This is a genomic window from Flavobacterium tyrosinilyticum (genome assembly GCF_023656565.1).
Classification (GTDB): domain Bacteria; phylum Bacteroidota; class Bacteroidia; order Flavobacteriales; family Flavobacteriaceae; genus Flavobacterium; species Flavobacterium tyrosinilyticum.
The window spans coordinates 626,030-683,450 of the sequence record NZ_JAMOKG010000002.1 but is presented as its reverse complement, the minus strand read 5'-3'; the positions used below and the strand labels follow the sequence as shown (position 1 = coordinate 683,450).

The 57,421-nt window shown below is 33.0% G+C and carries 62 protein-coding genes (1 of these 62 only partly in view); 31 read left to right on the top strand and 31 right to left on the bottom strand.

Annotation, left to right across the window (positions count from 1 at the left end):
* The 3 genes from NCC77_RS10785 to NCC77_RS10775 form a co-directional block, all read right to left on the bottom strand.
* On the bottom strand, nt 1-48 hold the beginning of the coding sequence (locus NCC77_RS10785; RefSeq protein WP_250835569.1) for a DUF3037 domain-containing protein. The gene continues 336 nt to the left of window position 1, outside the view; 48 of the gene's 384 nt are visible here — the first part of the coding sequence; it begins with the start codon at nt 46-48; the stop codon falls past the left edge of the window.
* Nucleotides 38-817, bottom strand: coding sequence for a HipA family kinase (locus NCC77_RS10780; protein ID WP_250835568.1), 780 nt, complete (start codon nt 815-817; stop codon nt 38-40). Before NCC77_RS10780 ends, NCC77_RS10785 begins: the two co-directional genes overlap by 11 nt.
* A 326-nt stretch (nt 818-1,143) precedes the next feature.
* Entirely contained in the window at nt 1,144-1,992 is an 849-nt protein-coding gene (locus NCC77_RS10775; RefSeq protein WP_250835567.1) for an NAD(P)H-hydrate dehydratase, read from the bottom strand.
* 407 nt (nt 1,993-2,399) lie between these two features.
* Between NCC77_RS10775 and gcvT the strand changes: the two genes are divergently transcribed.
* From gcvT to NCC77_RS10715, 12 genes are all read left to right on the top strand, one after another.
* Nucleotides 2,400-3,482 carry a glycine cleavage system aminomethyltransferase GcvT gene (gcvT, locus tag NCC77_RS10770; protein ID WP_250835566.1) on the top strand — a complete coding sequence of 361 codons (1,083 nt, stop codon included), beginning with the start codon at nt 2,400-2,402 and terminating at the stop codon, nt 3,480-3,482.
* Between the two features lie 199 nt (nt 3,483-3,681).
* Complete coding sequence (locus NCC77_RS10765; RefSeq protein WP_250835565.1) at nt 3,682-5,718, top strand: S41 family peptidase; 2,037 nt, start codon at nt 3,682-3,684, stop codon at nt 5,716-5,718.
* Nucleotides 5,719-6,011: 293 nt separating this feature from the next.
* Nucleotides 6,012-6,725 carry a YebC/PmpR family DNA-binding transcriptional regulator gene (locus NCC77_RS10760; RefSeq protein ID WP_012024626.1) on the top strand — a complete coding sequence of 238 codons (714 nt, stop codon included), beginning with the start codon at nt 6,012-6,014 and terminating at the stop codon, nt 6,723-6,725.
* A 270-nt stretch (nt 6,726-6,995) separates the two neighbouring features.
* Nucleotides 6,996-7,490, top strand: a complete 495-nt coding sequence (locus NCC77_RS10755) for a hypothetical protein (protein WP_250835564.1) — start codon at nt 6,996-6,998, stop codon at nt 7,488-7,490.
* A gap of 22 nt (nt 7,491-7,512) precedes the next feature.
* Nucleotides 7,513-7,902 carry a hypothetical protein gene (locus NCC77_RS10750; protein ID WP_250835563.1) on the top strand — a complete coding sequence of 130 codons (390 nt, stop codon included), beginning with the start codon at nt 7,513-7,515 and terminating at the stop codon, nt 7,900-7,902.
* A gap of 3 nt (nt 7,903-7,905) precedes the next feature.
* A complete protein-coding gene (locus NCC77_RS10745) occupies nt 7,906-8,478 on the top strand; it encodes an SUKH-3 domain-containing protein (RefSeq protein WP_250835562.1) in 573 nt (190 codons plus the stop codon).
* Between the two features lie 46 nt (nt 8,479-8,524).
* Entirely contained in the window at nt 8,525-9,220 is a 696-nt protein-coding gene (locus NCC77_RS10740) for a hypothetical protein (protein ID WP_250835561.1), read from the top strand.
* Nucleotides 9,213-9,713 (top strand): hypothetical protein, encoded by a 501-nt coding sequence (locus tag NCC77_RS10735; RefSeq protein WP_250835560.1) that lies wholly within the window; start codon nt 9,213-9,215, stop codon nt 9,711-9,713. The genes NCC77_RS10740 and NCC77_RS10735 overlap by 8 nt, the downstream gene beginning before the upstream one ends.
* A gap of 125 nt (nt 9,714-9,838) precedes the next feature.
* On the top strand, nt 9,839-10,141 hold the full coding sequence (locus NCC77_RS10730) for a hypothetical protein (protein ID WP_250835559.1): 303 nt from the start codon (nt 9,839-9,841) through the stop codon (nt 10,139-10,141).
* Nucleotides 10,138-10,542, top strand: a complete 405-nt coding sequence (locus NCC77_RS10725) for a hypothetical protein (protein WP_250835558.1) — start codon at nt 10,138-10,140, stop codon at nt 10,540-10,542. The genes NCC77_RS10730 and NCC77_RS10725 overlap by 4 nt, the downstream gene beginning before the upstream one ends.
* 101 nt (nt 10,543-10,643) lie before the next feature.
* On the top strand, nt 10,644-10,850 hold the full coding sequence (locus tag NCC77_RS10720; protein ID WP_250835557.1) for a hypothetical protein: 207 nt from the start codon (nt 10,644-10,646) through the stop codon (nt 10,848-10,850).
* A 105-nt stretch (nt 10,851-10,955) separates the two neighbouring features.
* Nucleotides 10,956-11,318, top strand: coding sequence for a hypothetical protein (locus NCC77_RS10715; RefSeq protein ID WP_250835556.1), 363 nt, complete (start codon nt 10,956-10,958; stop codon nt 11,316-11,318).
* A 52-nt stretch (nt 11,319-11,370) separates the two neighbouring features.
* On the opposite strand, the gene NCC77_RS10710 is transcribed toward NCC77_RS10715, so the two are convergent.
* Nucleotides 11,371-12,279, bottom strand: a complete 909-nt coding sequence (locus NCC77_RS10710) for a LamG domain-containing protein (RefSeq protein WP_250835555.1) — start codon at nt 12,277-12,279, stop codon at nt 11,371-11,373.
* A gap of 354 nt (nt 12,280-12,633) precedes the next feature.
* On the opposite strand from NCC77_RS10710, the gene NCC77_RS10705 reads away from it, so the two are divergent.
* Nucleotides 12,634-13,653: a DUF481 domain-containing protein gene (locus NCC77_RS10705; RefSeq protein ID WP_250835554.1), complete on the top strand. Its 1,020-nt coding sequence runs from the start codon at nt 12,634-12,636 to the stop codon at nt 13,651-13,653.
* Nucleotides 13,654-13,755: 102 nt separating this feature from the next.
* Here NCC77_RS10705 and NCC77_RS10700 read toward each other — a convergent pair whose 3' ends face one another.
* The 3 genes from NCC77_RS10700 to NCC77_RS10690 form a co-directional block, all read right to left on the bottom strand.
* Nucleotides 13,756-14,652 (bottom strand): LamG domain-containing protein, encoded by an 897-nt coding sequence (locus NCC77_RS10700; protein WP_250835553.1) that lies wholly within the window; start codon nt 14,650-14,652, stop codon nt 13,756-13,758.
* Between the two features lie 348 nt (nt 14,653-15,000).
* Entirely contained in the window at nt 15,001-16,041 is a 1,041-nt protein-coding gene (gene capA, locus NCC77_RS10695) for a cysteate synthase (protein ID WP_250835552.1), read from the bottom strand.
* Between the two features lie 72 nt (nt 16,042-16,113).
* Nucleotides 16,114-18,174 (bottom strand): S9 family peptidase, encoded by a 2,061-nt coding sequence (locus NCC77_RS10690; protein ID WP_250835551.1) that lies wholly within the window; start codon nt 18,172-18,174, stop codon nt 16,114-16,116.
* 144 nt (nt 18,175-18,318) lie between these two features.
* Between NCC77_RS10690 and NCC77_RS10685 the strand changes: the two genes are divergently transcribed.
* Nucleotides 18,319-18,639: a YbaB/EbfC family nucleoid-associated protein gene (locus NCC77_RS10685; RefSeq protein ID WP_008462685.1), complete on the top strand. Its 321-nt coding sequence runs from the start codon at nt 18,319-18,321 to the stop codon at nt 18,637-18,639.
* Nucleotides 18,640-18,772: 133 nt separating this feature from the next.
* Here NCC77_RS10685 and NCC77_RS10680 read toward each other — a convergent pair whose 3' ends face one another.
* Nucleotides 18,773-19,792 carry a threonine aldolase family protein gene (locus NCC77_RS10680; protein ID WP_250835550.1) on the bottom strand — a complete coding sequence of 340 codons (1,020 nt, stop codon included), beginning with the start codon at nt 19,790-19,792 and terminating at the stop codon, nt 18,773-18,775.
* A gap of 151 nt (nt 19,793-19,943) precedes the next feature.
* Between NCC77_RS10680 and prfB the strand changes: the two genes are divergently transcribed.
* The 3 genes from prfB (at nt 19,944) to lpxD (ending at nt 22,909) form a co-directional block, all read left to right on the top strand.
* Nucleotides 19,944-21,042, top strand: a protein-coding gene (prfB, locus tag NCC77_RS10675) for a peptide chain release factor 2 (protein WP_111424189.1) whose coding sequence is annotated in 2 segments (ribosomal slippage) — nt 19,944-20,006 and nt 20,008-21,042 — 1,098 coding nt in all. Because the reading frame shifts where the segments join, the coding sequence is not laid out codon by codon here.
* 86 nt (nt 21,043-21,128) lie between these two features.
* Complete coding sequence (gene msrB / locus NCC77_RS10670; protein ID WP_095930900.1) at nt 21,129-21,575, top strand: peptide-methionine (R)-S-oxide reductase MsrB; 447 nt, start codon at nt 21,129-21,131, stop codon at nt 21,573-21,575.
* 335 nt (nt 21,576-21,910) lie between these two features.
* Entirely contained in the window at nt 21,911-22,909 is a 999-nt protein-coding gene (gene lpxD / locus NCC77_RS10665) for a UDP-3-O-(3-hydroxymyristoyl)glucosamine N-acyltransferase (protein WP_250835549.1), read from the top strand.
* A gap of 49 nt (nt 22,910-22,958) precedes the next feature.
* Here lpxD and NCC77_RS10660 read toward each other — a convergent pair whose 3' ends face one another.
* The 4 genes from NCC77_RS10660 to NCC77_RS10645 all read right to left on the bottom strand — a co-directional run bounded on the left by NCC77_RS10660 (nt 22,959) and on the right by NCC77_RS10645 (nt 24,602).
* Nucleotides 22,959-23,165: a hypothetical protein gene (locus NCC77_RS10660; RefSeq protein WP_250835548.1), complete on the bottom strand. Its 207-nt coding sequence runs from the start codon at nt 23,163-23,165 to the stop codon at nt 22,959-22,961.
* Between the two features lie 4 nt (nt 23,166-23,169).
* A complete protein-coding gene (locus NCC77_RS10655; RefSeq protein ID WP_250835547.1) occupies nt 23,170-23,481 on the bottom strand; it encodes a DUF3817 domain-containing protein in 312 nt (103 codons plus the stop codon).
* 2 nt (nt 23,482-23,483) lie between these two features.
* Entirely contained in the window at nt 23,484-23,942 is a 459-nt protein-coding gene (locus NCC77_RS10650) for a hypothetical protein (protein WP_250835546.1), read from the bottom strand.
* 69 nt (nt 23,943-24,011) lie between these two features.
* Nucleotides 24,012-24,602 (bottom strand): TetR/AcrR family transcriptional regulator, encoded by a 591-nt coding sequence (locus NCC77_RS10645; RefSeq protein ID WP_250835545.1) that lies wholly within the window; start codon nt 24,600-24,602, stop codon nt 24,012-24,014.
* Nucleotides 24,603-24,789: 187 nt separating this feature from the next.
* Between NCC77_RS10645 and NCC77_RS10640 the strand changes: the two genes are divergently transcribed.
* From NCC77_RS10640 to hemN, 5 genes are all read left to right on the top strand, one after another.
* Complete coding sequence (locus NCC77_RS10640) at nt 24,790-26,418, top strand: acyl-CoA carboxylase subunit beta (RefSeq protein ID WP_095930906.1); 1,629 nt, start codon at nt 24,790-24,792, stop codon at nt 26,416-26,418.
* 123 nt (nt 26,419-26,541) lie between these two features.
* The gene (locus NCC77_RS10635; RefSeq protein WP_095930907.1) at nt 26,542-26,964 is read left to right on the top strand and encodes a DoxX family protein; all 423 of its coding nucleotides are present in this window, start codon (nt 26,542-26,544) and stop codon (nt 26,962-26,964) included.
* A 95-nt stretch (nt 26,965-27,059) separates the two neighbouring features.
* Nucleotides 27,060-27,407, top strand: coding sequence for a hypothetical protein (locus NCC77_RS10630; RefSeq protein ID WP_250835544.1), 348 nt, complete (start codon nt 27,060-27,062; stop codon nt 27,405-27,407).
* 105 nt (nt 27,408-27,512) lie between these two features.
* Nucleotides 27,513-27,989, top strand: a complete 477-nt coding sequence (locus NCC77_RS10625) for a hypothetical protein (protein ID WP_095930909.1) — start codon at nt 27,513-27,515, stop codon at nt 27,987-27,989.
* Nucleotides 27,990-28,109: 120 nt separating this feature from the next.
* A complete protein-coding gene (hemN, locus tag NCC77_RS10620) occupies nt 28,110-29,474 on the top strand; it encodes an oxygen-independent coproporphyrinogen III oxidase (protein WP_250835543.1) in 1,365 nt (454 codons plus the stop codon).
* Nucleotides 29,475-29,494: 20 nt separating this feature from the next.
* On the opposite strand, the gene NCC77_RS10615 is transcribed toward hemN, so the two are convergent.
* The 8 genes from NCC77_RS10615 to NCC77_RS10580 all read right to left on the bottom strand — a co-directional run bounded on the left by NCC77_RS10615 (nt 29,495) and on the right by NCC77_RS10580 (nt 38,119).
* Nucleotides 29,495-30,196 (bottom strand): sulfite exporter TauE/SafE family protein, encoded by a 702-nt coding sequence (locus tag NCC77_RS10615; RefSeq protein WP_250835542.1) that lies wholly within the window; start codon nt 30,194-30,196, stop codon nt 29,495-29,497.
* Between the two features lie 6 nt (nt 30,197-30,202).
* A complete protein-coding gene (locus tag NCC77_RS10610) occupies nt 30,203-30,652 on the bottom strand; it encodes a FixH family protein (protein WP_250835541.1) in 450 nt (149 codons plus the stop codon).
* A 12-nt stretch (nt 30,653-30,664) separates the two neighbouring features.
* A complete protein-coding gene (gene ccoG / locus NCC77_RS10605; RefSeq protein WP_250835540.1) occupies nt 30,665-32,083 on the bottom strand; it encodes a cytochrome c oxidase accessory protein CcoG in 1,419 nt (472 codons plus the stop codon).
* A gap of 10 nt (nt 32,084-32,093) precedes the next feature.
* Nucleotides 32,094-33,032 carry a cbb3-type cytochrome c oxidase N-terminal domain-containing protein gene (locus NCC77_RS10600; protein WP_250835539.1) on the bottom strand — a complete coding sequence of 313 codons (939 nt, stop codon included), beginning with the start codon at nt 33,030-33,032 and terminating at the stop codon, nt 32,094-32,096.
* A gap of 2 nt (nt 33,033-33,034) precedes the next feature.
* On the bottom strand, nt 33,035-33,229 hold the full coding sequence (locus NCC77_RS10595; protein ID WP_250835538.1) for a cbb3-type cytochrome oxidase subunit 3: 195 nt from the start codon (nt 33,227-33,229) through the stop codon (nt 33,035-33,037).
* A 7-nt stretch (nt 33,230-33,236) separates the two neighbouring features.
* Nucleotides 33,237-35,423: a cytochrome-c oxidase, cbb3-type subunit I gene (ccoN, locus tag NCC77_RS10590; RefSeq protein ID WP_095930916.1), complete on the bottom strand. Its 2,187-nt coding sequence runs from the start codon at nt 35,421-35,423 to the stop codon at nt 33,237-33,239.
* A gap of 2 nt (nt 35,424-35,425) precedes the next feature.
* The gene (gene ccoS / locus NCC77_RS10585) at nt 35,426-35,617 is read right to left on the bottom strand and encodes a cbb3-type cytochrome oxidase assembly protein CcoS (RefSeq protein ID WP_095930917.1); all 192 of its coding nucleotides are present in this window, start codon (nt 35,615-35,617) and stop codon (nt 35,426-35,428) included.
* A 117-nt stretch (nt 35,618-35,734) separates the two neighbouring features.
* Nucleotides 35,735-38,119 (bottom strand): heavy metal translocating P-type ATPase, encoded by a 2,385-nt coding sequence (locus NCC77_RS10580; RefSeq protein WP_250835537.1) that lies wholly within the window; start codon nt 38,117-38,119, stop codon nt 35,735-35,737.
* Nucleotides 38,120-38,321: 202 nt separating this feature from the next.
* Between NCC77_RS10580 and NCC77_RS10575 the strand changes: the two genes are divergently transcribed.
* On the top strand, nt 38,322-39,005 hold the full coding sequence (locus NCC77_RS10575) for a Crp/Fnr family transcriptional regulator (protein ID WP_250835536.1): 684 nt from the start codon (nt 38,322-38,324) through the stop codon (nt 39,003-39,005).
* Here the strand turns inward: NCC77_RS10575 and mazG are convergent.
* The 3 genes from mazG to def form a co-directional block, all read right to left on the bottom strand.
* Nucleotides 39,002-39,772: a nucleoside triphosphate pyrophosphohydrolase gene (gene mazG / locus NCC77_RS10570; protein ID WP_111424177.1), complete on the bottom strand. Its 771-nt coding sequence runs from the start codon at nt 39,770-39,772 to the stop codon at nt 39,002-39,004. The genes NCC77_RS10575 and mazG overlap by 4 nt on opposite strands.
* A gap of 99 nt (nt 39,773-39,871) precedes the next feature.
* On the bottom strand, nt 39,872-40,357 hold the full coding sequence (locus NCC77_RS10565; protein ID WP_250835535.1) for a DUF5606 family protein: 486 nt from the start codon (nt 40,355-40,357) through the stop codon (nt 39,872-39,874).
* A gap of 60 nt (nt 40,358-40,417) precedes the next feature.
* Complete coding sequence (gene def / locus NCC77_RS10560; RefSeq protein WP_250835534.1) at nt 40,418-41,008, bottom strand: peptide deformylase; 591 nt, start codon at nt 41,006-41,008, stop codon at nt 40,418-40,420.
* Between the two features lie 199 nt (nt 41,009-41,207).
* Here def and NCC77_RS10555 point away from each other — a divergent pair, with 199 nt between their 5' ends.
* Nucleotides 41,208-43,430, top strand: a complete 2,223-nt coding sequence (locus tag NCC77_RS10555; protein ID WP_250835533.1) for an FUSC family protein — start codon at nt 41,208-41,210, stop codon at nt 43,428-43,430.
* Between the two features lie 44 nt (nt 43,431-43,474).
* Here the strand turns inward: NCC77_RS10555 and NCC77_RS10550 are convergent, their stop codons facing one another.
* The 3 genes from NCC77_RS10550 to NCC77_RS10540 form a co-directional block, all read right to left on the bottom strand.
* Complete coding sequence (locus tag NCC77_RS10550; RefSeq protein WP_250835532.1) at nt 43,475-44,968, bottom strand: malate:quinone oxidoreductase; 1,494 nt, start codon at nt 44,966-44,968, stop codon at nt 43,475-43,477.
* 126 nt (nt 44,969-45,094) lie between these two features.
* Nucleotides 45,095-45,508 (bottom strand): Holliday junction resolvase RuvX, encoded by a 414-nt coding sequence (ruvX, locus tag NCC77_RS10545; RefSeq protein WP_250835531.1) that lies wholly within the window; start codon nt 45,506-45,508, stop codon nt 45,095-45,097.
* A 156-nt stretch (nt 45,509-45,664) separates the two neighbouring features.
* On the bottom strand, nt 45,665-46,297 hold the full coding sequence (locus NCC77_RS10540) for a PAS domain-containing protein (protein WP_250835530.1): 633 nt from the start codon (nt 46,295-46,297) through the stop codon (nt 45,665-45,667).
* A 263-nt stretch (nt 46,298-46,560) separates the two neighbouring features.
* Here NCC77_RS10540 and NCC77_RS10535 point away from each other — a divergent pair, with 263 nt between their 5' ends.
* The 3 genes from NCC77_RS10535 to NCC77_RS10525 all read left to right on the top strand — a co-directional run bounded on the left by NCC77_RS10535 (nt 46,561) and on the right by NCC77_RS10525 (nt 49,340).
* Nucleotides 46,561-47,376 carry a 2,3,4,5-tetrahydropyridine-2,6-dicarboxylate N-succinyltransferase gene (locus NCC77_RS10535; RefSeq protein WP_248726233.1) on the top strand — a complete coding sequence of 272 codons (816 nt, stop codon included), beginning with the start codon at nt 46,561-46,563 and terminating at the stop codon, nt 47,374-47,376.
* Between the two features lie 109 nt (nt 47,377-47,485).
* Nucleotides 47,486-48,553, top strand: coding sequence for a glycosyltransferase family 9 protein (locus tag NCC77_RS10530; RefSeq protein WP_250835529.1), 1,068 nt, complete (start codon nt 47,486-47,488; stop codon nt 48,551-48,553).
* 4 nt (nt 48,554-48,557) lie between these two features.
* Entirely contained in the window at nt 48,558-49,340 is a 783-nt protein-coding gene (locus tag NCC77_RS10525; protein ID WP_250835528.1) for a glycosyltransferase family 2 protein, read from the top strand.
* On the opposite strand, the gene NCC77_RS10520 is transcribed toward NCC77_RS10525, so the two are convergent.
* A complete protein-coding gene (locus NCC77_RS10520) occupies nt 49,315-50,088 on the bottom strand; it encodes a Kdo domain containing protein (protein WP_250835527.1) in 774 nt (257 codons plus the stop codon). The genes NCC77_RS10525 and NCC77_RS10520 overlap by 26 nt on opposite strands.
* A gap of 83 nt (nt 50,089-50,171) precedes the next feature.
* Here NCC77_RS10520 and NCC77_RS10515 point away from each other — a divergent pair, with 83 nt between their 5' ends.
* The gene (locus NCC77_RS10515) at nt 50,172-51,248 is read left to right on the top strand and encodes a glycosyltransferase family 4 protein (RefSeq protein WP_250835526.1); all 1,077 of its coding nucleotides are present in this window, start codon (nt 50,172-50,174) and stop codon (nt 51,246-51,248) included.
* An 815-nt stretch (nt 51,249-52,063) separates the two neighbouring features.
* Here NCC77_RS10515 and NCC77_RS10510 read toward each other — a convergent pair.
* On the bottom strand, nt 52,064-52,678 hold the full coding sequence (locus tag NCC77_RS10510) for a hypothetical protein (RefSeq protein WP_250835525.1): 615 nt from the start codon (nt 52,676-52,678) through the stop codon (nt 52,064-52,066).
* Between the two features lie 321 nt (nt 52,679-52,999).
* Here NCC77_RS10510 and NCC77_RS10505 point away from each other — a divergent pair, with 321 nt between their 5' ends.
* Complete coding sequence (locus NCC77_RS10505; protein ID WP_250835524.1) at nt 53,000-53,569, top strand: L-threonylcarbamoyladenylate synthase; 570 nt, start codon at nt 53,000-53,002, stop codon at nt 53,567-53,569.
* Nucleotides 53,570-53,824: 255 nt separating this feature from the next.
* Here the strand turns inward: NCC77_RS10505 and NCC77_RS10500 are convergent, their stop codons facing one another.
* Entirely contained in the window at nt 53,825-54,949 is a 1,125-nt protein-coding gene (locus NCC77_RS10500; RefSeq protein ID WP_250835523.1) for a cysteine desulfurase family protein, read from the bottom strand.
* 87 nt (nt 54,950-55,036) lie between these two features.
* Between NCC77_RS10500 and NCC77_RS10495 the strand changes: the two genes are divergently transcribed.
* Nucleotides 55,037-56,026 (top strand): hypothetical protein, encoded by a 990-nt coding sequence (locus tag NCC77_RS10495; protein WP_250835522.1) that lies wholly within the window; start codon nt 55,037-55,039, stop codon nt 56,024-56,026.
* A gap of 147 nt (nt 56,027-56,173) precedes the next feature.
* On the opposite strand, the gene NCC77_RS10490 is transcribed toward NCC77_RS10495, so the two are convergent.
* Both NCC77_RS10490 and NCC77_RS10485 read right to left on the bottom strand, forming a co-directional pair.
* Nucleotides 56,174-56,725: a DUF8465 domain-containing protein gene (locus tag NCC77_RS10490; RefSeq protein ID WP_250835521.1), complete on the bottom strand. Its 552-nt coding sequence runs from the start codon at nt 56,723-56,725 to the stop codon at nt 56,174-56,176.
* A gap of 1 nt (nt 56,726) precedes the next feature.
* Nucleotides 56,727-56,900: a hypothetical protein gene (locus tag NCC77_RS10485; protein ID WP_008462622.1), complete on the bottom strand. Its 174-nt coding sequence runs from the start codon at nt 56,898-56,900 to the stop codon at nt 56,727-56,729.
* 108 nt (nt 56,901-57,008) lie between these two features.
* Between NCC77_RS10485 and NCC77_RS10480 the strand changes: the two genes are divergently transcribed.
* Nucleotides 57,009-57,293 (top strand): DUF2752 domain-containing protein, encoded by a 285-nt coding sequence (locus NCC77_RS10480; RefSeq protein ID WP_349306045.1) that lies wholly within the window; start codon nt 57,009-57,011, stop codon nt 57,291-57,293.
* Nucleotides 57,294-57,421 lie beyond the last annotated feature (128 nt).

The window sequence follows — 57,421 nt, the reverse complement described above, 5'->3', positions numbered from 1 at the left end:
TGGCACAACACGAATCACAGCATATTCGTATAAGTGGTTATCTTGCATTTTGCGCCTGATTTACAAATATTTCTGAATTCTCTAATCTTGTTTTTAAAAACTGCAAATAAACATTTCGCAATCCTTCAGGAGTTTCGTCTGCATCTTCCCATTGCAGCCAGTCTAACGGAATTGTATTTACAATTTCCTCTAAAATTTCTGGGGTTAGAATGGCTTTAAACTCAGCATCGACTTCTTTTAAAAGTGAAGCTTGCGGCAATAAAACGTGATCTTTTATCAATGCAAACGGACTTTTGGCATGTTGTTCCCAGTTGTTCCAAGAATGATGAAAATACAAACATGCACCGTGATCAATCAGCCATAATTCTTTATGCCAGATTAGCATATTGGTATTTTTGAAAGTTCTATCTACGTTTGTAATATAAGCGTCTAGCCAAACAATTTGCGATGCCAATTTAGCGTAGACAGTGGTTACCGCAGGATCAAAAGTAATGGCGCCAGATAAGAAATGAAGTGCCAAATTTAATCCCTGACTTCCTTGCAACAGATCCTGAATTTCTTCATCGGCTTCGGTTCTTCCGAAAGCTTCGTCAAGATTGGCGAATACTAATTCTGGTAATTGTAATTTTAAGGCTTTTGCTATTTGTCCGCCGACTAATTCGGCTATTAAGGCTTTTACGCCGTGTCCGGCACCTCTAAATTTTAATACGTATTTAAAATCGTCATCGGCTTCTGCCAAAGCGGGTAAAGAACCGCCTTCGCGCAGTGGCGTTATATATCGCATGACATTTACTGTTCTTAAGTCGAAATTTTTCATATTACAAACTTAATGATTTTTGATTTTAGATTGTAGAGGGTATATTTTAGATTTTTTATTGCGGTGAGATTTTTAACGCAGAGTACGCGAAGGTTTTTCGCAAAGTTCGCTGAGTTTTTTTGAGTTGCTTTGCTTTTTTTAAGGTCACAAAGTTTTTTATTGCAGAATAAAACATTTGACTTGTCATCCTGAGAAACGAAGGATCACACTAGGAGATCGACAAAGATTGGCGAATTACTTTATGGTTACTGTGCGGAGTTTCTTGTGTGATCCTTCGTTCCTCAGGATGAAAAAACGTACAACTAATTATCTAATTGACACATTCTCTAATTCTCTAACTCTAAAAAAGCTTTTCCTAAGTACTTAATAATAGTAGAGGCCGTAAAAGACTCATAACCTGTTTTGGGTAAAGCTAAATCGGCTGTTAGCCCGTGGAGGTAGACACCAAATTTTGAAGCGTATTTAGGTTCATAACCTTGTGCTAAAAGACTTGTCAGGATTCCAGTTAAGGTGTCGCCGCTTCCTGCGGTTGCTAAAGCTGCGTTTCCTGTTGTGTTTTCGTATACCGAAGTTCTGTTGATAATGTAGGTTGGTGCGCCCTTCATAACCACAATGACTTTATATTTTTCTGAAAAAGCGATTGTTTTTTGAAATTTCTCAGCTTCCGAATTCCATTTTCCTATCAAACGTTCTAATTCTTTTGGATGAGGTGTTAAGATGGTATCTTCTGGAACTAATTCTAACCAAGATAAATTTTCTGAAATAATATTCAACGCATCGGCATCGAGAACTAAAGGCGCTTTATTGACTCTTAAAAACTCAAATAAAGCTTTTTGTGTTCCGAGCTCCTTTCCTATTCCTGGGCCAATTCCAACTGCTTGCGGAATTAATGGCAGATGAATATTGGTTATAAAATTCACATTTTCATCAGTTGCCACCATAACTTCTGGAATGGAGATTTGAAGGATTTGATAACCGCATTTGGGTACAAAAGTTGTTACGAGTCCGCAGCCTGTTTTTAGGCAGGATTTTGAAGCTAAAACCGCTGCTCCTATTTTGCCATAACTTCCGGCAATAATCACCGCATGACCTTGTGTTCCTTTATGTGCTTTGGAATCTATGGGTTTGTATAATTTCAGAATCTCTTCTTTTGTAATTAAATACGATGATTTCATCTAAGTCTCTTTGTTAGTGTTATTTTTTAAACACATAGAATCATAGTTTTCTTGCTGAGAAAAGGCGTTTCACTTATTTAAACAAACATAGCTCATTTGCAAAACATGATTTTATATATGAATCAATTAATATCATTCATCTAATAAAATTACGTAAAAATTTGAAATGATGATTGTTCTTTTGAAACTGTTAGCCCTAGCCCTGATTACTTCACCATATTTTTATTTTTTATAGGAGTTCAGTGAACTTCGTTTGTAGCGGCATCCTTTTTGTTTTTTCTTTAAAAACAAAAAGATATAGCGGATAGCAGGAAATAGCTCCTAATTATTGCGAAATTTATAATTTAAGACATTCAAATTTGATATTTTTTGAATAGATTTGCAAAACAATTTTATAAAACAACACAATGAAAAATACTGCGCTTACGCACATACATGAAGGTTTAGGAGCGAAAATGCTTCCTTTTGCTGGTTATAATATGCCTATTACTTATGAAGGGGTTAATGCTGAACACGAAACGGTTCGTAACAGCGTAGGAGTTTTTGACGTTTCGCATATGGGTGAATTTTTGTTGACAGGTCCAAATGCTTTGGCTTTGATTCAAAAGGTGACTTCAAACGATGCGTCTACTTTGACAATTGGAAGAGCGCAATATTCTTGTCTTCCAAATAATGAAGGCGGAATTGTTGATGATTTGATTATTTATAAAATGAAAGAAGAGCAGTATTTACTAGTTGTAAATGCTTCGAATATTGAAAAAGACTGGAACTGGATTTCTTCTCACAATGATTTGGGAGTTGATATGAAGAATATTTCTGAAGACTATTCTTTATTGGCGATCCAAGGTCCAAAAGCGGTTGAAGCTATGCAGGCTTTGACTTCTGTAAATTTATCTGAAATTGCTTATTATCATTTTGAAGTTGGTGATTTTGCTGGAATTGAGCATGTAATTATTTCTGCTACAGGCTATACTGGTTCTGGCGGATTTGAAATTTACTGTAAAAACAATGAAGTAGAACAAGTTTGGAATAAAGTTTTTGAAGCTGGAGCATCTTACGGAATTAAACCAATTGGTCTTGCAGCTCGTGATACTTTACGTCTTGAAATGGGATTCTGTCTTTACGGAAATGATATTAACGATACCACTTCTCCTCTTGAAGCTGGTTTAGGATGGATTACGAAATTCACAAAAGATTTCACCAATTCGGAAGCGCTTAAAAAACAAAAAGAAGCTGGTGTTACAAGAAAATTAGTTGCTTTTGAAATGCAAGAGCGTGCTGTGCCAAGACATGATTACGAAATTGTTGATGGTTCTGGAGCAGTAATCGGAATTGTAACTTCTGGAACTATGTCTCCTTCTATGAATAAAGGAATTGGTTTAGGATATGTAACCGTTGCAAACAGTGCGGTTGACAGCGATATTTTTATTAGAATTAGAAAAAATGATGTTCCTGCAAAAGTGGTTAAATTACCGTTTTACAAGAAATAAGTTTTGACATTATAGTTTAAAAATGCGTTACGATTGTAACGCATTTTTTTTTCTTCAAAATAGGCAAATTCGAGTTAAATTATTTGATGTGCGTTCGTTTAACGATTAAAAACTTTTCATTGTCGATATTTTGCTAAAAAACCTACAATTTGTAAAAAATTTAGTGTAACTTTAATCATGAACCCATGAATTTCCATTTATGAAAAAGATTTCACTACTCCTTTTTTTGCTGACATCAACTATATCCATTGGTCAGAACAGCGCAGAAACTTGTGAAATATTAAACAAAATAAATGCGCTTATTCAGGCAGAACACTTACGACCAAAACCTGTTGATGACAGTCTTTCTGTGTTTGTTTTTGACAATCTTATTAACGAACTGGATCCTTCACGAAATATCTTCTTCAAGAGCGAATACGACGAATTGGCTCAGAAATACCGTTACAATCTCGATAATTTAATTTTAAAGAACGACTGCAGTTTTCTTACCGACATTAAAGCTACTTACATCAACGGCCTTTTACGCACTAAAAAAGTTTTAGAAAAAATTCAGACCATTCCGATTGATTATACAAAGAAAGATACCATCCGTTTTTATAAAAAATCTTTTGCTTTTTATTTGAAGAAAGAAGACTTAGAAAAGGTTTGGGTGAAAAAGTTGCGCTATCAAATCTTAGATGATATTGTTGAAACGAGCGATAATCTCGATTCTTTAAAAACCAATTTCAAATCTATTGAACAAGCTTCTAAAAATCAAATCCTTACAAATGAAATCTGCCGTTTTAATTCGCTAATAGACTCTAATACCAAACAAGAAGAAAAACTATATAATTTCTTCTGCACCTATTTTGACCCTCATACGGCTTATTTTAGCGATGATTCTAAAACGAGTTTTGTTGCTTCTTTGTCCAAAGAACATTTATCGCTTGGAATGACGGTAAACCTCAACGAGAAAAACGAAATTATTATCGATGAGGTAGATCCGAACGGACCGGCTTATCAAACAGGACAGATAAAAAAAGGCGATCAGATTATTTCGATTTCCAATCAGAAAGAAACACTTCAAGTTTCTTGTGCTTCTTTGGAGTCTATATCATCCATGATTTTATCTGAAAACAACAAGCATATTACGCTTACTTTAAAACGCAATTCGGGCAAAAATTTTGATGTTTATATTGAAAAACAAATGATGAAAGATGAAGAAAACTCTGTTTTCAGTTTCATCATTGGTAAAGACAGTAAAATTGGATATATAAAAATTCCGAGTTTTTATGCCGATCTTGATGGCAACAGCAGAAAAGGCTGTGCAGATGATGTTGCCAGAGAAGTTATCAAACTGCAAAGAGACAGCATACAAGGACTTGTTATTGATCTTATTGACAATGGTGGCGGCTCTATGGAAGAAGCTATAAAACTAGCTGGAATGTTTGTAGATTACGGTCCGCTTTCTATTGTAATTGACAACAAGAAAGAGAAATCTGTAATTAACGATCCGTTTAAAGGTGTTATTTATAGAGGCCCAATTGTAGTTTTGGTAAATAGCAATACGGCTTCAGCAAGCGAGTTTTTTGCTTCTATTATGCAAGATTATAACCGTGCGCTTTTGCTAGGAAGCAATACCCTCGGAAAAGCCACAATGCAGACTATTCTTCCGCTTGAAGAAGATAAAAATACCGATTTCTTAAAAATTACAATCAATAAATTTTACAGGATTACGGGCAAAAGTCATCAATATATCGGCGTAAAGCCAGATGTTGTGCTACCTGAATTTTACGAAGATATTTACCAAAAAGAAAGCGACTTCCCGACAGCGATAAAAAATGACAGCATCGAACCGTTCTTAAAATACAAGACGTATGTAAAACGAAATTTGATAGACAAAATTGCTAAAAACAGCTCGGCGAGATTATCAGACAATTATTTTTTCAATAACATAAAAAAGATTAACCTTAAAATAGATCAGATTGTGAATGCTCCTAAAGCCGAAATTCCAATGACATTAGATTCGGTTTTCAAGCAGAAAAAGACATTAGGTGCACTTTGGACAGAGATCAATACTTTTAATGATGAAAATAATCCGCTTGATGTGTACAATTCTAGCGTTAATCAGTTTCTTCTAGGCGCTTATCCAAATGATAAAACGATTAATCAATATCAAATGGATAATCTTAAAACCAATCCGTACCTCAACGAAGCCGTAAATATCATTAATGAGTTTAATGGAATTAGTAAATAATGGTTTTGTTTCAGGTTTCAGGTTAACTGCATGAGATTTTTTTACCGCAAAGTGCGCTAAGGTTTACGCAAAGCACACAAAGAAATTTTTAAGTTAAGGCACAAAATAAAAAAGTTCCCAAAGCTATATAAATAAAACTTTGCGAACCTTGCGTAAACCTTAGCGTACTTTGCGGTTAAACTCAACACAAACTAAATAACTTGAAACCTAAAACCTGAAACAAAAAAGAACAATTTTGTTTTTGTAAAAATTAGGAAAACCTTATTTTTGCATCACAAAACTAAAAATTAGAAATGGGAAGAGCGTTCGAATTTAGAAAAGGAAGAAAAATGAAACGTTGGTCTGCAATGGCCAAAACGTTTACCAGAATTGGTAAAGATATCGTAATGGCTGTTAAAGAAGGTGGACCAAACCCAGATGCCAATTCTAGATTAAGAGCTGTTATACAAAATGCGAAAGCTGCCAATATGCCTAAGGACAATGTGGAGCGCGCGATTAAAAATGCAAGTAATAAAGATACTGCTAACTATAAAGAAATTTTGTTTGAAGGATACGCTCCTCACGGAATTGCAATCTTAATTGAAACTGCTTCTGATAACAATAACAGAACTGTAGCTAATATTCGTAGTTATTTCAACAAATGCAACGGAACAATGGGAACTCAAGGTTCTGTTGAGTTTATGTTTGACCATACTTGCAACTTCAGAATTGCAAAAGATGGTATCGACGCTGAGGAATTAGAATTAGAACTAATCGATTTTGGTGCTGAAGAGGTTTTTGAAGACGAAGACGGAATCTTAATCTATGCTCCTTTTGGAAGTTTTGGTGCTTTGCAGAAAGAATTAGAAAACAGAGGTTTAGAAATCCTTTCTTCTGGTTTTGAGCGTATTCCGCAAATCACTAAAGAATTAACGGAAGCTCAAATCGCTGATGTTGAAAAATTAATCGAGAAAATCGAAGAAGATGATGACGTTATGAACGTTTATCATACCATGAAAGAAGAATAGTCTTTCTATCAAATATATTAAAAAAAGCTCTGGATTTTTCTGGAGCTTTTTTATTTTAGGAAATTTACCTCTAATTCAAATAAAAAATTATATTTGCTACTATCAGATATAAACTAACTTAAATCTTAATTTATGCAATCATCAAAATTTATGAAATTTGCTGTAATAGCACTTGTAATCTTATTTATTGTGATTAGTGTTATTAGCTAAAAAAAAATATAAGTCTTTTGATTTTCAGAAGACTTTTTTATTTCAAGACAAATTCTCTAAATGAAACTAATACAAAACTTCTACTGCATTCAATCTGTAAATTTTGAAAACGATATTGAAGGAATAAGTTCAATAAAAACAGAATTGATAAGACCTTCCATAAAAATATTAGAAGTAGAATATTCAGAGAAAAAAAACTATAGAAAAAGGTTAGTTGGCGATTTATCTGGAGATTCTCATGAATATTTTTCATTAGAAGAATTATTGTTTTTATCCAAAACATACGGATTTGAAATCGAAGAGAGCATCTATTCAAAAGGATATTATTACAGCGTTTTAAAAATACATAAACTATATGATGTTCCAGGCTATATTACTTTAATGGAATTGGATGAAAAAGAATATCTAATGGTTGAATTTAACCGTTGGCAATTTGATCATCAGCCTAGAGGAGCCGGAGAAGATAGTTTGGGAGAAGATGTAACTTATATTCTTGGAATTTGGGAATCTCCATTACTGACAGATGAAATAATTGCAAAAATAAAAAGGCGATAATTAAAAGTCAGACTACTCAATTATGACCAAAATTTCAATTATAAAAAAAATACAATTAGGTGGCGAAAGATCGTTTCCAATTGAATCTCCTGATTCTGAAGTATATTTTAATTTCTACTGCGGAAACGGAGGAACAAAGCATGAAGTTATTATTTCTTTTAAAAACTCTAATTTTTTAAGCTCATTAATCGAAACTGGTTTGATAACAAATCATGATTTAGCCCAAAACAATATAGTTAAACTAGAATATTTGGAGGATCAAAACGCAGTATTTTCATTTAGATATCAGATTTGCAATTTCAAAGATTGCCAGAACACTTATCTTTTAATTTTTGATGTTCATGAAAATAGAGGTTATTATGGCTTTTTTATACATGGGGTTTTACAGATAGAAAAAATAATTATTGAATAGTTTATGGATAAAAAAGAGCTTTTTAAAGACGCACTTATCAATGCAGGATGGTATGAAGGAAGAAACATAAAAAATGAAATTGAAAATAATCCTCTTTATAAAATACTTCCTCCTAAGATTCAAGATTTTTACTGTGAATTTGGCGGTTTGACGCTTCATGCTGAAAACAGCCTAGAAACAATGATTATCAATATAGATCATTTTAGAAATGAAAAAGTTGTAGAATGCAATAATTTTGAAACTTACAGAATAAATGATGAAATTGATTTTGAAAATGATGATTTGGAGTATTATTATTCAACATTAATTGGTACACAATTGTATTATGTTGCTGGATTAATCGAAAATAACTCAGTCCATATGGATGAAAATGGCAATTTTTATATCATAGACTTTATCCCCCAATTTACTTGGGTTTCAGATAATGCTTTTGAAGCTCTTACTAAAATAGTAGTAGGTTCAGCATATATGTACATTTTTAATGAGCACACTATGAAATGGATGCCTCCTGCTGGCAAAGAATTACCTCACCCTCTGCCTATTAATCCATTGTTTAAAGATAATCCTTGGGGTTAATGGACAAAATTGCTTCAATCAATATTATTTACATGAACTCAAAACCATGATCCAACTAAATAAAATAGAGAATTTAGATCCTCATAAAAATTTAAACAAGAAAATAGAATTTGTTTTTATTGGCTGGGAAGAACCAAATAAAGGGCAGGAATTATCCTATTATATCCTATTGATTGATCAAATAGATAAAACCAAAGAATTGTTTTCATCAGATACAATTCAATGTGTTATAAACAAAAAAATTGAAACAGAACATCCTACTAAAAACTTTGCATTTATTCCTAACAAAGATTTTATTTTATTGAATACAATAGACTTCACTAAAACGATCTTAAAAGTATATTTTAGAGAAAAAGGAAAGACATTTGAGGACAGCTTGGTTGGAAGTTTCTTTTATCCAGAAAATCATTTACTAATCAACAAAAGAAGTTTAGTGATAACTGATCTTCAAACTTTGGAAAGTAAAAAAATAAAGTTTGAAGAAGATGTTGCTATCGAATGGGCATATTTCATTAATTCAAAACAAATACAAGTTATTCAAGCTTTTTCTAATATCTGCTTTGTATATGATTTGGAAGAACAGAAAATTATAGAGAAAAGAAATATTGCAAATGAATCTCTTTATCCTAATATCTTTAGATGGATTTACAGAGGACAAGAATACCAATACAATCAATTGCAAATGGAACTGATTCAGAAAATAGAGAATAAATTTATTAGCACCTACTTCAAAAATGACTGATATATTGAACAAAGTGAAATTTCATTTCCATTCGATTTTGAAGAAAAGAGAAATTGACACTAGAATAAGTCAAAAACTTACTGATGAAGAAATCTTAATTATCTCGCAAGTTGGATTACCGAATGGTATTTTGGATTTTCAATTTACTGATGATATTTATGCATTATCAGAATCAGAAATTGTAATTGGAAAGACGCTTTCTAATTGTAATCTCATTTTAGATCTAGAATCCAGAAAAATAAAAAGAGAGGACCAACTTTTTATTTCGAAATCGCTTACAAACTTAATATTTCAGCTTTATACGTATGATCGTTTATGGACAAATGAGATTCCGCAACAAAAGTTTGGTCACTATCGAGAAGATTCAAATCATAAGAAATATGCAAATTTTTTAGAAACAGAATTGCTAAAAATAGACAAAGATATTTTAAAAAGCGATAACGGATTGTGGGTATCTTTAATAGAAGATATTGAATTCGGCATTGTTGGCTAAAATAATCAAGCAATGAAAAGGTATGATAAAACTAAAAAAAACTTCCTTTCAATAAAAAATTGACGCTTTATAAATCTTAATATTATAAAAACCTAAATAATATCCTAAAAAAACACAGAATCATAATGGCGCTAAATGATATTGAATTAGAAAGGCTTAAGTTGACTGTTAAAAAAGCAAGTGAAGAGCTCGGAACAAAAGAATTGGTATATTTTTCCGAATGGGCTTATTTTCTCCCAAGTCATACGCTTAAAATGAATGAAGTATCTCTTCCTGAAAAATATGATATTCCTACTGGCTGGAATGGTTTTGGAACTGATGATCTTGAGAAATTAGAAAAAGTTGGATTTCTAGTAAAAACTTTTGAATGGGAAGAAGAGTCATTTACATTTGAAAAAATTATAAAATACCTCATCGTAGAACAATGAATTCAAAAAACGAATTAGAAAAAACTTTCAATTACCTTTTTTTTGACGGCTTAAAACTGTATAAAGTAGCCAATCAATACTATGATTGGTTTAGTTCTGATGATTACGCTATTTGGACTAATTCGTATGTAGAATTAAACCATAAAAGAATTTATATTATTAAAGAAAATGTAAAGGTATTATCGACCTTTAGATTCTACACTAAGGAAGAACTCGAATCAATATCTTCAAAATATAATTTTCAAATCAAAGAAGAAGATGGTGTTTATTATGCTTTTACAGAAGCTCACAACTCTAGACAATTTGAAATTTCAGAAAACAATGAACTAATTGTTATTTACTGCACCAATGGAAGTTATGCGCCTGAAAGCATTTTCATTTATGGAGTTTATGAAAAATAGAAAATGACCCTAAATTATTTGAACTCATTTTAAACTAGGCCTAAAAATAGCTAAAGATAACATTTCGACTATATTTGCAACACCTCAAATAAAATTAAAAAATGCAAACCTCAAAAATCACCCGAATTGCTGTCGTAGCACTAGTACTTTTATTCTTAGTATTAAGTGTAATTAGTTGCAGTACACATACACATGTTCATAACCACCCTGCTCCATCTGGCAAAAAAATGCCACCAGGACAAGCCAAAAAAATGAATGGAGATAAAAGTGCAAAAGCTTACGCTCCAGGTCAGCAGAAAAAGAGATAATTTACAAGCCTTCTGAAATTCAGAAGGTTTTTTTTTATTTTTATTCCAATTTGTAAATAACTCAATTACGAAAGTAAATTCCATTTTCCGCAAAAATGATAAATAATGAAGTATAAATTTGAAAAATATAATTACTTTGATGAAAGAGATAATCTTAACAAATCGACAGCACTAATAGTAATTGAAAATGAAGAGCAATATGGAGAGTATTTCTACACAGAAATTAAAAATTTAGAACTGCATTATTTAGAAGAAATTGTTAATTCTCTTCAGCAAGTTTTATCGGGTGATTTACAGCAATATGATTTTGGATATGAAGTTTACTCTATTGATTGCAATAAACGCATTTCATCTATCATTGACACCTATAATGATTGGAAAAGCATTATTGAGCTTCCAACACAAGAAATCTATGAATTCCTTAGAGATTGGAAACATTATTTAAATGAGAACCAATTATTGCCATAACTATAAGAATATATGCTCAAATGAAAATAAAGGCTATCATTTAAAACAACAATTATTTCTTAGAACCATTAATAACCTTAATCAAATAAGTCCCTTCGGGCAAGTCAGTTATATTAGAAGCATTAGCGCTCATTATTTGCTTTCCTTGTGAAAAAACTTCAATAATTTTACCACTTTTGTTTGTTTCAGCTGAAGCCGCGGGAGCTACAGTCTTTGCAGGCATAGGTGCTGCAACAGCTTTTTTTGATGCATTTGAAGTGGCGGGACTTGAGACAGGTACGCTTTCCGGTATTGGTGCACCACTTGGTTTAGAACTATTATATGCTTCCCTCACCTGTTCGTCTGTCATAGCAACGCTATACAATCTTAAATCGTCAATATCTGCATTGATACTCGTTGAGGTATTCAATTTTCCAAGATTTAAAATATAACCTTTTGCTGCACGCTGAATTCCTTCGGCAGATTTCAGCAATTCGCCATTACGATATATTTTTGATATATTCCCATCATACGTGATGCTGTACATATACCACGTTTCTTTTACTAAAGGGACAGAAACAATTACATTATTGGCATCTCCCCATCCTACCAAACTCAAATCTGAATTGCTTCCAGATGCAGGCTGCTGCACTAATCCAAAATATTGTCCGTTCACTGCTGCACCGTAACCCAAAATATAATTCGGAATATTTACCGCATTAAATTTTACCCAAACCGATATTGTTTTGGGTTTATTATCTTGAGGAAGCTCTCCCACTACTGCCTGATAAGCTTTATTGGTAAGTCTTAAAGCACTTTTAGGACTTCCCATTCTGTCATTTACAAAAAGCGGTGTGCCTAAAAACGAAATCGTATTATCGGCACTGTTCAAACTTCCATTGAAATTAAATTCCTGTACCGGATTTTGCGCGTTAGCAGTTAAAAAATTTACAAACATTAAAGTGAGTAATATTTTTTTCATAATATTAGCTTTTATCAGAATAGTTTTGGTTTAGGGCAAATAGCAACTGACTGTAAAATTTAAATTCTTTAGATTTACAGTTCTAAAATTTCGTTTATTATTTTTAGAAAATTTGTTAAAACTATAATTAAAATTCAGCATCTCCAAACAATTCCTACATACAAATGCATAATTCTCACAAAAATACCTTATAGCTCAAATAACCGCTTCTTACAATTGCTTCAAGCGCACTTCAGTTTATCCATAATATTGAGTAACATTAAAAACAGTATTTTTTTGGGATTCTATCTTACATTACGTTTTTATTTCTAACTTTAGCATTACAAGCTGGAAATCAAAGAAATAAACCTAGACATGAAGAAAATTTTACTCTTATTTTTTCTTTTATTTTTCTTAAAAATCACTGCACAGATTTCTGACACTCTTGTATTGAAAAACAATGATATTATTGTAGGTGAAATAAAAACCATGAATAAAGGCATTGTACAGATTGAAACCGATTACAGCAAAGACGATTTTAAATTAGAATGGAAATACGTTAAAAGCATTGGATCAGAAAGAGTTCATATCATTAATCTTTCTAACGGTAATTTATTAAACGGAAAAATTACCAAAATCAAAACTCCTAATAAATGTGAAATCACCAATGTAGAAACGCAAACCAAAACCATTGTTAATCTTACCGATATTGTACGTATAAAACCCGTTGATGATAGTTTTTGGCACAGACTCGATGCCAGCTTTGATGCCGGAATCAAATTAACCAAAGCGCAAAGTTTACAGCAACTAACAATAAACGTAAATTTAGGCTACACTGCAAAAAAATGGTATGGAACTGCTATGTTTAAACAAATTCAATCGATACAAGATGATAGTGATCCTATACGAAGAATTGATACCGATGTTAGTTATGTACATCTACTACCAAAGGATTATTTTATTCCGCTATCGGTCGTGACTTTAAAGAATACAGAACAGGATATTGATCTCCGTGTTGTTTCAAAAGCAGGTTTCGGAAAATATATCATTCATAGCAACAAAAAATACTGGGGAATCGCTTCTGGATTGTCTTTTAACCACGAGCGCTTTACAGAAACTCCAGAACCAAATAAAAGTTTGGAGTTATTTTTAGGCAGCGATCTTAACTTATATGATATTGGCGATTTTAGCATTCAGTCTAAAGTAACCTTCTTTCCTAGCTTAACAGAAAGCAAAAGGATTCGTACCGATTTTTCTGTTGATACTAAATACGACTTGCCACTAGATTTTTTTATTAAACTTTCTTTTGTTTACAACTACGATAATAAACCAAAGCCAGGAGCATCTAAAGATGATTATGTGTTTCAGACCACTTTTGGATGGAAATTAGACTAAAAAAAAGCCTCCTGAATACAGAAAGCTTTCCTTACTATTCCAAAAACTCAATTGCTTGCGCAATAAAAAAAACTAACTAACATTTAAAAACTAAAAAACCATTTATTTTGAGGTAATTTTTTTTGATGGAGTACTGGTAATTTTTAATAAATAAGTCCCTTCTGGAAGATCGCTTATATTCGTTGCATTACTACCCATTAACTTTTGCCCTTGCGAATAAACCTCTACACTTTTTGTTGTTCCACTAACATCGCCCGAAGCAATAATAGTTTGATTTGTTTTTGTTTTTACTGCCGATTTAACTGTTTTAGCCTCTGCAACTGCTGCTACAAGCAAATTAGAAACCTTTTCGCTCTCATATAATTCATTTACTTGATCTGGGGTCAGCGCTATATTATAAATCTTTAAATCGTCTATATCAGCATTAATTCCTACAATCGTATTAATTTCGCCCAATCTAAAAATGTTTCCATTAGTAGATCTTGCCATACCCTCGAGATATTTCAATAATTTACCATCGCGATATATCTTAGAAGTAGTTCCTTCATAGGTAATAGTATAATTGTACCAAATATTCTTTTCAAGCGGTGTAGATACAATAACATCATTAGAAACGCCCCAGGCAGCCAAACTTAAATCGGAGTTAGAAGAAGTTGTTCCTTGCTGTAATAATCCGCAATATTGTGCACTAAGAGGGTTTCCGTAGCCCCAAATATAGTTTGGATTAGAAATAGTATTGAATTTAACCCAAATGCTAATTGTTCTAGCAGTCTTTCCTTGAGGCAGGTTATCAATTACAGCTTCTAAAGCTTTATTATTTAATCGTTGAGCTCCTTTTACAGCTCCTGCTCTGTCAGCTACAAAATTGTCTGTTCCGATAAAAGAAATTGTATTTGCCGTATTGTTTAAAGTTCCATTAAAGTTAAATTCCTGAATCGGTGTTTGAGCGTTCGCATTCAAATAACTTACAAACAATACTGTTAGTAGTAATTTTTTCATAATAGTAGATTTTAGGGATTAAACAACTATGTTGTTTTAATACCTCAAAACTAGATGATTATGGTTCAGATAGAAAAAATTTCCGACAACTTACCAAAATACTCGTTCAAATAACGTTTTTTATGCATTTCATCTATAAAAAGTTATTTTTCAAAACTCAAAAATTTTATTAAAACTTTAAATTAAATTCACAAATATTAATAATTTCTTACGTATAAATACGGTATAATCAATAAAATAATAAATTTCAACTTTTGTATTTTTGCTTAATTACTGAAAAAGAAGCAACAAAAAAAACTCCATTCGAAAATTACGAATGGAGTTTTTATATGAATGGAAAGTACTATATTACTTTACGAATTCAATTTTTTGAGCTTCTTCTTCATTAACACTATCAAAGAAACCTTGCTCGTTCATCCAGTCATCGCTGAATACTTTACTCATGTAACGAGAACCATGATCTGGGAAGATAGCAATAATATTACTGTCTTTTGTAAATTCTCCTTCTTCGGCATATTGCTTAATAGCTTGCATTACTGCTCCAGAAGTATATCCAACAAATAAACCTTCTTTTCTAGTAATCTCTCTAGCAGAGTGAGCACTTTCTTCGTCGGTTACTTTTATGAATTTATCAATAATATCAAAATCTGTAGCCGATGGAATTAAGTTTTTACCAAGACCTTCTATGCGGTAAGGGTAAATTTCTTTGCTATCGAATTCTTTTGTTTCGTGGTATTTTTTCAATACAGATCCAAAAGCATCAACTCCTAGAATTCTAATATTTGGATTTTTTTCTTTTAAAAATTTTGCAGTTCCAGAGATAGTTCCTCCTGTTCCGCTGCAAGCAACTAAGTGCGTAATTTGTCCTTTTGTTTGTTCCCAAATCTCTGGACCTGTAGTGTTATAATGAGCATCAATATTTAACTGATTGAAATATTGATTAATGTAGACCGAACCTTTTGTCTCTTCGTGCAAACGTTTTGCTACATTATAATAAGATCTTTCATCATCTGCAGAAACGTGAGCCGGACAGACATACACTTTGGCGCCTAAACTTCTCAACATGTCAATTTTATCTTTAGATGATTTTGAACTTACAGCCAAAATACAATTGTAACCTTTAATAATGCTTACCATTGCTAAACTAAATCCTGTATTACCAGATGTTGTTTCGATAATGGTATCTCCCGGAGATAGAATTCCTTTTCTTTCGGCTTCTTCAATAATATATAGTGCTATTCTATCTTTTGAGGAATGACCTGGGTTGAAAGCTTCTACCTTTGCGTAGAAATTTCCTTCTAACTCTTCGGTAATTTTATTTAGCTTAATAAGGGGGGTGTTTCCTATTAACTCTAAAACATTATTATAAGCAGTTATTTCTTCTTTCATAAAAAAATAGTTAATCAAAGGTCTTTTCTAAATTAACCTTGATAGGTTGCAAATTTAACAAAAAATTTCTAATTAGCTTTTAATTTTTTCTAAATCTAATAAAAAACTAAATTCTTTTGCTAAGTCTTTTAAAGCCTCAAAACGTCCCGAAGCCCCGCCATGACCTGCATCCATGTTGGTATCTAAAAACAAAAGTTTATTATTTGTTTTCAAATCTCGCAATTTTGCAACCCATTTAGCTGGCTCCCAATATTGTACCTGCGAATCATGAAGACCAGTAGACACATACATATTAGGATATTCTTGTGCTTTTACGTTATCGTAAGGCGAATACGACAACATATAATCGTAATATTCTTTCTTGTTTGGGTTCCCCCATTCGTCATACTCTCCAGTTGTAAGCGGAATGCTGTCGTCCAACATCGTGGTAATTACGTCTACAAAAGGCACCTGAGCGATAACGCCATTATACAATTCAGGAGCTTCATTTACAATTACTCCCATTAAAAGTCCTCCGGCAGATCCTCCTTCAGCATAAAGATGTTCGGGAGAAGTATACTTTTGGTCTATTACAAATTTAGAGCAATCGATGAAATCTGTAAAGGTATTTTTCTTTTTTAACAGTTTTCCGTCTTCATACCATTGTCTTCCCAAGTCCTCGCCTCCTCTGATATGCGCAATAGCATAAACAAATCCGCGGTCTAAAAGCGACAATCTTGTCGAAGAAAAGTACGTATCCATCGTAATTCCATACGAACCGTATGCGTAAAGCAACAACGGATTTTTACCATTTTTCTCCAATCCTTTTCTGTAAACCATCGAAATAGGCACTTTTACGCCATCTCTTGCTGTTGCCCAAACTCTTTCTTCTATATAATTGTTCTTATCAAATTTCCCTCCTAAAACCTCTTGTTCTTTCAAGATTTCTTTGGTTTTAGTCTTCATATTAAAATCAATTACAGAAGACGGAGTTGCCAATGATTGATAACTGTAACGCAAAATATCGGTATCAAAATCAACATTTGTTGTCGTGTACGCATTATACGTTTCACTGCCAAAAGGAAGATAATAATCTGGCTCATCGCCCCAAGGCATAATCCTAATATGATTTAATCCGTTAGAACGTTCTTCTACGACTAAATAGTTCTTAAAGATTTCAATATCTTCCAACAAAACATCTTCTCTATGCGGAATAAGATCTACCCAGTTTTTCTTTCCTGTTTTACCTTCAGGCGTTTTCATCAATTTAAAATTGGTCGCCTTATCTTTATTGGTTAGAATATAAAAAGAATCTTCATAATGAGAAATACTGTATTCTAACCCGCGTACACGAGGCTGAAAAACTGTAAATTCTCCATCTGGATTACTTGAGTTTAGAATTCTATATTCTGTTGTCAAAGTACTTCCAGAACCAATAACAATATATTTTCTTGATTTTTCTTTACTGATTGACACATTAAAAGTATCATCAATTTCATCAAAAACCAAAACATCACTTTCAGATGCTGTATTTAATTTATGTCTAAAAACCTTATCGGCTCTCAACGTAACTTGATCTTGTCTTACATAAAAAATAGTACTGTTGTCATTTGCCCACACTGAAGCGCCTGTAACATTTTCTATTTTATCTGCTAAGATTTCACCAGTCTCTAAGTTTTTTACTTGAATCGTATAAATTCTTCTTCCAACAATATCTACTCCAAAACTAGCAAATTTGTTATCTGGACTAATGCTTAAACCACCTAATTTGAAATAAGCGTGTCCTTTTGCCATTTCGTTACAATTAAAAAGAATTTCTTCTTCGGCAGAAAGGCTTCCTTTTTTTCTTGCAAAAATTGGATAATCCTGCCCTGTTTCGAAACGTGTAATATAAAAGTATCCATTATAAAAATAAGGAACAGAAGAGTCGTCTTCTTTAATCCTTGCTTTCATCTCTTCAAACAGACTATCTTTCAAATTTTGGGTATGAGAAGTCATGCTTTGGTAATAAGCATTCTCCTTATTTAGATAATCAATTACTTCAGAATCCTCTCGGTTATTAAGCCAGAAATAGTTGTCAATTCTAACTTCTTTATGTTTTTTTAATGTCTTTGGAATTATTTTAGCCTTTGGGGCCGATATATCATTTTGCATTTATTAAGCATTAATTTTTAAATATGAAGACGCAAAAATAGCACAAACCCAACAGAACAGAATTAATTTTTTCTTAAATTATTCTATTGAATTCACACAGCAATATAGTAATTTTGTCTGAAATAATTTAAAAAATCAACAAAAATGGATTTAATGGGAATGATGGGCAAACTTAAAGAAACCCAGCAAAAAATTGAAGATACTAAAAAGCGCTTAGATACTGTTTTGATTGATGAACAAAGCGCTGACGGATTATTAAAAGTTACTATCACTGCTAGTAGAAAAATAAAATCACTTTCTATTGATGATTCTCTTTTAGAAGATAAAGAACAATTGGAAGATTATTTAATTGTAACGTTAAATAAAGCTATAGAAAAAGCAACAAGTGTAAATGAAAGAGAATTAGACGCCGTAGCTAGAATGGATATGCCGTCTATTCCTGGAATGGATAATTTGTTTAAATAAGAAAGATACAAAGATACAGAGTTGCAAAGATACAAAGGTTTCTTTTCTTACCTTAAAAATAAAAAAAGACGCAATATGCGTCTTTTTTTTATAAACTTTGTTACTCTGAACCTTTGTCACTTTGTCACTTTCTCTAAAACTTCGAAAGCGTATCAATTACATACGTATGCATTACTTCTTTATAATCTAAATGCGTTACAATACGAAGTTTATTATGCCCTAAAGAACTTATTAATATATTTTTCTGTTTTAATTTTTCGATTAACAATTGGTCGCTGTAACCTTCTGCAAGCGAAAAAATCAAAATATTGGTTTCAACGGGTTCAATAGATGCAATCCAAGGTTTTGTGCTTAAGACCTTTGCAATTTCTTTCGCTCTGCGATGATCTTCTGCCAATCTTTCAATATTGTGAGCCAAAGCATATAATCCTGCTGCTGCCAAATAACCCACTTGACGCATTCCCCCGCCTAATATCTTCCTGATTCTCAACGCTCTGTGAATATCAGCTTTACTTCCAAGCAGTACAGAACCAATTGGAGCGCCTAACCCTTTAGACAAACAAACTGAAATGGTATCGAAAATTGCCCCAAATTCTCTGGGATTCTGTCTTTTAGCCACTAATGCATTCCAAATTCGAGCTCCATCTAAGTGAAACTTCAAATTATGAGCATCACAGACTTTTTTTATCTCTCTTAAATCTTCTAATTCATAACAAGCTCCACCACCTTTATTGGTCGTATTTTCTACACAAACCAAACTGGTTAACGGACTATGATAAAACTCCGGATCGTTTATTGCGGCTTTTACTTGCGCAGCAGTTATCATTCCGCGATTTCCATCCAATAAACAGCAAGAAACACCGCTATTAAAAGAAACTCCTCCACCTTCATAATGATAAACATGAGCATATTTATCTGCAATTAATTGTTCTCCAGGCTGCGTGTGCAGTTTAATTGCAGTCTGGTTTGCCATAGTTCCAGACGGAAAAAAAAGTCCAGCTTCCATACCAAAAAACTCTGCTGTTCTGTTCTCTAATTCAATCACCGTTGGGTCCTGTTTGTATACATCATCGCCGACATGAGCGTTAAACATATACTGAAGCATCTCATAAGTAGGCTTTGTTATGGTATCGCTGATTAAATTTATTTCCATATTCTAAAAACTATATCTTATTTTTGTATGCAAAATTACGTATTACAAATAGTTATTCTTGGCAAGTTTAATAAAATTTAACTCGCTCGTTTCTATAGACCAAATTAACGTAATAATTCTAAAAAACATATAAAAACCTATTAATTAATTTATGACAACAGCCGAACAAGTAAAAGGTATTGTGGAGCGCCTTGGTGCGTTGAGGAGGTATCTTTGACGTCGATGCTAAACTAATCGAGATTGCAAACGAAGAAGAAAAAACTTTCGCTCCTGATTTTTGGAACAATCCAAAAGAAGCAGAGAACATTGTAAAAAACCTTCGAAACAAGAAAAAATGGATTGAAGATTATGACAAAGCCGTATCACTTACAGAAGAATTACAGCTGGCTTATGATTTTTACAAAGAAGGAGAACTTTCTGTAGACGAATTAGATGAACAATATGAAGCGGCACAAGCACATATCGAAAATATCGAATTCAAAAACATGCTTTCTGATGAAGGCGACAGTTTAAGTGCGGTAGTTCAAATTACTGCAGGAGCTGGCGGAACTGAAAGTTGCGATTGGGCAGGAATGCTGATGCGTATGTATATGATGTGGGGAGAAAGCTATGGTTATAAAATCAAAGAGCTTAACTTTCAAGAAGGCGACGTTGCTGGAATAAAAACCGTAACTTTAGAATTCGAAGGAGATTACTCTTTCGGGTATTTAAAAGGAGAAAATGGTGTTCACCGTTTGGTTCGTATTTCGCCTTTTGACAGTAACGCAAAACGTCATACTTCTTTCGTATCGGTTTATGTTTATCCATTAGTTGATGATAGTATCGAAATCGACATTAATCCTGCCGATATCGAAATCACAACTTCTCGTTCGAGTGGTGCTGGTGGACAGAATGTAAATAAAGTTGAAACTAAAGTTCAGTTAGTTCACAAACCAACTGGAATTCAGATTCAATGTTCTGAAACGAGATCTCAACAAGACAACAGACAGCGTGCCATGCAAATGCTTCGTTCTCAGTTGTATGAAATCGAATTAAAGAAACAACAAGCGCAACGTGCTGATATCGAAGCTGGAAAAATGAAAATCGAATGGGGTTCGCAAATTCGTAATTACGTTATGCAACCTTATAAATTAGTAAAAGACGTTCGTACAGGTTACGAAACCAGTGATGTTGACGGTGTAATGAACGGAAATATCGATCCATTCCTTAAAGCCTATCTGATGATGATGGGACAGAAGGAAGAGGAGTAGTATTCAGTGGCAGTGTTCAGTTTTTTTTAGTGTTCACTTGCAGTGAACTTGAAACCTGAAACCTAAAACTTTAAAACAAAAAAGTTATGATAAAATGGGCAGATGTAATTCATTTTACAAATAAAGGAAATCCAACTCCAGACAAAAGAGTGGAGAAAACGGATGAAGAATGGAAACAAATTCTAACTCCAGAAGAATTTCAGGTTACGCGTTTAAAGGGAACTGAAAGATCTTTTAGCTCAGAAATGTGCAGTTTGTTTGAACCTGGAATTTACGAATGTAAATGCTGTGGCACTTTGTTGTTTGATGCCAGCGAAAAGTTCGAATCTGGAACAGGATGGCCCTCTTTTACACAACCCGTAAAAGAAAATGCGGTTGGATATCACGCGGATAGATCTCACGGAATGATTCGCGTTGAAGTAACTTGTAATGTTTGCGATTCGCATTTAGGTCACATTTTTCCTGATGGTCCACCTCCAAGTGGTTTACGCTACTGCATTAACGCAGTTTCTTTATCAAAAATCAAAGAATAATACATCAAAAAGCGGTTCATTAAAACGAATCGCTTTTTTTTTTATTAAACCCTCACTATAAATGATTTAACAAAACAAATGTAAGCGATAACCTAACAATTAAATTATTTATTTTCTATACTAACTTTCCAATTATTCTAAACAAAATACCCAAGCATATATTACTCAGTTTATTAAAAAACCCTCATTAAATTAATACACTGAATGTTAATTTTATAAAAATTACCATCTTATTTTAAACATTTATTAAGAAACGTGAAAAAATAATTAGGTAATTAAAATCTAATTCATTTTATTTGGCAAAAAATAACCCTTTAGTCGATTAAAATTTGTCAATGAGATCCTATTCAATTCAAGAAATTAGCGAAGTTATTAATGGTGTAATTTACGGCAGTACTTCACAAAGCGTAACTGCAACAGAACAATTAGAAAAAGCAACGACTTCGGAAATCTCATTTATCGGAAATAAAAAATACGAAAAATACTGGTCGACATCTAATGCTTCCATTGCAGTTGTAAACGAAGATATTTCAATAGAGCCTGGAGAGAACCGCGCTTTTATAAAAGTAAAAAATGCCGATTTGGCAATGTCACAAATCCTTGCCCTTTTTGCTCCCCCTGCCCCAATCTTTCATAACAACATTCATAAAACAGCCACTATAGACGAAACCGCTATAATTGGTGAAGGCGCTAAAATTGGCGCTGGCTGCTACATTGGCCCAAAAGTAGAAATTGGCGCTAACACCGTAATTTATCCTAACGTGACCATTTTAGACGAATGTACAATCGGAAGAAACACGATTATCTGGTCTGGAACTGTTATTCGCGAACGTTGTCATATCGGAAGCGAATGCATTATTCACCCAAACGCAACAATTGGTGCAGATGGTTTTGGATTTCGTCCTTGTACGGAAAAAGGATTGGTAAAGATTCCGCAAATTGGAAATGTTATCATAGGAAATGGAGTTGAAATTGGCGCAAATTCTTGTGTGGACCGAGGAAAATTCAGCTCTACAATTCTTGGTGACGGATGCAAAATTGATAATTTAGTCCAGATTGGACATAATAGCAAATTAGGCAAGTTCTGCATTATGGCCGGAAACAGTGGTTTAGCAGGTTCTGTAACCTTAGGAAACGGAGTTATTATTGGCGGAAGCGCTTCTATAAAAGACCACACTACAATTGGAGATGGTGCCATAATTGGTGCCGGATCTGGCGTTACCGGAGATGTTCCTGCAGGAAAAACAATGCTTGGGTACCCTGCCGTTGAAGCTCGTGATGCTTTAAAACAATGGGCTTTGCTTAAACAAATGGTTTGCATTCCTAAAAAATAATTCAATTCTATTTATAAAAAAACATCCGCAAAAGCGGATGTTTTTTGTTTTATAAAGCTTCACATTCAAAGCCAATAACTTTCATCAGGAAAATTACTTTTTCGATAATATCATCTTTACATTCAAATCTGAGAATATTATCGCAATCTTCAAGATCAAAATTCCATTTTGAATCTGGAAACAAGCGATTCAGTTTTGGCGTAACTTTCTTCACTTTCGAAATGCTGTCAACATTTGTTTTGAATACAAAAATCATGATTTTACCCGTTTTTAATCTTACTTAAAATTTTAGAATCAATATAAAAAGTACCAAAGGGAATTACACAAGCTAAAAGCACTTTCCATGTTGTAGTTGCAAACTTCCAGTTCTGCTCTACTCCAACGCTTATTGTATTAAATATAAAAAGTAGAAATAAAGCACCATGAATGGTTCCTATTGGCCTGGTAAGAAATGGCATTTCAAAAATATATTTCATGGGCATTGCTATAAAAAGCAAAATCAAAAGTGAAATTCCTTCAAGAAATCCAATAATTCGTAAACGTCCGGTATTGGTCTGAAATAAATTTTTCATAATTATCTAAAATAAGGTCGGTTAGCAAGAGGTGAAAATGGCCACGGAATGGCAATAAAAATGATTATTAAAGCGATAGAAAACCAAATAAGCATGGTTTTAAATTTCTCTTTGTCAGAAAGTTTTCTTTTGGCTAGAGCAGATCCAATTGTTATAAAAATGATCGCTATAAGCATTAATGTAATATGAATAATTCCGAAGAAAGAAGCATCCAGATTTTGAACAGCCTCTTTATAATTTCTCCAGAAGTATTTCACAATCGGACTTTGCACATATACCAATATTCCAAAGAGAAGCTGAATATGAGCAATTGTGGCTGTCCAGTGTCTCAGGAGATTATCCTTTTTTGTAAAAGGAAGTTTTTGAGAATAACCTCTGTAAGCAATGAAAATAGAATACAATAAGCTTACTAATACAAGCCATCTCACAAATGAATGGCCTTCTAAAAGTGTTTGATACATTGTTTTTTGATTTAGACAATGCAAATATATTCAAAAACATACCATTTGGTATGTTTTTGAATATTAATTTTATTTCAAACCATTCAAATAAACATTAAGTTCCTTTAAATAAACTAGATAAGAAGAATTATCGTTCTGAAGTTTCCCGAAATTTCGTATTCCCCAATAACCAGATAAGATAAAAAATGCTACTTGTTCGCCAACAACATCTTTGCGAATTAAACCTGATTCTTTTCCTTTTTCAATTGAATTGATGATAGTTGCCTTCCATAAATCAACCAATTCCGCTAAAGCTTCACTGAATTTAGTATTCCATGGCGTCATTTCCTGAGTAAGATTTCCAACTGGACAGCCGTATTTTACCTGCAGGAAAGGATCTTCGAGCAACAGATACGAAATCATATGATAAAAATCCTCAATCGGATTTTGAGAGGCTTCTGTTGGCTTTATGAAATGTTCCTGCATCGTTGGCTTTAGAATTTCTTCAATAATTGCAACTCCCATTTCATCTTTCGTTTTAAAATGATAGTAGAAAGCACCTTTTGTTACTTGAGTTGTCGCAATAATTTCATCAATACTAGTGGTCTGATAACCTTTGGTATAAATCAATTCAAATGCTTTATGAAGAATAGTAAGTCGTGTATTTGCTGCTTTTGACATAAAAAATACTAATTAGTATGAAATAACAAATTAAAGAAAAATAATTAAGTAATCCTTCTCGCCCTACTTTTGAAAAATACAATGAAAAAACATTTGCAAGCTATTTCTTAAATTCGTGAAGCTACTCATTTATTTCAATTGATTTTGTAAATTAGCCAACACTATTTTATCAAATCAATACTACATCATGGATTTAAACTTCAATAAAAACGAAGATCACAATAAATTACTTCTTTCTGAACTAAAACAAAAATTCGCAAAAGTAAAATTGGGCGGAGGCGAAAAAAGAATCGAAAAACTGCATGCTGAAGGTAAAATGACCGCTCGCGAAAGAATTGCTTATTTATTGGATGAAAATTCTAAAAGTATTGAGATTGGAGGGTTTGCTGGAGAAGGAATGTACCCAGAACATGGTGGCTGCCCTTCTGGAGGTGTTGTGGTGAAAATTGGCTACATCAAAGGCAAACAATGTATTGTAGTTGCCAATGATGCAACTGTAAAAGCCGGAGCTTGGTTTCCGATTACAGGAAAGAAAAATCTTCGTGCGCAAGAAATTGCGATGGAAAACCGACTTCCTATAATTTATCTTGTAGACAGTGCAGGAGTTTATCTGCCAATGCAAGATGAAATTTTTCCAGACAAAGAACATTTTGGACGTATTTTTAGAAACAACGCTCAAATGAGCAGCATGGGCATTACCCAAATTGCTGCCGTCATGGGAAGCTGTGTTGCTGGCGGAGCTTATCTGCCAATTATGAGTGACGAAGCCCTAATAGTTGATAAAACGGGAAGTATTTTCCTTGCTGGAAGCTATTTAGTAAAAGCTGCTATTGGAGAAACAATAGACAATGAAACTTTAGGTGGTGCGACAACACATTGCGAAATTTCAGGCGTTACCGATTATAAAGCCAAAGACGATAAAGATGCTTTAGATAAAATCAAAAATATTGTAGATAAAATTGGTGATTTTGATAAAGCAGGCTATAGCCGAATCAAATCGGAAAAACCGGCATTAGAACCCAATGATATTTACGGAATTCTTCCAAAAGCCAGAACCGAACAATACGATATGATGGAAATCATTAAGCGTCTGGTTGATAATTCAGAATTTGAAGCTTACAAAGAAGGTTACGGACAATCTCTCATTACAGGTTATGCAAGAATTGATGGCTGGGCTGTAGGGATCATTGCCAATCAAAGAAAAGTGGTGAAAACCAAAAAAGGAGAAATGCAGTTTGGCGGTGTTATTTATTCTGATAGTGCCGATAAAGCTACCCGTTTTATTGCCAATTGCAACCAGAAAAAAATTCCATTGGTATTTTTACAAGACGTAACAGGTTTCATGGTGGGTTCAAAATCAGAACATGGCGGAATTATTAAAGATGGCGCCAAAATGGTAAATGCTGTTAGCAATTCTGTTGTTCCAAAATTTACCGTTATTGTCGGAAATTCATACGGAGCAGGAAACTATGCTATGTGCGGAAAAGCTTATGATCCGCGATTAATATTTGCTTGGCCAAGTGCAGAACTTGCTGTAATGGGCGGGACTCAAGCGGCAAAAGTATTGGCGCAAATTGAAGCTTCTTCGCTTAAAGCAAAAGGAGAGAAAGTCGATGAAGCAAAAGAAACAGAGCTATTCAATAAAATAAAAGCACGTTACGACGAGCAGACTTCACCTTATTATGCAGCCTCAAGATTGTGGACAGACGCAATTATTGATCCATTAGAAACCAGAAATTGGATTTCAATGGGAATTGAAGCTGCAAACCACGCTCCTATTCAAAAACCATTCAATTTGGGAGTTATTCAAGTTTAGTAATTTAAGAATTCTTAAAGAAACATTAAATTAAAAGCAAGAAGCTTATTTTCAAGATGTTAAAAATAAATATTTAATTAAAAATTAGTAACTTAGTAATGTAATTTTTAATCACACAACATCATGGAAAATGTAAAAAGTTTGAATAAATGGGCAAATTCGCACACTTATTTACCAGTTGATTTAGTACGTATTGTTTTGGGTGGATTTTTATTTATGAAAGGTGTCTCTTTCGTCACCAATATTCAATACCTGCATGATTTGATTTCCCCTATCGATAAGTATGGCGGAGGTATGTTTATGCTACATTACATTGCTCCTGCCCACATGATTGGTGGTATAATGATTATTTTTGGACTTTTAACCAGATGGGCAATAGCAGCTCAATTACCCATTTTATTCGGAGCCGTTCTCATTAACTTTATGGGACAAATGCACTCCGAAAGTTTAGTTTTAGCATTAATCATTTTATTTGTCTGCATCTTTTTCCTATTTTATGGAAGCGGTAAACATTCGGCAGATTATTATTTTAAAATGCAACAATAACCTTTAAGCCCCCATTTTATTGGGGACTTTTTTTTGAGTGTTAATTAATTCTATAAAATTTCTTTAATTGCGTTTTATGACTTAAATTCGCCGGCATGAATTGGATTCGTAAAACCGTTATTTTCATTACGCTTTTGCTAGCGGGATTGTTTGCTTATCAGGCAGACCAAGCTTCTGCACGCATAATCGAAACAGAAAAATCGGATACCAATTTCTGTAAAGACGTTTTAGATTCTTCTGCATTTATACAGCCTCAGGGAAGTTATCAGTTTGCGGCAAACATCAAAACAAATCCTAGCGGAATTATTAAATGTTTTGACACGCTATTACCGCTAATTCCACAGCATCAAACAGTTACTTATAACACCGCATACACCAAACTTTTTACCACTCAAAGTAAAAAGGTCTCGGTCATACTTTATGCTTTCCATTTTTTCTGGTAAATAAATACTTGATTTTTCCCTAGAAGATTATTCTTCTAGCACTTAATTAGCCGTTTTCAAACTGAAAACCGCTTTATCTCATTTATTTATTTCATTAAAAACATCATGGAAACTACTACCACCATTATGGGTATTGTGATTCTGATTATTGTCGCTATCCCAGTATATTTTTCTGCGCGCTCATCTGCAGCTAGCAAATCAAGAATTTTAAACATCAAGAAAAGATTCAATCCAAATCATCCAGAAGATTTTGACTTGACAGAATCAATCAACAATAAGACTTTAACGATTGATCAGAAAAATAATAAATTCATTTTGATGAATTTCAATCCAAATCAACAGGAATCAACCTATGTAGACTTAAATACAATTGCTTCCAGCAAATTAATTCCGACAACAGATGCTGGTTCAGATACAATTATCAAAATTGATTTCGAGTTTCAAGAAAAAGAAACATCCAAAAAAATATTAATTCCATTCTATGATTTTGATGATGACCGCATCAAACAGATTAGTGTCTATCAAGATCATCAGTTTGCGAAAAAATGGCTTAAAATCATCCAAGATTCTATATCACGTTAGTTATTTAATTCAGTAAAGAGGCTCAATTTTGGGTCTCTTTTTTTTTACAAGTTATATGATATTTGTCATTTTATGTCTTCGCCTGAAGTTTTAATTTTGATGAAAACTAAATCCGTCGTTATGAAAATTTCTTTGACACAAAAGTACAATGTTCCAGGTCCAAGATATACTAGTTATCCGACAGTTCCATATTGGAACGAAGCTGACTTTACATCAGAAAAATGGATTACTACTTTAAAACAATCATTCTCAGAAAGCAATTCAAAGAACGGAATCAGTTTATACATTCACCTGCCTTTTTGCGAAAGCATGTGCACATTCTGCGGATGCAACAAGCGTATTACCAAAAATCACTCCGTAGAAGAGAAATACATTCAGGCCGTTCTTAAAGAATGGGAAATGTATTGTGATTTACTTCCAGAAAAGCCCGTTATTAAAGAAATACATTTAGGCGGAGGAACTCCAACATTCTTTTCAAAAGAAAATCTGGAGAGCCTTATAAACGGAATTTTCAGAAATGCTGTAAAAGCAACAAATCACGAATTTAGTTTTGAAGGACACCCAAACAATACAACTTACGAACAGCTTAAAAAACTTTACGAATTAGGCTTTCGCCGAGTAAGTTTTGGAGTTCAAGATTACTCTGCAACTGTTCAAAAAGCTATAAATAGAATTCAGCCATTTCATAATGTTGCCAAAGTAACTTTTTGGGCAAAAGAAATTGGCTACACATCAATTGGACACGATATTATCTTTGGACTTCCGTTTCAAACTATTGAAGATGTAATAGATACAGTTGAAAAAACCAACTCATTAAAACCAGACAGACTAGCATTTTACAGTTATGCACACGTGCCTTGGATAAAAGGGAATGGACAACGAGGTTTTAATGACGAAAATCTACCTAAAGATTCGGAAAAAAGAAAACTGTATGAAATTGGTAAAAAACTTTTAATTCAAAACGGTTATCATGAAATTGGCATGGACCATTTTGCTTTAACAGATGATAGTTTATACAAAGCCGCACATAATGGAAATCTGCATAGAAATTTCATGGGCTATAGTGCTTCTAAGACACAAGTTATGATTGGACTTGGCGTATCTTCTATTAGCGACAGCTGGTATAGTTTTGCACAAAACACCAAAAGTCTAGAAGAATATTACGAGATTTTAGAGTCTGACCAACTTCCTGTTGTAAAAGGTCATATTTTGAACGCTGAAGATCTAATCATTAGAAAACATATTCTGAATTTAACCTGTGAATTAGAAACTTCCTGGACTGGTGAATCTCTAAATTTTGCCGAACTTCCTGAGGTTATTATTGCTTTAAAAGAAATCGAAAACGATAATTTAATTATTATTGAAAGTAATAAAATCAAAATTACAGAAGAAGGAAGACCTTTTGTACGTAATATTTGTATGGCTTTTGATTTACATCTAAAAAGAAAGTCACCGGAAACAAATTTGTTTTCGATGACCGTATAAAATCTTTTTAAAATATCTTTTTAATGGCAGTTTGGAGTCTGCTGCACAAATAAACTCATGTTTGAAGGAGAAATATAAGGAATACCTAATCCTAATCCACGAAGGATAAATAAAACTCCAATTATAACGGCTACATAAGGAATTGCCTTTTGAATTTTGTTTCTGAAAGGCAGTTTCAGCAATGTATTTACATAAACTACAATAGTCATCAAAGGAATTGTTCCTATTCCAAACAAAAGCATATAAAGTATACCAAGACCTGCGCTCTGCATGGCTATTGCTCCAAACAAAGCAACATAAACCATTCCGCAAGGCAAAAATCCGTTTAGAAGACCAATTGTAAAAAGAGATTTATAACTCTTGTTTTTAAACTGACTTCCAAGATTGGCTTTAACTTTTGAAATGATTTTGTATACTGGTTTAGAAAAATTGTATTGAGCAAATTTCTTCTCAGGAATCAAAACCACAACAATCATAATTACACCAATAATTATTGACATTTTCTGCTGTAATCCTGCAAGAAAAAAACCTCTTCCGAGCAATCCAAAAATCAAACCAATTGCTGAATATGCAGCTAATCGACCAAAATGATATGTCATAATCTGTGTTATTCTTTTGGCTTCATTTTGCCTGTCTACAGGAAGCATCATAGCAATTGGTCCGCACATTCCAACACAATGCAGGCTACTGATCAAACCTAAAAAGAAAGCTGAGAATAACATTTTGATCTAGTTTACGTAAATAACTTCTTTAGTGAGATATTTTTTTCCTTCATACTGCCATTCCATATTCACATCCCAACGTCCTTTTATTAATTTTTTCTGCGGAATAATGATTTCTGAATTAGTTAAGGCAATTTGAGTATTAAAGTCGAATTTTTTGTTTGAAGGTCTATATAATTGAATATTTCCTTTCACTTTACTGCTTTCAAATCCTGCAGGAAAAATTACCGCTACACCATCTTCAGTATATTTTATTGATGGCTTATGCTGCAAATCGTGTGCATTTTGAATTCTTGCCATTTCGTCCTGAAAGTGCGTATCGTGTTTGTAATATTCTTCAACTACCAGATCGTTATCGTATTTAGAATTTGACTGCACTTCAAAAACAAAATATAAAATGAATGTCATAAACAATCCGAATGCAATGACAATTCCAGTTCCCCAATTTAATTTCATAATAGTATATTTTTAATTAAAACTTCGTGGTCCTAAGAAATTTGTAGTTGTTGTTTCTAGGAGTTCAGAACCATTGTAAACCCCTATTTTTACTTTTGTTTTATCACTTTCCAATAAAACCTCATCGATTTCAATAAATAATGTTCCTTGAGAAATTCCTTCTTTTGCAATTTTAAAATGTCTTTTTCCAACATTCTTAATTTCTCCTTTCTGATCGATTAATTCGAAATGAATATCATTGTAATCTTTCATTGTTTTGTTTACAATTTTATACGTGTAAACATTACTGATTTTTTCTCCATTATGCTGGAACAACTGACCTGGTAAACGTAAAACTACTGCTTGTACGTCTGTTCTTAAAAATAGCATTCCAACAAAAATACTCAATAAAATAAAGAGAACAGCTGTGTAACCTTTCATTCTTGCTGTAAACTTAAAAGGTTCTTTTTTGGCAATTTCATCTTCCGAAGCGTAGCGGATAAGGCCTTTTGGCAGTCCAACAGATTCCATAATATGATCACACTCATCAATACAAGCCGTACAGTTGGTACATTCTAACTGTGTTCCGTTTCTAATGTCAATTCCCATAGGGCAAACATGAACACATTGCAGGCAATCAATACAATCTCCTTTTCCCGTTAATGCTCTATCTTCATTTTTCTTGAATTTTGCACGGCCTTCTTCTTTTTCACCTCTAACAAAATCGTAGGCAACATTTATAGATTTATTATCTAAAAGAACACCTTGTAATCTTCCGTACGGGCAAGCAATAATACAAACCTGTTCACGAAACCATACAAAAACAAAATAGAAAATACCAGTAAATATAAGCAGCGCGATGAAATTGCTAGCTTGTACAACTGGTCCTTGCTCAATCATTAAGAATAAAGTATCACTCCCTACTAGATAAGCCAAGAACACATTTGCTATTAGGAAAGAGATTAAAAAGAAAATAGTCCACTTAATCAGTCTTTTTCTAATTTTCTCACCATTCCATTCTTGCTTTGCTAAACGAGATTGTGCACCACGATCTCCATCAATCCAATATTCAATTCGACGAAAAACCATTTCAAGGAAAATAGTTTGCGGGCAGATCCAGCCGCAAAATATTCTTCCGAAAACAACAGTAAATAAAATTATAAATACAACGCCGACAAGCATTGAGATTACGAAGAGATAAAAATCCTGTGGCCAAAAAGGAAATCCAAAGATATTAAAACGACGCTCTAAGATATTGAACATCATAAACTGGTTTCCATTAACCTTGATAAAAGGATTTATGAATAAAATTGCCAACAAAACATAGCTGACAATTTTTCTATAATCATAAAATTTACCAGACGGTTTTTTAGGAAATATAAATTTTCGTTTCCCGCCTTCATCTATTGTTCCAATGGTATCTCTAAAAGCTTCGTCTGGTAAATTTGACATGATATTCTAATTATTTTTTAACTTGTGTGGTATCTTTTGGTGCTGCAGCGGTCGCATCTGTTTTGGGAGCACTATCATCTACCCAAACTTCTCCTTCAGCTTCTTTTGGATCTTTAGGATTACTTCCTTGCAGAGAAAGAATATAACTTGCCACTTTTTGTATTTCTTTTGGTTTAAGGGTTCCTTTCCATGCAATCATCCCTTTACCGTCTCTACCTCCATTTGTAATGGTGTGGAATAGATTTTTAATTCCTCCTCCTAAAATCCATTTATCGTCTGTAAGGTTTGGACCAATCTGACCTCCTGCATCGGCACGGTGACATGCTGCGCAATTGGTTGTGAAAATTTCTTTTCCTGCAGCTAAACTCGGCTCGTCAGTAAGCAAAACAACCGTTTTTTCATCCATTAAATCTGGTGCTGTTTTCATGTATTCTTCAACATCAATTTTTGCCTGCGCCATTTCTTTTTTCAATTCCATTTCTTGATCATCGGCTCCTAAAACATCGTAACGAACTACATAGATTACTCCAAAAATGATACAGATGTAGAATAAATATACCCACCATGGCGGTAAATTATTGTCCAATTCTTTGATTCCGTCATAATCATGATCCATCAATAAATCAGCTTCTTTTTCAATCGGTTCTGTTTTAGTCAATTTATGCATAAGGTTTTTAAACCAAGTGCTTTCTTTGAAGCTTAAACTTTCTTCAAGTTCTTTTTGCGCTTTTTCTTCTGGCGATAGCAATTGATACATCATTCGATTTACAGCACTAAGTGTAATTTCGATTGCAATCAGAATAAATAAAAAGACGAATAAAAAGAGTGCTACCATTGGGAACTTTACAAAAGCGGGCTTATCGCCTGAGTCTATAAAATATTCCATCAAAGCAAATACGATGAAGAAAATCAACGGTACTCTAACATATACTGGGAAAAACTTTTTCATTTTTATCTATCTTTTGTAATTACATTAAGTCCTTCATCTAAAGGTATATTGCTCATTTCTTGAATTTTTTCTTTTCTATAAGAGAATACCCAAACGCCTAATCCTACAAAGAATAAGAAGAAAATTAAGAGGGAAATAATCGGGTAAACTTCTATACCCGATATTGTTTCCATATTGTGTTTTATTTGTTCAAACATAATGCTGTTATTTTGAAGTTTCTTTTACTTTAATATCAGTACCAAGTCTTTGAATATAAGCGATCAAAGCAACGATTTCTCTTTCGTTCATCGGAATGAATTTCTCGCCTTTTGCTTCAGCTTTTTTGCGGCTGTCTTCATAACTCTTAACAAAATCAGGATCGCTTTCTAAGTTTTTTTCTATCTTAACAGCCTGCTCTCTTAAAGTTCTTTGTGCATTAGCAACTTCTTCTGGAGTATATGGCACCCCTAAAGAAATCATAGCTTGCATTTTCTTCTGAGTCAATGAAATATCCATTGGTTTATTATCAAACAGCCATTTATATCCTGGCATAATTGATCCAGCAGATGTACTTTGTGGATTCCACATGTGGTTAAAATGCCAATTATCATTATACTTACCACCTACTCTTAACAAATCTGGACCTGTACGTTTTGATCCCCATAAGAATGGATGGTCGTAAACAAACTCACCTGCTTTTGACTGAACTCCATAACGTTCAACCTCACTTCTAAATGGACGAACAGACTGAGAGTGACATCCAACACAACCTTCTCTAATATATAAATCACGTCCTTCAAGCTCTAACGGTGTATATGGTTTTACACTTGAAATAGTTGGAATATTTGATTTTACCATTATCGTTGGAACAATCTGAATAATACCTCCAATTAAAATTGCAATAGTAGCTAAAATGGTTAATTGGATTGGTTTTCTTTCTAACCATGAGTGGAATTTCTCTCCACTTAATCTACTGCTTTTTATTGTTTGCAAAGCTGGAGCCTGAGCCAATTCATCTTCAATTGTATTACCAGCTTTTACAGTCATAATAATATTATAAACTAAAGTCAGCATACCTATTAGATACAAACTACCTCCAATAGCTCTCATCCAATACATTGGCATAATAGCCGTTACAGTTTCAAGGAAATTACCATAAGTTAAAGTACCATCTGGATTAAATTGTTTCCACATTGATGCTTGTTGGAAACCAGCCACATATAACGGAATTGTATATACGATAATACCTAAAGTCCCAATCCAGAAATGGAAGTTTGCCAATTTCTTAGAGAATAGCTCTGACTTTGTCATTCTTGGAATCAACCAATAGATAATACCAAATGACATGAAACCATTCCAAGCTAAAGCCCCTACGTGTACGTGTGCTACAATCCAGTCCGTATAATGCGCAATAGCATTTACGTTTTTTAAAGATAACATCGGACCTTCAAAAGTTGCCATACCGTAACCTGTAATTGCCACTACGAAGAATTTTAAAACGGGTTCTTCACGAACTTTATCCCAAGCTCCTCTTAACGTAAGAAGACCATTGATCATACCTCCCCAAGATGGAGCAATTAACATTACTGAGAATGCAACCCCTAAATTCTGAGCCCAGTTTGGCAATGCAGAATATAATAAGTGATGAGGTCCTGCCCAGATATATATAAAGATTAAAGACCAAAAGTGAATAATAGATAATCTATAAGAATAAACAGGTCTGTTTGCAATTTTTGGAACGAAATAGTACATTAATCCCAAGAACGGAGTTGTAAGGAAGAATGCCACCGCATTATGCCCGTACCACCATTGCACAAGTGCATCCTGAACACCTGCATATACAGAGTAGCTTTTTAAAGCTGAAACCGGAATTTCTATATTATTAAAGATATGAAGTACTGCTACCGTTACAAATGTTGCTAAATAAAACCAGATGGCGACATACAAGTGACGTTCTCTACGACGCAGCATGGTTCCAATCATATTGATTCCCATTACAACCCAAATTAAAGCGATTGCAATGTCAATTGGCCACTCTAGCTCTGCATATTCTTTAGAAGAAGTATAACCTAACGGAAGTGTAATTGCGGCTGCTACAATAATTAACTGCCATCCCCAGAAATGAAGGTTACTTAAAAAATCACTAAACATTCTGGCTTTTAGCAATCTTTGCAGCGAGTAGTACATACCGGCAAAGAAGGCATTACCCACAAAGGCAAAAATAACTGCATTGGTGTGTAACGGTCTCAAACGGCCGTAACTAAGCCACGAAATCCCATCTGTAATGTTGGGAAAAAGGTACATTACCGCAAGGGTAAGCCCCACTAACATACCCACAACACCAAATAGTATTGTGGCGTAAATGAATTTTTTTACAATTTTGTTGTCGTAATAAAACTGTTCCATTTCCATAATTATACTTGTTTTTCTTCGATTGGTGAATTATTATTTTGGGAATTAATTTTGGTTTCGTCATCAAAAAGAATTCTGACTGAAGGGGTATAATCATCATCGTACTGTCCAGACTTGACAGCTGCGATAAAGGCAATAAAGAAACAGATTGCCACAAAAATACTTACTGAAATTAATAGATAAATAACACTCATACCTTAGATTTATATTAACAAAATTACTTCGTTAAGGGCGTATAAAATATGATAATTATCATAAACAAAAAGATTGTTAAATTTATAAAAAAAATCTTATGATACAAATTATAATTATTATAAATTTCTGTTACTGAAATAGTTAGACATTAAAGTTACAAAACTTACAATAGTAATTGTACTCAATGGCATAATGATAGCAGCAACTAACGGAAGTAGGTTTCCTGTAACTGCAAATGCAAGCCCAACAACGTTGTAAAGCAAGGAAAGTCCGAAACTCATTTTAATAATAGAAATCGCTTTATGTGAAAGCTTTAGAAAGTAGTTTAAACGTGAAAATTCTGTTGCATCTAGAATTGCATCACATGCAGGCGAAAAGACATTTACATTCTCTGAAATAGAAATCCCGACATTGCTTTGCGCCAGCGCTCCTGCATCATTCAGCCCGTCACCGACCATCATCACATTTTGCCCTTTTTCTTGAAGTTTCTTTATGTATTCTAGTTTTTGTTCTGGTTTCTGATTAAAGATCAACTCAGTTCCTTTTGGAAGAATTGCTTCCAAATTAGCTCTCTCACCATCATTATCTCCAGAAAGCACTTTGATTTTATAAGCTTTACTCAAATCTGCAAAAAGCTTTTCCAAACCTTCACGATATTGATTTTGAAAAATAAATTTCCCAAAATAAATCCCTCCTATTTTAATATGCAATGCTGTTTTTTCAATTTCCGAACCATCTGCAACTATATCATCTACAAATTGTCCTGAACCAATTTTAATTTCTTTATCCTCAACAGTTGCCAAAATTCCTTTTCCTGTAATCTCTTGAAATTCTTCTACAGCGACACGTTTAGCTTCTGGCAGAAAATCATAAAGCATTCGGCTTAATGGATGATTTGAGCCTCGTAATACACTTTTAATCAATACAATATCTGAATCCGAAATAGCATTTCCTTCATACATTATATTGGATTTTCTATTCGTCGTAATTGTTCCTGTTTTATCAAAAACAATCGTATCCACCTTGGCGAGTTGTTCGATTACAATGGCATTTTTAAGATAAAATTTCTTTTTCCCTAAAATTCGCAATATATTTCCAAAAGTAAACGGAGCTGTAAGAGCCAATGCGCAAGGGCAAGCCACAATTAATACGGCCGTAAAAACATTAAAAGCAGTATTGGCATCAATAAAAATCCAATAACCAAAACCACCAAATGCAATTAGCAATAAAATAGGGGTAAAATATCGACTTATTGCATCTGTTATGGTTTTATGTTTCTGATCTACTTTTTTCTGAAAAATTTCGTTACTCCATAACTGGGTCAAATAACTTTGCGAAACAGAATGCAATACTTCCATTTCTATTACTTTTCCAATCTGTTTTCCTCCTGCAAATATTTTATCTCCAGATTTTTTAGTAATTGGCACTGCTTCTCCAGTAACAAAACTATAATCTATCTCTGCACTTTCACTAATTAAAATTCCGTCAACAGGTATAAGTTCCTGATTTCTAATCAATAATCGATCTCCTTTTAAAACATCATAAATAGCGACATTATCTTCGGTAGCATCTTTATTAATTTTAGTGACAGCTATTGGGAAATACGATTTAAAATCTCTTTCGAAACTTAAAAAGCTATACGTTTTAATTTGAAACATTTTACCAAGAAGCATAAAAAATACTAAACTGGCTAAACTGTCAAAAAATCCCGGACCGTGATCCATTAGCATGTCGTATGTACTTCGAATAAACATCACGATAATACCTAAAGCAATCGGAATATCAATGTTAAGCATTCTAGTTCTAATACTATGATAGGCAGAAATATAATAGCCGCTTGCCGAATACAAGAAGCTCGGTAATGCTAAAAGAAAAATCAGTAATCTGAAAAACGGTTTGTAACTATCCAACCAGAATTCTTTCATTTCGAAATATTCTGGAAATGAAAGCAGCATAATATTTCCAAAACAAAAAAAAGCTACGCCTAGCTTATAAGTTAAACTCCTGTCTACCTTTGCTTTTGCTGTTCCGTAATTTTCTAGACTTATATAAGGTTCGTAACCAATAGAACTTAAACGATAAACAATTTCTTTTAAAGAAACGACGTCTGAATTAAACGTAATTCTAACTTTCTTTTCGTGAAAGTTAACTTGAGAAGTACTAATTCCTGGCTGAAGACGATTTAGGTTTTCTAAAATCCAGATACAAGAACTGCAATGGATATGCGGAATATTGAGCGAAACAATCGAAGTGTTTCCTTCCTGAAATTCCAAAACCTTTGCTAGTATGGTTTCATTTTCTAAAAAATCATATTTTCCTTTGATGTCTTGCGGAGTGGCGCCTGGAGACTTTTCAAAATCATAATAAGATGTTAGGTCATTGATGCTGAAAATTTCGTAAACTGTTTTACAGCCTGTGCAACAAAATTTTTTATCATCAAAATCAATTTCTTCATTTTGTTCAATAGTTAAACCACAATGAAAACAACTTTGCTCCCTCATAAACTTGTTTTTATTTGTTGCAAATTTCCAATTAAAGCATAATTTTTAAGATGACAATTATCATGTTATTTTGAAATCGGATTCCTAAATTTATAAAATAAAAAGCTCAAACGAGAGTAAACCCTAATTTATAATAATTTTACCTTATTATGGTCGTTAAAACCCTTAAATATGCTTATTTTTGCAGCAAACAAATATTGTCATGAATAAATGTGATCAATGCATTGTACGCCAGTTAAGCTCACTAAAAGCCCTTAACAAAGAAGAAGTCATTAAATTAGCCAGCAGTAAAACCTCTTACAAGATTAAAAAAGGTGAAGCCATTTTTGAAGAAGGCGAAGTAACCAATGGAGTTTTTTGTATAAAAGATGGTGTTGGCAAGCTTTCAAAATTGAGTGCAAACGGAAAAGATCAAATTGTAAAATTGGTTAAATCTGGCGAACTTCTTGGACAGCGCTCGATGATTAGCAACGAACCGGCAAACTTGACCGCAAAAGCGATTGCCGACATGGAGGTTTGTTTTATTCCTAAAACTGAAATCATCAATTTTTTTAACAATAACAATCAGTTTTCTTTAAATCTGATGCAGTCTGTTTGCGAAGATTTAAAAGAATCTGAAAACGAAAAAATTGCTTTAGTTCAGAAAACCGTTAAACAACGACTTGCCGAAACTTTATTGCAATTACATGACGAGTTTGGCGAAGACGCTGACAAAACGCTTAAAGTTCAGCTAACAAGAGAAGAACTTGCAGGAATTATTGGTACTGCAACAGAAAGCTGTATTCGCTTATTATCTGATTTTAATAAATTGGGATTAATAGAATTGGTTGGTAAAAAGATTATGCTTAAAGATGTTCGCGCTTTAAAGAAATTAGCCGACAACTAGAGTTTTTTAGCTTCATTCCAGAAAACGTCCATTTCTGTAAGTGTCATATCCATTAATGGCTTACCTAATTCGTTTGCTTTACTTTCTAAGTATTGAAAACGCTTAATAAACTTTTTATTGGTTCTTTCCAACGCGTCTTCTGGATTTACATTTAAGAATCTTGCATAATTAATCATAGAAAACAAAACATCTCCGAATTCGTCTTCGATTTTATCTTGGTTTCCAGATTTTACCTCGTCTTGCAATTCTTGTAATTCTTCTTGAACTTTATCCCAAACCTGATGAGGTTCTTCCCAATCAAAGCCTACTCCTTTAACTTTATCTTGAATTCGGCTTGCTTTCACTAAAGCAGGAAGGCTTCTTGGAACACCTTCCAAAACTGATTTTTTACCTTCTTTGAGTTTTAATTTTTCCCAATTTTGTTTTACTTCTTCTTCATTTTCTACTTTTACATCTCCATAAATATGAGGATGACGATGAATTAGTTTCTCGCAGATTTCATTACAGACATCAGCAATATCAAAATCATTGGTTTCGCTACCTATTTTGGCATAAAAAACAATATGAAGCAGTAAATCTCCCAATTCTTTTTTAACTTCATTTAAATCATTGTCCAGAATAGCATCGCCCAACTCGTAGGTTTCTTCGATTGTGAGATGTCTCAATGTCTGCAAAGTTTGCTTTTTATCCCACGGACATTGCTCACGAAGTTCATCCATGATATTCAATAATCTCTCAAATGCTTTTAACTGGTTTTCTCTGCTCATTTTGAAGTTTTCTTTTGATTTAAACTCGATTCTGTAAAATTAAAAAATCCTGTCAAGAAAACATCTTAACAGGATTATTTTATGTTTAAAGAAAAACTACTATTCTTCTTTTTTAGCTTTTGCTTTTTTAGCCGCTGGAGCTTTTTTTGGCTTTTCTGCAGCAACTGGAGCTTCTTCTTTTGGCTCTTCAACTGCAGGAGCTAAGTCTGTAACTAATCCTTTTGCTTGAAGCGTGTTGTACCAATTTAATACTTTTTTGATATCTGATGGATAAACTCTCTCTTCGTCATAATCTGGAAGAATTTGTTTGAAATAAGCAGACAAAGTAGCATTATCTTCTTTATGAGAAATAGCTTGTCCTTTATTTTCTTTAACGGCAATCTGCTGCATTACTTCAGTTAACGGTTTTTCACCTTCATAAGTATAAATCGAAATTTCAGACAATAAACTTACATTGCTTTTTAGATTTACAGTAATCTTCTTCCCATCAATTAATGATTCCGCCACAAAACCTGTACGAGTTTGTACTTTTAATTCGTATAAACCTGGTTTTCCTGAAATGGCTAAAATTTTCGTTAAATTCATTTTTATTAAAATTAGTATTAAGAATTTGATTTATTTTTTGTTTCTAACTATTTAGAAAACTTACCTTGCTTTTTTAGCTGCGAAAAATTTCATTCTATATTCCTGAGACGTTTTTCCCTCAGTAATATTTTTCAATTTCTTTTGGATTAAACGCTTCTTAAGAGATGATATTTTATCTGTAAACAAAATTCCTTCAATATGATCGTATTCGTGTTGGATAACTCTTGCGATTAATCCGTCAAATACTTCCGTTTTCATTACAAAATCTTCTTCACAATATTCGATTGTAACAGTTGGTTTTCTGTAAACGTCTTCACGCACATCTGGAATACTTAAACAGCCTTCATTAAATCCCCACTCTTCTCCTTCTTCTTTAACGATTTTAGCATTGATAAAAGTCTTCTTAAAGCCTTTCAAATCTTTTTGTTCCTCTGAAGGAAGATCCTCATCATCACTAAAAGGCGTTGTGTCTATAACAAACAAACGAATTGGAAGCCCAACCTGCGGTGCTGCAAGTCCAACTCCATACGCATTGTACATCGTCTCGTACATATTTGCGATCGTTTCTTTTAGGTTTGGATATTCTGGTGTAACGTCCTGCCCTACTTTTCTTAAAACAGGATCACCGTATCCTACAATTGGTAAAATCATTTGTTTTTATTTATATTTAATATGCTGCAAAAACAGAATTAAAGTTATGCTATTTCAGCTGGCAAAAATAGTAAAAAATAGTCAAGAATGATTCTAATAAACTATTATATCGCATTTTTTACAAGCTGTTAAAAATCTCATCCATAATTATGCCAAAATCACTCCTACAATTCTTACCTTTGTTAGTAAACCTCTTTTTATGATTGATAAGATTTCAAAATTTACAAACAGCACTTCATTTTTCAATGCTTCCAAAGTAACTATTGCTTCTGTTGTTCCTGTTTTAGTCTTAAATTTTTTAGGCCATTTTGAAATTGGGTTCACCATCGCACTTGGAGCTTTTTACACCTATCCTAGCGATATTCCGAGTTCTCTTAGCCATAAAATAAAAGGATTAATTGCTGCCTCATTTATTGTTTCAGGCGTTAATCTACTTGTAAATCTCGTCTATCCATATCCTTTCCTTTTTTATATCTTTTTAGGATTTCTATTGTTTTTATGCTCTATGATTTCGGTTTACGGGCAGCGAGCAACTCTGATATCTTTCTCGGCTTTATTATCTATTTCTCTTTCTTTTGGACATTTACATGAAGGTTGGGAAGCTTTTGAATATTCTGGCTTTATTTTTATCGGAGGAATTCTGTATTTGGTAGTATCTCTTGTTTTTCATTTTGTACAGCCCTATAAATATGTAGAATTACAAATCGCTGAAGGAATAAAACTTACTGCCAAATATCTAAAACTAAGAGGTGATTTATGGAGCCCAGAAGCGAATAGAAAAGCAATCATTGAGAAACAGCTGGCCGTACAGGTAGAATTGAATCTTATTCATGAAGATTTAAGAAAAATGCTGATTGGAAACCAGAATGCGTCTGGAATTACGAGTCAGAATCGAAAAATGCTTTTGGTTTTTATTACTTTGGTCGAAATTCAAGAATTGGCGCTGTACACTTCTTTCGATCACAGCAAACTTCATGAAAAATTCGCCAAACATCCCGATGTTTTAAGAACGTATCAAAATGTTGCCTATAAACTGGCTTCAACCCTTAAGAAGCTTTCAAAAAATGTCCGTCATATTAGTGTTTATGTTGACAAACATGATTTGAAAAACGAATTGGATGCTCTAGAATTTGCCATTTTTGATTATGAAAAAACATTAGGTAAAGAAGCAGCAGCAGAAGGGGTTTTAATGCTAACCAATATGCTGAAATATGCTAAAAATCAGGTTGGAAAAATCAAAACCATTCAGCGCGCACTTTCTCTAGCCATGCAGTCTTATAAACTAAAAGACAAAGACAAGGAACTTGAAAAATTCCTTACGCCACAATATTATCCGTTACGAACTTTAATCGAAAATTTAAGCTATTCTTCTTCGATTTTCAGACATTCGATACGATTAACCATTACTATTTTAATCGGTTTCTTTCTCGGACAAGTGCTCCCATTTCAAAACGTATATTGGATTCTACTTACGATTGTAGTAATCATGCGTCCTGGTTATGGATTAACAAAAGAACGATCTTACAACAGAATGTTCGGAACTGTTTTGGGAGGATTTATAGCTTTCGGAATTGTATCGGTTATTCAGAATCACGTAGCATTAAGCATTTTCTCTATTGTATGTATGCTTTTGGGAATTTCATTTACCCAAATCAACTATAAGATAAGCGCAACATTTGTTACGATGTATGTCGTTTTTATTTACGGAATTCTTACCCCAGATATCAATGAGGTAATCCAATACAGAATATTAGATTCGCTTGCTGGAGCTATTTTAGCCTTTATTGCCAATCAGTTTTTATGGCCTGCGTGGGAATTTATCAATACGCCTATTCATATCGAAAATACGATTCGAGCCAACAGGAATTACCTCAAAGAAATTGCAGATTTTTATAATAAAAAAGGCGAAGTCCCTACTTCTTACCGCCTTGCCAGAAAAAATGCTTTTGTTGAAATAGGCAATTTAATGACTTCTTTCCAACGTATGATGCAAGAACCAAAATCAAAACAGAAGACAATGCCTTTGGTGAACAAATTGGTAGTTTTAAACCACTCTTTATTATCTGCTTTAGCTTCATTGTCAACTTATATTCAGTCACACCAAACCACTTCTGCATCAGATTCTTTTAATTATATCATCAAAACAATTTTAGCCAATTTGGATCATTCTATTTCTGTTTTAAGAAATGAAGTTATTATAAAGGATACTTTTTTTGAAAAAGAAGATGTGACTCTGCAATTTGAAGAATTAAAGCGAAAGCATTTTACGCGCTTGGCAGAAGATGATGATTTAGATAAAGAAACGCGTCAGGCTAAAATGCAGGAAGCACAAATGGTAATTGAACAATTGATCTGGATGAGTAATCTGGCAGAAAAAATTCTAAAAAACACAACCGACCTAAAAGCAACAAATCCAGATTAATTCATCTGGATTTGTTTTTTATTCTAATATTTTAAAACCTAAACTTAATTTAGTTTTAAAACATCTGCTGTATGTTTTCTAAGCTCTGCTAAAAGCTCAGGTTTGTCGTTTAAAGTTTGTCCGTAAGAAGGAATCATTGTTTTTAATTTAGCTTGCCACTCTGGTGTTTTAATTTGATTTGTAAAACATCTGCTAACTAAGTCAACCATAATTGCTACAGCTGTAGAAGCACCAGGAGAAGCACCTAGTAAAACTGCTAGAGTTCCGTCATGCGTATTAATTACTTCTGTACCAAATTCCAGAACCCCACCTTCTTTTTCATCTTTCTTAATTACTTGAACACGTTGTCCTGCTTTTTCTAATTTCCAATCTTTTGAACGTGCTGTTGGAAGATATTCGCGTAAAGCTTTTATTCTGTCTTTTGGAGACTGACGAACCTGCTCAATTAAATATTTCGTTAATGGAATATTGTGATATCCTGCAGCTAACATAGGAATTAAATTGTTACGTTTAATAGACAAAGGCAAATCTAAATAAGAACCATTTTTTAAGAAACGAGTCGAGAATCCTGCGAAAGGCCCAAAAAGAAGTGCTTTTTCACCGTCAATTACACGAGTATCAATGTGAGGAACAGACATTGGAGGAGCTCCAACACTTGCTTTTCCGTACACTTTTGCCGCGTGTTTTGCGATTACCTCAGGATTTGTGCATTTTAGCCATTGTCCGCTTACTGGGAAACCGCCATATCCATGTCCTTCTGGTACATTTGCTTTTTCTAACAAAGGCAATGAACCTCCACCTGCACCAATAAATACAAATTTAGTATAAGCTTTACGAGTTTTTCCTGTCGACAAATCTTTAATTTTAATTCTCCAAGATTTATCTTCACGCTGTCTTAATTTTTTAACCTCATGATTGAAGAACAAAGAGACACCATCAAGTTTTTCTAAGTAATTGAACATACTTCTTGTTAAAGCACCAAAATTCACATCGGTACCAATTTCCATATGCGTTGCCGCTAATTTCTCATCAGCATTTCTTCCTTCCATAACCAATGGCATCCATTTTTGAAGCTGCTCAAAATCGGTACTGAAAGTCATTTCAGAGAAAATCGGATTGCTTTGAAGCGCCTCAAATCTCTTTTTTAAATAATCTACGTTTTTATCTCCCCATACAAAACTCATATGAGGTACGCTTTTAATAAAATTATCCGGAGACGGCACTTTATTTTGCTGCACTAAGTAAGACCAAAACTGGCGAGAAATCTCAAATGATTCTGCGATGCTTATTGCTTTTTTAGGATCGATGCTACCGTCTGCCTTTTCTGGAGTATAATTTAATTCACAAAAAGCAGAGTGTCCCGTTCCTGCATTATTCCAAGCATCAGAACTTTCAGCTGCTGCAACATCTAATCTTTCGTAAATTTCAATTTTTATATCTGGTTGTAATTCTTTCAAAATTACTCCAAGAGTGGCACTCATTATTCCAGCGCCAATGAGTACTACATCACTATTTGAACGTATGGTTTCGTCAGGCATAACAGTATTTTTATTTAAAGTGCAAAGGTACTTTTTTAATTGCAAAAAAAAACTAATTTTTAGATGATAAAAGTTAGGATTTTCTAAAAACCATTAAATTATAAATAAAAAATACGGCGAACAGCGTTATTTTTTTGCGGAAAGATAATCTTGAAGGAGAATTGTAGCAGAAATTTCGTCTATTAAACCTTTATTCTGACGTTGCTTTTTATTTAAACCACTGTCGATCATGGTTTGAAATGCCATTTTTGAAGTAAAACGCTCATCTACTCTAATCACTTTCATGTCTGGGAAGATATTCGAAAAGTGAGTTGCAAAACCATTAATCACAGAAGCACTTTCAGACGGAAGACCATTCATTTGTTTGGGTTCACCAATCAAAACTGCTTCGACTTTTTCTTTAGCAAAATAATCTCTCAAAAAGTCAATCAAAGTATGAGTCGGAATTGTAGTCAAGCCCGAAGCAATAATCTGCATTTCGTCTGTAACAGCAATTCCTGTGCGTTTTTGTCCGTAATCTATTGAAAGGATTCTTGGCATGTTGTAAATTTTCAGCAAATTTAGTCTAAAATATTTTTCTAATTTTCCATTTCACTCAAAATAAACTTCTTCAAGATTACTTTCATTAAAAAAATCCGCCTTGAAAATTCAAGACGGACTTTTATCCAAATATTCAAACCTAAAAAATAACTCAATTTATCTTCCGAACAATCGGCCGAAAAAACCTCTATGTTCTTCTTCCTCTCCTGCATCCTCTTCTTCATTGTAATTAGCAAACTTAGATTGTGACTTTTCGTGCTCGTAAATCAGTTCCTTAATATATTCAACATACGTTCTCTTTTTCTCTTCCAAGAATCCTATTAAATACTTTTCGCTAAATTCAACTCCGCTTGCGGCTTCAATCTGCAATAACTTTTTATATAAAGGTTCAATATGCATCGCAATAACTTCCTGCGGTACAGCTTGTCTTCTTCCAAAATAATTTACAATAACGTCGTTTTCGTCTCGGGCGATTTCAAAATCGGTAATTACCCAATAGTATCTTCCAGACTTTGCAAGATTTTTTACAATAGCGTGAAAGTTTTTCCCATTTTTAAGATTTTCCCAAAGCACTTTAAAAATAACTTTTGGCATATCCGGGTGACGTATGATATTATGAGGCTGCCCCATTAATTCATAGTCTTCGTAACCACAAACATCTACAAACACTTCGTTGGCATATTCTATAATACCAAAAGCATTTGTTTTACTCATAATAACCTGAGTTTTATCCCAGCTTACTTCTTTGTCAATGATTACTCTGTTTTGAAGGTGATTTTCTTGATTCATATTTTACTGCTTATATGATTTATTTATGGAATGGAATTGTTGATCAACACTGCGAAATTAAAGCGAAGAAAAAGCAGAAACCCTGACTTTTGTCATATTTTGATATAAAAAAAACTTCTAGTGGTAGCAGTATTAGTAAAAAATACACATCACTTCATTAACCTTACAAATAAGAAACAAAAAGTTAAATCTGTAACATTTTCAAACCGTTTTACTTTTTTGCATTTCTACAAATACCTTATCTTTGCCAAAAAATTAAACGTATGAATTCTTTACAGACTATAATTGAACAAGCTTGGGAAAATAGAGCTTTATTACAAGAAACCGCAACAACTGATGCTATTAGAGAAGTTATCGAATTAGTAGACGCTGGAAAATTACGTGTTGCTGAACCAGTTGGAGACAAATGGCAGGTAAACGAATGGGTTAAAAAAGCGGTTGTGATGTATTTCCCGATTCAAAAAATGGAAACATGGGAATCTGGTATTTTTGAGTACCACGACAAAATGTTGCTAAAAAGAAATTATGCTGAAAAAGGAATTCGTGTGGTACCAAACGCGGTTGCTCGTTATGGAGCTTACATCTCAAGCGGTGTAATCTTAATGCCTAGTTACGTAAACATTGGTGCTTATGTTGACGAAGGAACAATGGTTGATACTTGGGCAACTGTAGGAAGCTGTGCTCAAATTGGTAAAAATGTACACTTAAGCGGTGGTGTTGGTATTGGTGGTGTTTTGGAGCCATTACAAGCTGCTCCAGTTATTATCGAAGACGGTGCTTTTATCGGTTCTCGTTGTATCGTGGTTGAAGGTGTTCACGTTGGTAAAGAAGCAGTTCTTGGAGCTAACGTATGTTTGACGGCATCTACAAAAATTATCGATGTTACAGGTGATGAGCCAGTTGAAATGAAAGGTTATGTACCTGCTCGTTCTGTAGTTATTCCTGGAAGCTATACAAAGAAATTCGCAGCTGGAGAATTCCAAGTTCCTTGTGCATTAATCATTGGAACTCGTAAACCATCTACAGATTTAAAAACTTCTTTAAACAATGCACTTCGTGAATACGATGTTGCGGTATAAGCTTTAAAAAGTCTAAATATTTAAAATCCAAATTCCAATTGATTATTTATATTGGAATTTGGTTTTTTTTTGCTTCAATTTGCAGTCTCTTAATACAACATTATTTTTCATGAAGATACTTGTAATCCAGCAAAAAATGATTGGAGACGTTTTGGTCAGCAGCATTATTTGCAATAACCTCAGAGGTGCATATCCAGATGCACAGATCGACTATTTGGTTTACGCCTCAACAACACCGGTTTTAGAAGGAAATATAAACATGGACAATATTATTTTATTTGAAGAAAAACACCGAAAAAGCAAAAAAGAACTTTTAAAATTGGGACTACAGCTTCGAAAAGAAAATTATGATGTACTAATTGATGCTTATTCAAAACTAGAAAGCTGGATACTAGTTCTTTTAAGTGGTGCTAAAAGAAAAATTTCATATAAAAAGCCAGGAAGAACATTTTTATATACCGACAATGTTCCGTTTGAACCTTTTCCTAAAACCAATTTAGGTTTAGCAATAGAAAGAAGGCTTTCTTTATTAGAACCTCTTAATCTTAAAATTGAGATAGATCCGATTCCTAAATTATTTGTTTCTGAAAAAGAAAACAAAGAGGCTATTGCATTATTCGAAAAACATCAGATTCGAAAAGACAGAAAAACAATCATGATTAGTCTTTTAGGTAGCGAAAAACTTAAAACCTACCCTTTGGAGTTTATGGCTAAAGTGGTTGATTATATTGCCGACAATGCAGACGTAAATATTCTTTTTAATTATTTCCCAAAACAATCCGAAGAAGCCAAAATTGTTTTTAATGCTTGCAAACCTTCTACACAAAACAAGATTTATTTCGATTTATTGGGAGGCGACCTAAGATCTTTTATAGGTTTAGTAAATCAATGTGATGCCATAATTGGAAATGATGGCGGTGCAATAAATATGGCGAAAGCATTAGACAAACCTTCCTTCATTATTTTTTCTCCATGGATTGAAAAGAAAATCTGGGCAACTTTTGAAGACGGAATTCAGCATCTTTCTGTTCATCTAAAAGATTATCATCCATTACTGTTTCAAAATAAAACGGAGAAAATGCTTAAAAAAGAAGCTTTACCTCTATATCAAAAGTTTTTACCCGAATTTTTTGAAGACAGAATTAAATTGTTTTTAAATCAGAACGGCTTTAATTAACAAAATGATTTCAGAAAAGCAGCGCCTGACAGCATTAATCATTACGCACAATGAAGAACAAAACATTCGTCCTGTTTTGGAAAATCTTTCATTTGCTGATGAGATTATTGTTGTAGATTCATTTAGCTCTGATAAAACTTTTGAGATTGCCACTTCCTTTAAAAATGTAAAAGCAGTTCAGCATTTTTTTCAAAATTTTGCTGCACAACGAAATTATGCCATAAGTCTAGCTTCAAATTCTTGGATTCTTTTTATAGATGCAGACGAGCGGCTAACTCCTGAATTAAGAAAAGAAATTGAACTAACTATCAATCAAAAAAACTCTATTTCTGCTTATTTCATTTATCGAACCTTTATGTTTAAAAACAAGAGATTGCTATTCAGCGGATGGCAAACTGATAAGATTATTCGATTATTTAAGAAAGAAAATGCATTTTATAATGAAGAAAAAATCGTTCATGAAAAACTGATTATAAAAGGCGAAGTAGGCAAATTAAAAAATAAACTTATTCATTTTTCTTACTCTGCTTTTGAAGATTATAAGCAAAAAATGATTCTTTACGGAAAACTAAAAGTTCAAGAAGAATTGGCTAAAAACACAAAGCCAAATTTCTTCCATTTCTATATTCGTCCAGCCTATCAATTTTTACATCAATATATCATTCGTTTAGGTATTCTGGACGGAAAATCAGGATTAATTATCTGTTATTTAAACGCACTTAGCGTTAGTGTTCGTTTTCAAGAACTAAAAAACATAAGGTCTAAGACTGCGACTTCCAGAATTTAAGTTTCTTTTTCAATCTTTTCTTTTTGGCAAAACTTTCTTGGAAATTTTCTGTTACTTGCCACATTTTTTCAAAAATATCAGCTTCGCTTTTTTCTTTATAGAATTTAGCATATTCATTACTCATTACTGCAACCATTTCTTTTTTAGGTGTTAAGCGTCTAAAATTATTCATGCGCTGTTCAAAAGTCATATCTGCATGAAAGTTCATTCGGTTTAAATCAACCAGAAAAAAATCATATTTATTATCAGTGTTTTTTTTGATTAAAGTATTTCCTGGTGAATGATCTAAAAACTCAACTCCTTTTTGATGTAAATCGAAAGTAAATTTTGAAAACTGTCTTAATATATTTTCATAATCCGGATAATCAGGAATTTCTACAAGTTCTCTATAAGTTAATTCAGTAATTAAATGCTCACTTGCATAATAGCTATCTCTTAACCCGATAGCATTAAAATTTTCAAGAAATGCTATTGGCTGTGGAGTTCCAATACCTTTTTCTAATAAAATAGTTGCAAATTCAAACGAACGTCTTGCTTTTGACTTTCGAAAATATTTGTAAGCAATTTTATTTACGATATTTGGTATTTTAAAAGATTTGATATTGATTGTTATTCCGTTCAGTTCAAACAATTTTATTTTATTTCGATCACCATTCCCAAAAAGAGTTCCTGAAGTATTAAACGTTTTAATATTATCAAGTACAGATGGGGTACTATTTTCAAATGCCGGATTTACTTTAAAATTCATCAGTATATTTTTATAAACAACAAAAATACATATACAATTTAACACATCAAATTAATATTGTATTTTCGTGAAAAAATTAAGCAATGTCACAGAAAAAAAGAGTCTTTTTAGAAACCCATAATATAAACAATAGAGCTACTGGCTTGGGAACTTTTAACTATGAACTTATTAAAGGTTTACAACATCTTTCTTTTGACGACTTAGAGCTTCATCTTAATTCTGGCAAACCTGATTTGCTTAAAAATGAATTTGGAGATAAATTTGAATATCACAAATACAGATCGTTTCATAGATATAAACACTTTCGATCTATGAATAAATATGATTTATGGCATTCCGTTAATCAAAATTCTAAATTAGAACCGCGAAAAAACACAAAATACTTACTTACAATTCATGATGTAAATTTTGTTGAAGAAATTTCATCAGATATGAATCATAAACGCAATCGTCTGTTTATTGAAAAATTAGCCAGAGCGAATGCTATTACTTATATTTCTGAGTTTGCAAAAAAGCAAACACATGATTATTTTAAGGTTCCTAATGTTCCGGAACACATCATTTATAACGGAAATCCGATATCTACATTGCTGGACACTTCAAACTTTATAAGTAATGTTCCTGTAGACAAACCTTTCTTTTATACCATCGGAGATTTTATTGAAAGAAAAAATTATGTATCTATTATTAATATGATGAAATTAATAAAAGATTATAATTTGATTATTTCGGGTAATAATACCAAAAAATATGGTGAGGTTATTAGAAAACTAATTGATAATAATGGCCTTCAAAATCAGGTTTTTTTAACTGGAAAAGTGAGCGATGAGGGCAAACAATATTATATGAAAAACTGCGCTGCCTTTCTTTTTCCTTCTATAAGAGAAGGTTTTGGATTACCACCTATTGAAGCGATGAGCTTTGGCAAACCGGTATTTTTATCAGACAAAACTTCTTTACCTGAAATTGGTGGAGATGTTGCGAGTTATTGGGCTAATTTCGATCCTGAATACATGAAAAATATACTGTTTAATGGATTAGACCATTTTAATGCTAATAAAAGCGAAATAGAGTCTCTCATGAAAAAAAGAGCTGCAAGTTTCGATTGGAAAGTTGCAGCTGCTGAATATTTAGAGGTATATAAACAAATTTTATCTTAAGCTTTAATCTTTTTTTTCATTAGAAACTTAAACCATTGTCCGAAATTCTTTCTTAGTAAAAAGAATTTCCAATATTATTTTTTTTTTGTTAGTTTAAAATTATTTAATAATTCCTGAAGAGAATTTCCTTTCATGAATTCTAATGTTTTCCAATGCATTGGATCTAAATAGAAAAATCCGTGTTTGTAATTGGAGATCAAACCGAATCCCATTTACTCATAAATTCATTTTTGTTGATCTCGTCATTATGTTCCCAATTTTCTATTTTTTTGAACTAAATCTTCTCTTGATCTTGACAAACAATCGTGCAGTGCAACAAAATCTGTATAAATAGATCGACATTTGGCGCGCCTTCCAATCTTATAATTGGGATAGTTTGTTGCAATCATAAGCTTATCCAATTTATCAACGTACAGAACACCTTCGTCTACATATTTATATAAATTAATTTTGAAACCACATATCTGAATGATCTTGTTTTAGGGGTTAAAGTGATCGTTTAGAAACAAATTTTCTAAAATCGTAAAAATACTCATAAGAATCAAGCTGAATTAACCAGTTTCTAATTCCCATTTTATGGACAAGCATTTTACGCTCCCGAATTTCACATTCCATTGCTGTAAGTCCTTGGATATTTCATAAAGTCAAAAATATTTTTTTTTGTTTGCAAATATAGTATTGTAAATGATTTTCTACTAAAAGCCTTTTACAACACACCTATCATTCTAAAAAACTTATCATATAATCACTAAAAAAAATCGGTTCTCAAATAGAAAACCGATTTTTTTAGTAGTTGTATATTTTTTTACCAGAACCTATTCAATAACCACCATATTCATTTGAAAAGCTTCAACTCTTAAACCTTGCCCCACAGTCCCAGCTATCTCACCATTATTTACATATGGCATCCAACCAATATTTTGAACATACACTCTGTAAACAACCTGAGTTGCAAAATCTGACGGAACGATTATTTGGAAAGCTTCAGCTCTACGTTCCTGACCAGTTGTTCCAACAACCTCACCTAAACCAACATAGTTTAACCAACCATGACCTTGTACGTGCGCTCTTGCTCTAAAACCGGTTAGATATGAACCATTAGCAAATTGCATTGCTTCTAATCTTCTACTCTCACCCATTGTCCCTACTGGTGTACCAAGAATATACCATGGCATCCATCCATGTCCGTTTTCAGGTTTTCCTGTAACGTGAGCTCTATATTGAAATGTAATTTGTGCTGCAGATTTAGCTGTTAGGCTAGATGATTGAGCACTAGAAGAAATCAGTTTCATTGTTCCATTATCATCTTTATACTTAGCAGTCAAAGAAGCTGCTTTATCATTCTCATTTGCTTTTTTAAGATTAGAAATTATTTTTTCAAATGCCTCAGTTTGTATCTCTGTAACGATAGTACCATCTGTATTTTTCATAAATACTTCTTTTTTATCAGCAACAGATAAAACTTGTTCTTCATCATTATTACTACATGAAAATAACGATGCAGCAATTAAAACACTAAATAATAATTTTTTCATTTTTGGTATTTTTAAGATTAAACGTATAAAAATTTAAACAAACATAAGAATAAATTTACTTTTAAAAAAAAATATTATTAAAAATAAAAAATATATTACAAAAATAAAATTAAAAAAGTCACATCAAAATTTATGAAACGAATTAATGATAAATTAATAAATATCGAATTCGGGAATTTGAATTATTATCTTTGCCAAAATAAAAGTCTTTTTTTAATGGAAAATATTAATCAAGAAATTATCAACGCATACGAAGTAATTAAGGAAGGCGGTATCATTTTATATCCAACAGATACAGTTTGGGGAATTGGCTGTGACGCTACAAACCCAGAAGCTGTTGCTAAAATCTACAAATTAAAACAGCGTGAAGAAACACAAAGCATGATTGTTTTAATGAATGGTGAAAAGATGCTGTACAATGTGTTTAAAGAAATTCCTGAAGTTGCATGGCAAATCTGGGATTTATCGGAAAAACCCACTACTTTAATTCTTGATGATGCTAGAAATGTTGCTCCAAATATTATTGCTGCAGACAAATCGCTAGGAGTTAGATTGGTAAAAGAACCTTTCTGCTTCAAATTGATGGAGAGAATGAAAAAGCCTTTGGTTTCTACTTCTGCTAATATTTCTGGACAACCAACACCAATAGCTTTCAAGGACATTAGCCCAGAAATCATTAAAGGTGTTGATTATGTGGTGAAATTAAATCAAGATAAAATAAACGGGAAATCGTCAACGATAATCAAATTAACCAAAGATTCTCAGGTGAAAGTAATTCGCAAATAGTTTTTTGTTTCAAGTTTCAAGTTTCAGGTTTCAGGTTTCAGGTTTCAAAAACTTTGAGTGTAGTTTTTACCGCAAAGTTCGCAAAGAAGCTTTTATTAAGAATCTAAATTAGAGTTAAAAAAAGTTCGCAAAGTTTTATCAAAACAAGCTTTGCGAACTTTTTCATTTTAATGGTTCTAAAAAATCTTAGCGACCTTTGCGTAATTCGCGGTTAAAAAAAAACTTAGAATCTCAGAACCTTAGTATCTTAGCAACTTATAACGTTTTCAAACTCTCAATCAGCCAATCGATATCTTCTTTGGTATTGTAATGACTAAATGAAATTCGGAGATTTGGTAATTTCAAATCAGTCTCCGAAAGCATTTCGTTTAAAACGTGCGATGGTTTAATACTTCCAGACTGGCAAGCGCTTCCTCTAGAAACTGCAATTCCTTTCATATCTAAACTAAAAAGTAGCATCGAAGTTTTATCTGATGAAAACGGCAGAATGATATTGATAATATTATAGAAATCTTCTTTTTTTCCGTTAATTCTAAAATTTGGAAAATGAATTTCTAATTGTTCTATTAGATAATTTTTTATTCCTAAAATATAAATTCTTTCTTCCTCTAATTTTTCATAAGAAATAGACAAAGCTTTTGCCATACCAGCAATCTGATGCACGGCTTCAGTTCCTGCGCGAAGACCTTTTTCTTGTTCTCCTCCAAAAAGCAAAGGCTGTAAACCAGAATTTTTTCGAATAAAAGCAAATCCGATACCTTTTGGTCCATGAAACTTATGTGCACTCGCTAAAATAAAATCAATAGGCGTTTTTTGCAGATCGATTTCCGTTTTTCCGACAGATTGAACTGTATCCGAATGGAACAAAGCGCTATACTGCTTGCAAATCAAACTTACACGATCTAAATCTAAAATTGTCCCCGTTTCGTTATTGACATGCATTAAACTAACCAAAGTCTTTTTTTCTTCGGATAATAAATTAGACAAATGCGTTAGATCTAAACTACCGTCTGCATTTACATTAACATAATCAACTTGAATATGGTATTCTTCCTGAAGCGCCCAAACAGTATGCAAAACAGCATGATGCTCGATTTTTGAAGTAATAATTCTCTCTACCTTCAAATCTTCAACAGCAGAGCGTAAAATCCAGTTGTCGGCTTCCGTTCCGCCAGACGTAAAAATTATTTCTTGAGCAGTACAATTTAAGTGTTTTGCAATACTCTTTCTAGAAAGCTCTAATATGGTCTTACCGTTTCGACCAAAACTGTGTGTAGACGATGGGTTTCCGTAATCCTCAAGCATTATTTTTGTCATTTCCTGAATTACTTCAGGACGTATGGCAGTTGTTGAGGCATTATCTAGATATACTTTTTTCATTGCTGCAAAGTTAAGAAATATCAATTGTCAAATCTTAAATATCATTTGGCAATTTTTTCACTATTTTTGACCCAAATAAATTTTACGATGAAAAAATATGCTGCCCTCCTATTGTTCGCTCTCTTTTTGAATGGATGCGATGATGGAGATTTAACTGTAGACGAAATAGATTTTGCTGATGTACAGGAATCGTCAGCCTGTGATCCGTTAACAAATACTTTAATTTATAAACTAAAATCTCAGGAAGCGCTTTTGCTTCAATTGCCTCAGGGAGCAATCATTAATGATCAAGGAACCTACACGTATACTATTGACGCAAATGGAAAAGGATCATACCGTGTCGTTTATAGAGCTTATGACGGAACTGTAGCAAAAGATAATATTTGTGGTGCAATACCTCCTACCACTCCAAAAGTAACTGAAGAATGGAATGCTGTTGAAGGTTTGATTGAAGTCGCAACAACTCAACTAGTAGATTCAAGTGCAACTGACGGAAGCACAAGAATAAAGGGTTACGAACATAGTATTATTTTTAGAAATATAACATTTGCAAAACCAGCAGGAAATCAAACAGAAGCTGAATTTGTGTTTGGAACATACAATACAACTATAACTAAAGCCGATTTGACTTTCAAAACTAATCCGAATGGTTCGGCTTATGAATGTGACAACAAAACTTACAATTACAACAATTCATTTTATTTATCGATCGAAGATATCGATCCTGCTTTGATCGTAAATGTACCTACAACTAGCAATCAACCTCGTACAAGCTTAATAACAGCAACACAAAACAAAGTATTTTACAAAACCGCATTGACAGAAACTGGATCTATTACACCAGCTTTTATTTGCGCTAAAGTACAACCAAGTTCTCCTGCAATCGATGAAACGTGGACAGGCCAACTGGGTGTAGCAAACGCAAGTGGAATTATTGAAGTAACGACGACGCGAACAGGGCAAGTTTATGAACACACAATTGTTCTTAAAAATGTAATTTTACAAAAAGGAAAAAGCAGCTTTAAACTTGGAAGCAGTTTCGTTCTTGGAAAAGTTACCAGAGATGCAACTGACTAAAAATATATATTTCTAAAAAGAAATCAGCCGAAATAATTCTTACAAAAAAACGTCTGTTTTTTGTCTTGATTTAAGTATAAATCTCTTCAAAAAACAGACGTTTTTTTTATACTTTGCAATTCATATTTTCGCTTACAAAAAGCGACTTTATTTATTATTTTGCCTTATATAAACTTCGGTTGCTCCAAGTCCGTATTTTTGATAATTGGCATCTTGGAAATCAATTCCGTCATAACGGCCTAATAAAAAATCAAGTTCGGCTTTCAAAATTCCTTCGCCCACGCCATGAATAAAAACGATTTTCGGAATGCGATTTCTAATTGCAAATTCGATATGTCTTTTTGCCGTTTCAGTCTGTAATGTCAAAATATCATAGTTAGACATTCCGCGTTTATTTGGAACCAGTTTTTCTATATGCAAATCAAATTCTGGAACACCAACATCGCGTTTATCTTTCTTTTCTTTAACAAAACTTCTCGGTTTTGGCTCTGTTTTCTCTTTTGAAACTTCATCTAAATCAATTCTTTTAATAGAATTCATTAAATTACTGGTTTCTTGTATTTTAATTAATTCGTTGACTAAAAATGTCATCATAAATCCGTCCTCACTTTCAATCAAAACTTCATTGTTTTTAACCGAAATCACCGTTCCGTTTATGGCTTCATCAAGTACAGAAACCTTATCTCCTTTTACCAGCATTCTACTCTTCTTTATCGTTATTTTTACTTGGTGTTTTAGCACTAAGCTGCATCATTCCGAACATGAAAACTACAATTGCAGCAATCATGATATAGATGTTTTTTTCTTCTGAAACTTGCTCATAAAGCGCAACCGAAATCGCAAGAATCATTATTATAATTTTAAAAGTTTTCATCCTTCCTGTATTTTAAGATTTCAAAAGTATAAAACTTTCAAGTACTTGTTCTATACCACTCCAAACGTTTGTCATATTTTTTTAGTAAAATTGCAAAAAAGATTCACCATGAGCTTAGAGAAATACATGATCCCTTGCCTATTCAAAACCTTCTTTGGTTATGACTGTTTAGGGTGTGGATTTCAGCGCTCTCTATTCTTACTTTTTCAAGGTAATTTTTTTGGTGCTTTTAAAATGTATCCAGCTATTTATACTTGTCTCTTACTCTTCCTTTTTATTACGTTTCATTTCTTAGATAAATCTAGAAATTACAAAAAAATCGTTTGGAACATTGCTTTGGTAAATTTCATTTTTATGCTCGGCGGCTATTACTTCAAACACTTTTATTTTTAGATTTTAGATTTTAGATTTTAGATTTTAGATTTTAGATTTTAGATTTTAGATTTTAGATTTTAGATTTTAGATTTTAGATTTTAGATTTTAGATTTTAGATTTTAGATTTTAGATTTTAGATTTTAGAT

Coding starts and splice junctions, on each gene's coding strand:
- NCC77_RS10780 (WP_250835568.1), bottom strand. CDS start 817: ATGAAAAATTTCGACTTAAGAACAGTAAATGTCATGCGATATATAACG.
- NCC77_RS10775 (WP_250835567.1), bottom strand. CDS start 1,992: ATGAAATCATCGTATTTAATTACAAAAGAAGAGATTCTGAAATTATAC.
- gcvT (WP_250835566.1), top strand. CDS start 2,400: ATGAAAAATACTGCGCTTACGCACATACATGAAGGTTTAGGAGCGAAA.
- NCC77_RS10765 (WP_250835565.1), top strand. CDS start 3,682: ATGAAAAAGATTTCACTACTCCTTTTTTTGCTGACATCAACTATATCC.
- NCC77_RS10760 (WP_012024626.1), top strand. CDS start 6,012: ATGGGAAGAGCGTTCGAATTTAGAAAAGGAAGAAAAATGAAACGTTGG.
- NCC77_RS10755 (WP_250835564.1), top strand. CDS start 6,996: ATGAAACTAATACAAAACTTCTACTGCATTCAATCTGTAAATTTTGAA.
- NCC77_RS10750 (WP_250835563.1), top strand. CDS start 7,513: ATGACCAAAATTTCAATTATAAAAAAAATACAATTAGGTGGCGAAAGA.
- NCC77_RS10745 (WP_250835562.1), top strand. CDS start 7,906: ATGGATAAAAAAGAGCTTTTTAAAGACGCACTTATCAATGCAGGATGG.
- NCC77_RS10740 (WP_250835561.1), top strand. CDS start 8,525: ATGATCCAACTAAATAAAATAGAGAATTTAGATCCTCATAAAAATTTA.
- NCC77_RS10735 (WP_250835560.1), top strand. CDS start 9,213: ATGACTGATATATTGAACAAAGTGAAATTTCATTTCCATTCGATTTTG.
- NCC77_RS10730 (WP_250835559.1), top strand. CDS start 9,839: ATGGCGCTAAATGATATTGAATTAGAAAGGCTTAAGTTGACTGTTAAA.
- NCC77_RS10725 (WP_250835558.1), top strand. CDS start 10,138: ATGAATTCAAAAAACGAATTAGAAAAAACTTTCAATTACCTTTTTTTT.
- NCC77_RS10720 (WP_250835557.1), top strand. CDS start 10,644: ATGCAAACCTCAAAAATCACCCGAATTGCTGTCGTAGCACTAGTACTT.
- NCC77_RS10715 (WP_250835556.1), top strand. CDS start 10,956: ATGAAGTATAAATTTGAAAAATATAATTACTTTGATGAAAGAGATAAT.
- NCC77_RS10710 (WP_250835555.1), bottom strand. CDS start 12,279: ATGAAAAAAATATTACTCACTTTAATGTTTGTAAATTTTTTAACTGCT.
- NCC77_RS10705 (WP_250835554.1), top strand. CDS start 12,634: ATGAAGAAAATTTTACTCTTATTTTTTCTTTTATTTTTCTTAAAAATC.
- NCC77_RS10700 (WP_250835553.1), bottom strand. CDS start 14,652: ATGAAAAAATTACTACTAACAGTATTGTTTGTAAGTTATTTGAATGCG.
- capA (WP_250835552.1), bottom strand. CDS start 16,041: ATGAAAGAAGAAATAACTGCTTATAATAATGTTTTAGAGTTAATAGGA.
- NCC77_RS10690 (WP_250835551.1), bottom strand. CDS start 18,174: ATGCAAAATGATATATCGGCCCCAAAGGCTAAAATAATTCCAAAGACA.
- NCC77_RS10685 (WP_008462685.1), top strand. CDS start 18,319: ATGGATTTAATGGGAATGATGGGCAAACTTAAAGAAACCCAGCAAAAA.
- NCC77_RS10680 (WP_250835550.1), bottom strand. CDS start 19,792: ATGGAAATAAATTTAATCAGCGATACCATAACAAAGCCTACTTATGAG.
- msrB (WP_095930900.1), top strand. CDS start 21,129: ATGATAAAATGGGCAGATGTAATTCATTTTACAAATAAAGGAAATCCA.
- lpxD (WP_250835549.1), top strand. CDS start 21,911: ATGAGATCCTATTCAATTCAAGAAATTAGCGAAGTTATTAATGGTGTA.
- NCC77_RS10660 (WP_250835548.1), bottom strand. CDS start 23,165: ATGATTTTTGTATTCAAAACAAATGTTGACAGCATTTCGAAAGTGAAG.
- NCC77_RS10655 (WP_250835547.1), bottom strand. CDS start 23,481: ATGAAAAATTTATTTCAGACCAATACCGGACGTTTACGAATTATTGGA.
- NCC77_RS10650 (WP_250835546.1), bottom strand. CDS start 23,942: ATGTATCAAACACTTTTAGAAGGCCATTCATTTGTGAGATGGCTTGTA.
- NCC77_RS10645 (WP_250835545.1), bottom strand. CDS start 24,602: ATGTCAAAAGCAGCAAATACACGACTTACTATTCTTCATAAAGCATTT.
- NCC77_RS10640 (WP_095930906.1), top strand. CDS start 24,790: ATGGATTTAAACTTCAATAAAAACGAAGATCACAATAAATTACTTCTT.
- NCC77_RS10635 (WP_095930907.1), top strand. CDS start 26,542: ATGGAAAATGTAAAAAGTTTGAATAAATGGGCAAATTCGCACACTTAT.
- NCC77_RS10630 (WP_250835544.1), top strand. CDS start 27,060: ATGAATTGGATTCGTAAAACCGTTATTTTCATTACGCTTTTGCTAGCG.
- NCC77_RS10625 (WP_095930909.1), top strand. CDS start 27,513: ATGGAAACTACTACCACCATTATGGGTATTGTGATTCTGATTATTGTC.
- hemN (WP_250835543.1), top strand. CDS start 28,110: ATGAAAATTTCTTTGACACAAAAGTACAATGTTCCAGGTCCAAGATAT.
- NCC77_RS10615 (WP_250835542.1), bottom strand. CDS start 30,196: ATGTTATTCTCAGCTTTCTTTTTAGGTTTGATCAGTAGCCTGCATTGT.
- NCC77_RS10610 (WP_250835541.1), bottom strand. CDS start 30,652: ATGAAATTAAATTGGGGAACTGGAATTGTCATTGCATTCGGATTGTTT.
- ccoG (WP_250835540.1), bottom strand. CDS start 32,083: ATGTCAAATTTACCAGACGAAGCTTTTAGAGATACCATTGGAACAATA.
- NCC77_RS10600 (WP_250835539.1), bottom strand. CDS start 33,032: ATGAAAAAGTTTTTCCCAGTATATGTTAGAGTACCGTTGATTTTCTTC.
- NCC77_RS10595 (WP_250835538.1), bottom strand. CDS start 33,229: ATGTTTGAACAAATAAAACACAATATGGAAACAATATCGGGTATAGAA.
- ccoN (WP_095930916.1), bottom strand. CDS start 35,423: ATGGAAATGGAACAGTTTTATTACGACAACAAAATTGTAAAAAAATTC.
- ccoS (WP_095930917.1), bottom strand. CDS start 35,617: ATGAGTGTTATTTATCTATTAATTTCAGTAAGTATTTTTGTGGCAATC.
- NCC77_RS10580 (WP_250835537.1), bottom strand. CDS start 38,119: ATGAGGGAGCAAAGTTGTTTTCATTGTGGTTTAACTATTGAACAAAAT.
- NCC77_RS10575 (WP_250835536.1), top strand. CDS start 38,322: ATGAATAAATGTGATCAATGCATTGTACGCCAGTTAAGCTCACTAAAA.
- mazG (WP_111424177.1), bottom strand. CDS start 39,772: ATGAGCAGAGAAAACCAGTTAAAAGCATTTGAGAGATTATTGAATATC.
- NCC77_RS10565 (WP_250835535.1), bottom strand. CDS start 40,357: ATGAATTTAACGAAAATTTTAGCCATTTCAGGAAAACCAGGTTTATAC.
- def (WP_250835534.1), bottom strand. CDS start 41,008: ATGATTTTACCAATTGTAGGATACGGTGATCCTGTTTTAAGAAAAGTA.
- NCC77_RS10555 (WP_250835533.1), top strand. CDS start 41,208: ATGATTGATAAGATTTCAAAATTTACAAACAGCACTTCATTTTTCAAT.
- NCC77_RS10550 (WP_250835532.1), bottom strand. CDS start 44,968: ATGCCTGACGAAACCATACGTTCAAATAGTGATGTAGTACTCATTGGC.
- ruvX (WP_250835531.1), bottom strand. CDS start 45,508: ATGCCAAGAATCCTTTCAATAGATTACGGACAAAAACGCACAGGAATT.
- NCC77_RS10540 (WP_250835530.1), bottom strand. CDS start 46,297: ATGAATCAAGAAAATCACCTTCAAAACAGAGTAATCATTGACAAAGAA.
- NCC77_RS10535 (WP_248726233.1), top strand. CDS start 46,561: ATGAATTCTTTACAGACTATAATTGAACAAGCTTGGGAAAATAGAGCT.
- NCC77_RS10530 (WP_250835529.1), top strand. CDS start 47,486: ATGAAGATACTTGTAATCCAGCAAAAAATGATTGGAGACGTTTTGGTC.
- NCC77_RS10525 (WP_250835528.1), top strand. CDS start 48,558: ATGATTTCAGAAAAGCAGCGCCTGACAGCATTAATCATTACGCACAAT.
- NCC77_RS10520 (WP_250835527.1), bottom strand. CDS start 50,088: ATGAATTTTAAAGTAAATCCGGCATTTGAAAATAGTACCCCATCTGTA.
- NCC77_RS10515 (WP_250835526.1), top strand. CDS start 50,172: ATGTCACAGAAAAAAAGAGTCTTTTTAGAAACCCATAATATAAACAAT.
- NCC77_RS10510 (WP_250835525.1), bottom strand. CDS start 52,678: ATGAAAAATACAGATGGTACTATCGTTACAGAGATACAAACTGAGGCA.
- NCC77_RS10505 (WP_250835524.1), top strand. CDS start 53,000: ATGGAAAATATTAATCAAGAAATTATCAACGCATACGAAGTAATTAAG.
- NCC77_RS10500 (WP_250835523.1), bottom strand. CDS start 54,949: ATGAAAAAAGTATATCTAGATAATGCCTCAACAACTGCCATACGTCCT.
- NCC77_RS10495 (WP_250835522.1), top strand. CDS start 55,037: ATGAAAAAATATGCTGCCCTCCTATTGTTCGCTCTCTTTTTGAATGGA.
- NCC77_RS10490 (WP_250835521.1), bottom strand. CDS start 56,725: ATGCTGGTAAAAGGAGATAAGGTTTCTGTACTTGATGAAGCCATAAAC.
- NCC77_RS10485 (WP_008462622.1), bottom strand. CDS start 56,900: ATGAAAACTTTTAAAATTATAATAATGATTCTTGCGATTTCGGTTGCG.
- NCC77_RS10480 (WP_349306045.1), top strand. CDS start 57,009: ATGAGCTTAGAGAAATACATGATCCCTTGCCTATTCAAAACCTTCTTT.